Origin of the sequence: Mesorhizobium sp. B2-3-4 (genome assembly GCF_006442315.1) — a bacterium.
In the GTDB taxonomy this organism is placed as follows: domain Bacteria; phylum Pseudomonadota; class Alphaproteobacteria; order Rhizobiales; family Rhizobiaceae; genus Mesorhizobium.
This window is the reverse complement of sequence record NZ_VFVY01000011.1, coordinates 56,356-113,857: the sequence shown is the minus strand read 5'-3', so window position 1 is coordinate 113,857 and position 57,502 is coordinate 56,356. Positions and strand designations below refer to the sequence as shown.

52 protein-coding genes and 1 tRNA gene (2 of these 53 running past the window's edge) are annotated in these 57,502 nt (G+C 63.3%); 31 read left to right on the top strand and 22 right to left on the bottom strand.

What is annotated here, in order from left to right; genetic code table 11:
• A protein-coding gene (locus FJ967_RS17980) for a DUF1007 family protein (RefSeq protein ID WP_140733163.1) crosses the window boundary here: on the top strand, positions 1-566 show its 3' portion. It extends 103 nt beyond the left edge of the window; only the last 566 of its 669 coding nucleotides appear in the window; the start codon falls outside the window, past its left edge; the stop codon is at positions 564-566.
• Positions 567-571: 5 nt separating this feature from the next.
• Positions 572-1,840 (top strand): nickel/cobalt transporter, encoded by a 1,269-nt coding sequence (locus FJ967_RS17975; RefSeq protein ID WP_181175956.1) that lies wholly within the window; start codon positions 572-574, stop codon positions 1,838-1,840.
• 173 nt (positions 1,841-2,013) lie between these two features.
• Here FJ967_RS17975 and denD read toward each other — a convergent pair whose 3' ends face one another.
• The 4 genes from denD to FJ967_RS17955 form a co-directional block, all read right to left on the bottom strand.
• The gene (gene denD / locus FJ967_RS17970; protein WP_140733162.1) at positions 2,014-2,988 is read right to left on the bottom strand and encodes a D-erythronate dehydrogenase; all 975 of its coding nucleotides are present in this window, start codon (positions 2,986-2,988) and stop codon (positions 2,014-2,016) included.
• Between the two features lie 10 nt (positions 2,989-2,998).
• Positions 2,999-3,211: a hypothetical protein gene (locus FJ967_RS17965; protein ID WP_140733161.1), complete on the bottom strand. Its 213-nt coding sequence runs from the start codon at positions 3,209-3,211 to the stop codon at positions 2,999-3,001.
• Positions 3,212-3,300: 89 nt separating this feature from the next.
• Positions 3,301-4,263 (bottom strand): cation diffusion facilitator family transporter, encoded by a 963-nt coding sequence (locus tag FJ967_RS17960; protein ID WP_140733160.1) that lies wholly within the window; start codon positions 4,261-4,263, stop codon positions 3,301-3,303.
• 12 nt (positions 4,264-4,275) lie between these two features.
• Positions 4,276-4,962 carry a GNAT family protein gene (locus tag FJ967_RS17955; protein ID WP_140733159.1) on the bottom strand — a complete coding sequence of 229 codons (687 nt, stop codon included), beginning with the start codon at positions 4,960-4,962 and terminating at the stop codon, positions 4,276-4,278.
• Between the two features lie 83 nt (positions 4,963-5,045).
• Between FJ967_RS17955 and FJ967_RS17950 the strand changes: the two genes are divergently transcribed.
• The gene (locus tag FJ967_RS17950) at positions 5,046-6,230 is read left to right on the top strand and encodes a pyridoxal phosphate-dependent aminotransferase (RefSeq protein ID WP_140733158.1); all 1,185 of its coding nucleotides are present in this window, start codon (positions 5,046-5,048) and stop codon (positions 6,228-6,230) included.
• Between the two features lie 141 nt (positions 6,231-6,371).
• On the top strand, positions 6,372-6,746 hold the full coding sequence (locus tag FJ967_RS17945; RefSeq protein ID WP_140733157.1) for a YciI family protein: 375 nt from the start codon (positions 6,372-6,374) through the stop codon (positions 6,744-6,746).
• 21 nt (positions 6,747-6,767) lie between these two features.
• Here the strand turns inward: FJ967_RS17945 and FJ967_RS17940 are convergent, their stop codons facing one another.
• The 3 genes from FJ967_RS17940 to FJ967_RS17930 all read right to left on the bottom strand — a co-directional run bounded on the left by FJ967_RS17940 (position 6,768) and on the right by FJ967_RS17930 (position 9,604).
• Positions 6,768-7,523 (bottom strand): SDR family oxidoreductase, encoded by a 756-nt coding sequence (locus FJ967_RS17940; protein WP_140733156.1) that lies wholly within the window; start codon positions 7,521-7,523, stop codon positions 6,768-6,770.
• 293 nt (positions 7,524-7,816) lie between these two features.
• Positions 7,817-8,554 carry a tellurite resistance TerB family protein gene (locus tag FJ967_RS17935; RefSeq protein WP_140733155.1) on the bottom strand — a complete coding sequence of 246 codons (738 nt, stop codon included), beginning with the start codon at positions 8,552-8,554 and terminating at the stop codon, positions 7,817-7,819.
• A gap of 117 nt (positions 8,555-8,671) precedes the next feature.
• Entirely contained in the window at positions 8,672-9,604 is a 933-nt protein-coding gene (locus tag FJ967_RS17930; RefSeq protein ID WP_140733154.1) for a rhodanese-related sulfurtransferase, read from the bottom strand.
• A 199-nt stretch (positions 9,605-9,803) separates the two neighbouring features.
• Between FJ967_RS17930 and FJ967_RS17925 the strand changes: the two genes are divergently transcribed.
• Positions 9,804-10,442 (top strand): 2-dehydro-3-deoxy-phosphogluconate aldolase, encoded by a 639-nt coding sequence (locus tag FJ967_RS17925; RefSeq protein ID WP_140733153.1) that lies wholly within the window; start codon positions 9,804-9,806, stop codon positions 10,440-10,442.
• Between the two features lie 6 nt (positions 10,443-10,448).
• Here the strand turns inward: FJ967_RS17925 and FJ967_RS17920 are convergent, their stop codons facing one another.
• The gene (locus FJ967_RS17920) at positions 10,449-11,198 is read right to left on the bottom strand and encodes an SDR family NAD(P)-dependent oxidoreductase (RefSeq protein ID WP_140733152.1); all 750 of its coding nucleotides are present in this window, start codon (positions 11,196-11,198) and stop codon (positions 10,449-10,451) included.
• A 112-nt stretch (positions 11,199-11,310) separates the two neighbouring features.
• Between FJ967_RS17920 and FJ967_RS17915 the strand changes: the two genes are divergently transcribed.
• A complete protein-coding gene (locus FJ967_RS17915) occupies positions 11,311-12,222 on the top strand; it encodes an AraC family transcriptional regulator (RefSeq protein WP_246675297.1) in 912 nt (303 codons plus the stop codon).
• An 83-nt stretch (positions 12,223-12,305) separates the two neighbouring features.
• On the opposite strand, the gene FJ967_RS33430 is transcribed toward FJ967_RS17915, so the two are convergent.
• The 3 genes from FJ967_RS33430 to FJ967_RS17905 form a co-directional block, all read right to left on the bottom strand.
• Positions 12,306-12,482, bottom strand: a complete 177-nt coding sequence (locus tag FJ967_RS33430; protein ID WP_181175954.1) for a hypothetical protein — start codon at positions 12,480-12,482, stop codon at positions 12,306-12,308.
• 274 nt (positions 12,483-12,756) lie between these two features.
• Positions 12,757-14,589 carry a DUF882 domain-containing protein gene (locus FJ967_RS17910; RefSeq protein WP_140733151.1) on the bottom strand — a complete coding sequence of 611 codons (1,833 nt, stop codon included), beginning with the start codon at positions 14,587-14,589 and terminating at the stop codon, positions 12,757-12,759.
• A 379-nt stretch (positions 14,590-14,968) separates the two neighbouring features.
• Positions 14,969-16,507 carry a sigma-54 dependent transcriptional regulator gene (locus FJ967_RS17905; protein ID WP_140733150.1) on the bottom strand — a complete coding sequence of 513 codons (1,539 nt, stop codon included), beginning with the start codon at positions 16,505-16,507 and terminating at the stop codon, positions 14,969-14,971.
• A gap of 192 nt (positions 16,508-16,699) precedes the next feature.
• Here FJ967_RS17905 and FJ967_RS17900 point away from each other — a divergent pair, with 192 nt between their 5' ends.
• From FJ967_RS17900 to FJ967_RS17840, 13 genes are all read left to right on the top strand, one after another.
• Entirely contained in the window at positions 16,700-18,538 is a 1,839-nt protein-coding gene (locus tag FJ967_RS17900) for a M3 family oligoendopeptidase (RefSeq protein ID WP_181175952.1), read from the top strand.
• Between the two features lie 360 nt (positions 18,539-18,898).
• On the top strand, positions 18,899-19,687 hold the full coding sequence (locus FJ967_RS17895; protein ID WP_140733149.1) for a proton-conducting membrane transporter: 789 nt from the start codon (positions 18,899-18,901) through the stop codon (positions 19,685-19,687).
• 171 nt (positions 19,688-19,858) lie between these two features.
• Positions 19,859-21,001, top strand: coding sequence for an aminodeoxychorismate synthase component I (locus FJ967_RS17890; RefSeq protein WP_140733148.1), 1,143 nt, complete (start codon positions 19,859-19,861; stop codon positions 20,999-21,001).
• On the top strand, positions 20,950-21,612 hold the full coding sequence (locus FJ967_RS17885; RefSeq protein WP_140733147.1) for an aminotransferase class IV family protein: 663 nt from the start codon (positions 20,950-20,952) through the stop codon (positions 21,610-21,612). The genes FJ967_RS17890 and FJ967_RS17885 overlap by 52 nt, the downstream gene beginning before the upstream one ends.
• A gap of 13 nt (positions 21,613-21,625) precedes the next feature.
• Positions 21,626-21,913, top strand: a complete 288-nt coding sequence (locus FJ967_RS17880; RefSeq protein ID WP_140733146.1) for a YciI family protein — start codon at positions 21,626-21,628, stop codon at positions 21,911-21,913.
• Positions 21,910-22,848, top strand: a complete 939-nt coding sequence (locus tag FJ967_RS17875; RefSeq protein WP_140733145.1) for a DUF3445 domain-containing protein — start codon at positions 21,910-21,912, stop codon at positions 22,846-22,848. The genes FJ967_RS17880 and FJ967_RS17875 overlap by 4 nt, the downstream gene beginning before the upstream one ends.
• A gap of 110 nt (positions 22,849-22,958) precedes the next feature.
• The gene (locus FJ967_RS17870) at positions 22,959-24,404 is read left to right on the top strand and encodes a homospermidine synthase (RefSeq protein ID WP_140733144.1); all 1,446 of its coding nucleotides are present in this window, start codon (positions 22,959-22,961) and stop codon (positions 24,402-24,404) included.
• Positions 24,405-24,592: 188 nt separating this feature from the next.
• Complete coding sequence (locus tag FJ967_RS17865) at positions 24,593-24,970, top strand: hypothetical protein (RefSeq protein WP_140733143.1); 378 nt, start codon at positions 24,593-24,595, stop codon at positions 24,968-24,970.
• A 287-nt stretch (positions 24,971-25,257) separates the two neighbouring features.
• Complete coding sequence (locus tag FJ967_RS17860; protein WP_140733142.1) at positions 25,258-27,345, top strand: bifunctional UDP-sugar hydrolase/5'-nucleotidase; 2,088 nt, start codon at positions 25,258-25,260, stop codon at positions 27,343-27,345.
• Between the two features lie 147 nt (positions 27,346-27,492).
• On the top strand, positions 27,493-28,554 hold the full coding sequence (hemH, locus tag FJ967_RS17855) for a ferrochelatase (RefSeq protein ID WP_140733141.1): 1,062 nt from the start codon (positions 27,493-27,495) through the stop codon (positions 28,552-28,554).
• Positions 28,555-28,686: 132 nt separating this feature from the next.
• A complete protein-coding gene (locus tag FJ967_RS17850) occupies positions 28,687-29,898 on the top strand; it encodes an FAD-binding oxidoreductase (protein WP_140733140.1) in 1,212 nt (403 codons plus the stop codon).
• Between the two features lie 121 nt (positions 29,899-30,019).
• Positions 30,020-30,970, top strand: coding sequence for an SPFH domain-containing protein (locus FJ967_RS17845; protein WP_140733139.1), 951 nt, complete (start codon positions 30,020-30,022; stop codon positions 30,968-30,970).
• A gap of 20 nt (positions 30,971-30,990) precedes the next feature.
• The gene (locus FJ967_RS17840; RefSeq protein WP_140704399.1) at positions 30,991-31,455 is read left to right on the top strand and encodes an NfeD family protein; all 465 of its coding nucleotides are present in this window, start codon (positions 30,991-30,993) and stop codon (positions 31,453-31,455) included.
• A gap of 89 nt (positions 31,456-31,544) precedes the next feature.
• On the opposite strand, the gene FJ967_RS17835 is transcribed toward FJ967_RS17840, so the two are convergent.
• The gene (locus FJ967_RS17835) at positions 31,545-32,546 is read right to left on the bottom strand and encodes a KpsF/GutQ family sugar-phosphate isomerase (protein ID WP_140733138.1); all 1,002 of its coding nucleotides are present in this window, start codon (positions 32,544-32,546) and stop codon (positions 31,545-31,547) included.
• 207 nt (positions 32,547-32,753) lie between these two features.
• On the opposite strand from FJ967_RS17835, the gene FJ967_RS17830 reads away from it, so the two are divergent.
• Positions 32,754-34,529, top strand: a complete 1,776-nt coding sequence (locus FJ967_RS17830) for an outer membrane beta-barrel protein (RefSeq protein ID WP_181175950.1) — start codon at positions 32,754-32,756, stop codon at positions 34,527-34,529.
• 56 nt (positions 34,530-34,585) lie between these two features.
• On the opposite strand, the gene galU is transcribed toward FJ967_RS17830, so the two are convergent.
• Positions 34,586-35,500 (bottom strand): UTP--glucose-1-phosphate uridylyltransferase GalU, encoded by a 915-nt coding sequence (gene galU / locus FJ967_RS17825; RefSeq protein WP_181175972.1) that lies wholly within the window; start codon positions 35,498-35,500, stop codon positions 34,586-34,588.
• A gap of 201 nt (positions 35,501-35,701) precedes the next feature.
• Here galU and FJ967_RS17820 point away from each other — a divergent pair, with 201 nt between their 5' ends.
• Positions 35,702-36,925: a lytic murein transglycosylase gene (locus tag FJ967_RS17820; protein ID WP_140733135.1), complete on the top strand. Its 1,224-nt coding sequence runs from the start codon at positions 35,702-35,704 to the stop codon at positions 36,923-36,925.
• A gap of 31 nt (positions 36,926-36,956) precedes the next feature.
• Complete coding sequence (locus tag FJ967_RS17815) at positions 36,957-38,189, top strand: DUF459 domain-containing protein (protein ID WP_181175948.1); 1,233 nt, start codon at positions 36,957-36,959, stop codon at positions 38,187-38,189.
• On the opposite strand, the gene FJ967_RS17810 is transcribed toward FJ967_RS17815, so the two are convergent.
• Positions 38,186-39,640 carry a glutamate synthase subunit beta gene (locus FJ967_RS17810; RefSeq protein WP_140733134.1) on the bottom strand — a complete coding sequence of 485 codons (1,455 nt, stop codon included), beginning with the start codon at positions 39,638-39,640 and terminating at the stop codon, positions 38,186-38,188. The genes FJ967_RS17815 and FJ967_RS17810 overlap by 4 nt on opposite strands.
• 141 nt (positions 39,641-39,781) lie before the next feature.
• Entirely contained in the window at positions 39,782-44,515 is a 4,734-nt protein-coding gene (gltB, locus tag FJ967_RS17805) for a glutamate synthase large subunit (protein WP_140733133.1), read from the bottom strand.
• Between the two features lie 489 nt (positions 44,516-45,004).
• Here gltB and FJ967_RS17800 point away from each other — a divergent pair, with 489 nt between their 5' ends.
• Positions 45,005-46,057, top strand: a complete 1,053-nt coding sequence (locus FJ967_RS17800; protein WP_140733132.1) for a low specificity L-threonine aldolase — start codon at positions 45,005-45,007, stop codon at positions 46,055-46,057.
• A gap of 85 nt (positions 46,058-46,142) precedes the next feature.
• Here FJ967_RS17800 and FJ967_RS17795 read toward each other — a convergent pair whose 3' ends face one another.
• Positions 46,143-46,610, bottom strand: coding sequence for an Hsp20 family protein (locus FJ967_RS17795; RefSeq protein ID WP_013893124.1), 468 nt, complete (start codon positions 46,608-46,610; stop codon positions 46,143-46,145).
• A gap of 479 nt (positions 46,611-47,089) precedes the next feature.
• On the opposite strand from FJ967_RS17795, the gene FJ967_RS17790 reads away from it, so the two are divergent.
• From FJ967_RS17790 to FJ967_RS17780, 4 genes are all read left to right on the top strand, one after another.
• Positions 47,090-48,067, top strand: coding sequence for an alpha/beta hydrolase (locus tag FJ967_RS17790; protein WP_140733131.1), 978 nt, complete (start codon positions 47,090-47,092; stop codon positions 48,065-48,067).
• 179 nt (positions 48,068-48,246) lie between these two features.
• Positions 48,247-48,402: a hypothetical protein gene (locus tag FJ967_RS33425; RefSeq protein ID WP_181175946.1), complete on the top strand. Its 156-nt coding sequence runs from the start codon at positions 48,247-48,249 to the stop codon at positions 48,400-48,402.
• 3 nt (positions 48,403-48,405) lie between these two features.
• Positions 48,406-48,645 carry a DUF1127 domain-containing protein gene (locus FJ967_RS17785; protein ID WP_140733130.1) on the top strand — a complete coding sequence of 80 codons (240 nt, stop codon included), beginning with the start codon at positions 48,406-48,408 and terminating at the stop codon, positions 48,643-48,645.
• Positions 48,646-48,759: 114 nt separating this feature from the next.
• On the top strand, positions 48,760-49,590 hold the full coding sequence (locus tag FJ967_RS17780) for an AraC family transcriptional regulator (RefSeq protein ID WP_140733129.1): 831 nt from the start codon (positions 48,760-48,762) through the stop codon (positions 49,588-49,590).
• Positions 49,591-49,603: 13 nt separating this feature from the next.
• Here FJ967_RS17780 and hisN read toward each other — a convergent pair whose 3' ends face one another.
• The gene (gene hisN, locus FJ967_RS17775) at positions 49,604-50,377 is read right to left on the bottom strand and encodes a histidinol-phosphatase (RefSeq protein WP_140733128.1); all 774 of its coding nucleotides are present in this window, start codon (positions 50,375-50,377) and stop codon (positions 49,604-49,606) included.
• Between the two features lie 306 nt (positions 50,378-50,683).
• Positions 50,684-51,625 (bottom strand): N-formylglutamate amidohydrolase, encoded by a 942-nt coding sequence (locus tag FJ967_RS17770; RefSeq protein WP_140733127.1) that lies wholly within the window; start codon positions 51,623-51,625, stop codon positions 50,684-50,686.
• A gap of 163 nt (positions 51,626-51,788) precedes the next feature.
• On the opposite strand from FJ967_RS17770, the gene FJ967_RS17765 reads away from it, so the two are divergent.
• Together FJ967_RS17765 and FJ967_RS17760 are read left to right on the top strand one after the other, a co-directional pair.
• Positions 51,789-52,151: a response regulator gene (locus FJ967_RS17765; protein WP_006199474.1), complete on the top strand. Its 363-nt coding sequence runs from the start codon at positions 51,789-51,791 to the stop codon at positions 52,149-52,151.
• A gap of 115 nt (positions 52,152-52,266) precedes the next feature.
• A tRNA-Val gene (locus FJ967_RS17760) sits at positions 52,267-52,341 on the top strand.
• A 60-nt stretch (positions 52,342-52,401) separates the two neighbouring features.
• On the opposite strand, the gene FJ967_RS17755 is transcribed toward FJ967_RS17760, so the two are convergent.
• The 3 genes from FJ967_RS17755 to FJ967_RS33980 form a co-directional block, all read right to left on the bottom strand.
• Positions 52,402-52,719 (bottom strand): hypothetical protein, encoded by a 318-nt coding sequence (locus FJ967_RS17755; RefSeq protein WP_140733126.1) that lies wholly within the window; start codon positions 52,717-52,719, stop codon positions 52,402-52,404.
• 728 nt (positions 52,720-53,447) lie between these two features.
• Positions 53,448-53,657: a hypothetical protein gene (locus FJ967_RS17750; protein ID WP_140733125.1), complete on the bottom strand. Its 210-nt coding sequence runs from the start codon at positions 53,655-53,657 to the stop codon at positions 53,448-53,450.
• 233 nt (positions 53,658-53,890) lie between these two features.
• Positions 53,891-54,022 (bottom strand): hypothetical protein, encoded by a 132-nt coding sequence (locus FJ967_RS33980; RefSeq protein ID WP_281405683.1) that lies wholly within the window; start codon positions 54,020-54,022, stop codon positions 53,891-53,893.
• A 408-nt stretch (positions 54,023-54,430) separates the two neighbouring features.
• On the opposite strand from FJ967_RS33980, the gene FJ967_RS17745 reads away from it, so the two are divergent.
• On the top strand, positions 54,431-55,801 hold the full coding sequence (locus tag FJ967_RS17745; protein WP_140733124.1) for a hypothetical protein: 1,371 nt from the start codon (positions 54,431-54,433) through the stop codon (positions 55,799-55,801).
• Between the two features lie 38 nt (positions 55,802-55,839).
• Here FJ967_RS17745 and FJ967_RS17740 read toward each other — a convergent pair whose 3' ends face one another.
• On the bottom strand, positions 55,840-56,994 hold the full coding sequence (locus FJ967_RS17740; protein WP_140733123.1) for a dihydrodipicolinate synthase family protein: 1,155 nt from the start codon (positions 56,992-56,994) through the stop codon (positions 55,840-55,842).
• A 241-nt stretch (positions 56,995-57,235) separates the two neighbouring features.
• On the opposite strand from FJ967_RS17740, the gene FJ967_RS17735 reads away from it, so the two are divergent.
• Positions 57,236-57,502: the start of a LacI family DNA-binding transcriptional regulator gene (locus FJ967_RS17735; RefSeq protein ID WP_140733122.1), read on the top strand. Its footprint extends 792 nt past the window's final position; the window shows 267 of its 1,059 coding nt (coding positions 1-267); it begins with the start codon at positions 57,236-57,238; its stop codon lies off the right edge, out of view.

The window sequence follows — 57,502 nt, the reverse complement described above, 5'->3', positions numbered from 1 at the left end:
GCCTCGACGTGATCCTGTCCCCGGATCACCAAAGTGTGAAAGCGCTGCGTCATCTCTGGCGCTTCGACGAGCTGTTTTCCAGTACGGTGATGATGGAGTTCGACAAGAACTCCGACCTTAAGCTTGACGACAAGGAGCTGAAGGATGTCGCCGACACCGTCCATGCCTCGCTGGCCGAGTTCAACTATTTCCAGCTCGTCACCCAGGACGGCAAGGATGTGGCAATGACCCCGCCGCCGCACCTGATGGCCAATTTCGATAACGACCAGCTCATCATCCTGTTCGAATCCGAGCCCAAGGTGCCGATCAAACTGACCGGCAAGATCGACATCGGCGTCTACGATCCGACCTTCTACACGGCGATCGACTTCACCGAGGATTCCAACATCACGGTCGCCGGCCTGCCGTCGAACTGCACCAGCAAGGTCGTCCGTCCCGACCCGGACGAAGCCATCAAGGAAAACCAGAAGACCTTGACCGATGCCTTCTTCAACGATCCGACAGGCACCGACATGAGCAAGATCTTCGCCACCAAGCTCGAACTGAACTGTCAGCCAGAAGGATAGATCCGGTGAACCTGATCGGGAGCTGTTCGAAATCGCCCCTGCGTTTGGCGCTCGGCCTGTTGGCCCTGACCTTTGCCGCGCTGCATTTCGCCGGCGCCGCGCATGCCCAGAGTTCGCTCGGCATCGGCGTCAATGACGGCATGGCGCCGACCACGGGACCCTTCGCCCATATCCTGATGTGGATCAATCTCAGGCAGCAGGAATTCTACCGCGCGCTGGCAACAGCCATGAAGGCGATGCGCCAGGACAACAGCAAGCTCTGGGTGCTCATCGGCCTGTCCTTCGCCTATGGCATTTTCCACGCCGCCGGCCCCGGTCACGGCAAGGCTGTCATCTCGTCCTACATGGTGGCCAATGAAGTCGCGCTGCGGCGCGGCATCCTGTTGTCCTTCGTCTCGGCGCTGGTCCAGGGCCTGACCGCGATTGGGGTCATGGCCGCCGCCTATTTCGTCCTGCGCGGCACCGCCGTCTCGATGACCGACGCGGCCTGGTTCATGGAGATCATGAGCTTCGTCTTCGTTACCCTGTTCGGCGCCTGGCTCTTGTGGCGCAAACTCGGCCCGTCCATCCTGCGCCTGTTCGGGCGAGGGCCGGCCTACAGCCTGTCGGCCGCGCATGCGGGTCATTCACACGCAGGTCATTCACACGCAGGTCATTCGCACGCAGGCCATTCGCATGCGGGTCATTCGCATGGCGCCCATTCCCATTCGCATGCCGGCCACTCGCATGGCGCTCACAGCCATGCGGCGCATGCCCATTCGCACGCGCTCCATGTGCATGACGACCATGATCATTCTCACGATCATCACGACCATTCGCACGATCACAGCCACGCCGGGCATGATCATGCGCATCATGATCATGCCCACCATGATCACGCGGCCGGCGAGGTCTGCGAAACCTGCGGCCATTCGCATGCCCCCGATCCGGCGCTGCTGTCGGGCGACCGTTTCGACTGGCGCACGGCCTGGACGGCGGTGGCCGCCGTCGGCATCCGCCCCTGCTCCGGCGCGCTGATCGTGCTGAGCTTCGCGCTGCTCAACGGGCTCTGGCTCGGCGGCCTGCTGTCGGTGTTCGCCATGTCGATCGGCACCGCCATCACCGTCTCGGCGCTGGCCACGATCGCGGTTACCGCCAAGAACTGGGCGGTCTATTTCGCCGGCGACGGCCGCATGGGAAACCGCATCCACTCGATCGTCGAGATCGGCGGCGCCGCCTTCGTCTTCCTGTTCGGACTGCTGCTGCTGTCGGCGAGCCTGACAGGCGGCGTTTGAACGCGAGTGGCACCCTAGGGTGTGTCGGGATACAGGTCAGGCCGTGCCGAGAATGGCTGACACCGAGCACCGGAACAGAGCGTACTTGAAGTCCGTGAGCACAGTTCTACTGCGACGCAGTAGAACGGGGAAGCGCAGGGATCAGCCGTTCGCAGGCCGGCATCCCCTGAATATCAAGACACCTTGCCGCCGAGCTCATCCTCGATATGGGCGCGGATGATCTCGTCGAAACTCTTCTCGGCGCTGAAGCCGAGTTCTCTTGACCGCCGGGCCTCGAACCTTGTCGGCCAGCCCTTGACGATCGCCCAGATCGTCTCGTCGGGCACCTCGCGGATCAGGCTGACCGCCTTGGCTCCGGCGACGCGTTCCAGCGCCTCGATCTGCTCGCCGGCGGTGACCGCGACGCCGGGCATCGTCAGGTTGCGGCGCGGCCCCACGGCGGCGCCGTCGATCTCGGCGCCATGGATCAGGAAATTCACCGCCGAGCGCGGGCTGGCATGGGTATGCACGACCGAGCGCGGCACCGGCAGGATCGCCTCCTGCCCGCTCAGCGGCTCGCGGATGATGCCGGAGAAGAAGCCGGACGCAGCCTTGTTGGGCTTGCCGGGCCGCACGCAGATCGTCGGCAATCGGATGCCGATACCGTCGAAGAAGCCGCGCCTCGAATAGTCCGCCAGCAGCGCCTCGCTCATCTGCTTCTGCGTGCCGTAGGAGGTCAGCGGCGTCGGGTGGAACTCGTCGGGAATGACATCCGGGAACGGCGCGCCGAACACCGCGATCGACGAGGTGAAGACGACGCGCGGCGCAAACCCGGCCAGGCGGATGGCATCGAACAGCGCGCGCGTGCCGTCGAGGTTGACGCGGTAGCCGAGCTCGAAATTGGCCTCGGCCTCGCCAGACACGATGCCGGCAAGATGGAAGACGACATCGGGGCGTGATGCAACCAGGCGTTCTGCGGCGCCGGCTTGGGCAAGGTCGCCGGTGTGCGGCGTAACGCTGACGCCGTCCATGGCGGGCGCCTGCGGCGGCACGATGTCGTGCAGGTCGAGCGCGGTGATCTTGCTGCCACGCAACGTGCCGTCCTTGGCCAGCCGGGCGATGAGTTTGCGGCCGACCATGCCGGCGGCCCCCGTGATCAGAATACGCATGTCGAGAATCCTATTTGCCCTGATTTTTGCGCTGGTTGCGGGCACGCAGCCAGAACACCAAGAAAAAAGCCAGCACGAAGGCGATGCCAAAGATGCCTGCCAGCACGGTCGAAAAACTGCCGAGTGCCAACATCACGGTCGGCAGATAGAAGGCGGCAATACCGAACAGAAGCATGATCCATATCGCCGCGATGGCCGCATTGCGCGTATCACGGTCCATCATGCCGCACCGGAGCTGCGATCGTTCATCGGGCTGAATTTCAAAGCTGGAGAACTCCTGAGGCAGGTCCGCTCGATGCTCATCGATCGGGCCTAGTGGTAGTGGCCGTGATGCGGGGCCGCGTCATGCTCATGCTCATGCTCGCGGTCGTCATCGGCGCATTGTCCGAATTCCGGTTCGACTGTGGCATGGCTGATGCCGTGCTCGCTGGCAAGCCGCTTCTTGATCGCGCTGACCGCCTGATGGGCATCGATGCCTTCGTCGAGGCAGGCATGCAGCGTCGCCATGCTGCTCGTCCCGTCGAGCGACCAGATGTGCATGTGGTGCACTTCGCGCACGCCCCTGATCGTCTTGACCAGGTCCCGGGCGACCAGATCCCGGTTGAGGCTCGGCGGCACGCCTTCTAGCAGGACGTGGGCGGCGGCGCGCATCAGCGACCAGGCGGTCGACAGGATCAGCAGCGAGACAAGTACGGACAGGATCGGGTCGATCGGCGTCCAGCCGGTCGTCAGGATGACCAGCGCAGCCACGATCGCGGCGGCTGAGCCGAGCAGGTCGCCCAGCACATGCAGGATGGCGCCGCGCATGTTGAGGCTCTCGCGGTCGCCGCCATGCAGCACCAGGAAGGAGCCGATATTGACCAGCAGGCCGAGGATCGCCACCACCAGCATCGGTCCGCCCAGCACCGGCGCCGGTGTCAGCAAGCGATCCCACGCTTCGTAGACGATCCACAGCGCGATCACGAAAATGGCGATGCCGTTGGTGTAGGCCACCAGCGTCTTGACCCGGCCGAAGCCATAGGTGAGCTGCCCGGTCGCCGGCCGGCTGGCGAGATGGAAGGCATACCAGGCGAGGCCGAGCGCGATGGCGTCGGCCAACATGTGGCCGGCATCGGCCAGCAACGCCAGCGATCCGGTCAGGAGACCGCCGAGCGCCTCGGCAACCATGAAGCCGGCGGTCAGGCAAGCCGCGATCAGGACGCGTTTCTTGTCGGTCGAGCCATGCACGTGGCCGGCGCCGTGGTCATGCCCGCTGTGATCGTGGGTATGGGCCAATGGCTACTCCCGTTACGCGCCGAACGCCGCGCGAAAATCCTCCAGCCGGCGCTTCTGCTGGCCATTGGCGTCGAAGTTGGCCGGATCGAGCCAGGCTTCATAGGCCTGGCGCAGGGACGGCCATTCCTTGTCGATGATCGAATACCATGCGGTGTCGCGGTTTTCACCCTTGACGACGATGTGCTGGCGGAAAATGCCCTCGAACTTGAAGCCGAACCGTTCGGCGGCGCGCTTCGATGGCTCGTTGCGGTTGTTGCACTTCCATTCGTAGCGGCGATAGCCGAGCTCGTCGAAGATGTACTTCATGAACAGGAACTGCGCTTCCGTCGCCGCTGGTTTGCGCGAGATCAGCGGCCCCCAGTAGATATTGCCGATCTCGATGACACCATGCGTCGCATCGATGCGCATCAGCGTCTGGCGTCCGGCAACCTTGCCGCTGGCCTTGTCGATGACCGCAAAGAACAGCGGATCCTCGCTTGCCGCGGATTTCTCCAGCCACGGCTGCAAGGCGGCACGGCTCTCAGGGACATTGTCGAACAGCCAGCGAAACCGTGCATCGCCATCGGCGACGGCCGACGCCTCGTAGAGGCCATCGCCATGCGCTGCAGCGCTCAGCGGCTCCAGGCGGACGGTACGCCCCTCCAGAACTTTCCGCTCGGGTCGCGGGCGTGGCTGCCAATTCGCAAGATTTTCCGACACCAAAAACTCCAATCCGTTTGACTTTTGCCCGGTGAGGCTCACAAAAACGCAACCTCACAGTAAGAACCACACGGACGGGAAAAATGCTCCACACGATTTCGGCCTTCGACCGTCTCGGCGAGGAAAATGCATTCGCGGTGCTCGCGCGGGCAACCGCGCTGGCGAGCCAGGGACGCGACATTGTCAACCTCGGCATCGGCCAGCCGGACTTCAAGACGCCGCAGCACATCGTCGAGGCGGCGATCAAGGCGCTGCGTGACGGCCACCATGGCTACACGCCGGCCAACGGCCTGTTGGCGACCCGCGAGGCGGTGGTGCGGCGCACGCTGACGACCACCGGCGTCGAGGTTTCGCCGGAAGCGGTGATGATCATGCCCGGCGGCAAGCCGACCATGTTCGCCGCCATAATGATGTTCGGCGAGCCGGGCGCGGAAATCCTCTATCCCGACCCCGGCTTTCCCATCTACCGTTCGATGATCGAGTTTACCGGCGCGGCCCCCATTCCCGTGCCCATGCGTGAGGAAAACGGCTTCGCCTTCTCGGCCGAAGAGACGCTGGCGCTGATCACTCCGAAGACCAGGCTGCTGATCCTCAACTCGCCCGCCAACCCGACCGGCGGCGTGACGCCCCGGGCCGAGATCGAAAAGCTGGTCAAGGGGCTGGAGAAGCACCCCGATGTCGCCATCCTCTCCGACGAGATCTACGACGTCATGACCTATGACGGCGAGACGCATTGCTCGCTGCTTGGCTTTCCCGAGATCCGCGACCGGCTGATCGTGCTCAACGGCTGGTCCAAGACCTGGGCGATGACCGGTTGGCGAATGGGCTGGTCGATCTGGCCGAACGGCGAAAAGGGCGCCCATCTCTACGACAAGGTGCGCAAGCTGGCGGTCAATTGCTGGTCCTGCGTCAACGCGCCGAGCCAGTTCGCCGGCATCGCCGCCATCGACGGCCCGCAGGACGACGTCGACAAGATGATGCGCGCCTTCGACAACCGCCGCAAGATCGTCGTCGAAGGGCTGAACGCACTGCCCAACATTTCCTGCATCACGCCCAAGGGCGCGTTCTATGCCTTTCCCAATGTCTCGAAGACCGGCTGGAAGGCGAAGAAACTCGCCTCCGCCTTGCTCGACGATGCCGGCGTGGCGCTGATCGGCGGCCCCGATTTCGGCATTCTCGGCGAAGGCTATATCAGGCTCTCCTACGCCAATTCCGAGGAGAACATCCTGCGCGCGCTGGAGCGGATCGGAGCATTCCTGGCCAGGTAGCGTCCGGCGCCTTGGCACCCTCGCCGATACGTGCCCAGCCAGTCGATGTCATGATCCGTCCGGAGGCTCATGGCCAAGGCTGGGCGAGCCGGCCGCGAACCGCTACGGTCCGCGATCACCATCGAAGTGGGATGCCTCTGAATGTTCTATGCAATCCTAGCCTATCACGTCGAAGACGCGATCGAGGCGCTGACGCCGCAGGAAGACGCGGCGCTGATGGCCGATCTGCTGAAGATCAACACCCGGCTTCATGCGGAAGGCACGCTTGGACCGTCGGCGCGCTTGGGGTCGACGGAGGATGCCTGCACGCTGCGCGGGCCGGGCGAAGGCGTGGTCCTCGACGGGCCTTTCGCCGAGACCAAGGAACAGTTGCTCGGTCTCTACGTCGTCGACTGTGTCACCAGGGACGACGCCATCGCGATCGCCCGCGACCTTCGCCGTGTCAACCCGACCGCCGTTTACGAGATCAGGCCCATTCTGCTCTTCAAGCCCGGCGTGCCGCTGGCAGGTAAGTAAAACGAGGGCGAGGCCCGCCGCTCACCCGCGCCCGACGAACGGCATCTTCGTCGCCATCACCGTCATGAACAGCACATTGGCGTCGAGCGGCAGGCTGGCCATATGCACCACCGCGTCGGCGACGCGCTGCACATCCATCACCGCCTCGGCTGATATGGAGCCGTTGGCCTGCGGCACGCCGACGGTCATCGGCTGCGCCATGTCGGTCAACGCATTGCCGATGTCGATCTGGCCGCAGGCAATGTCATAGGGACGGCCGTCGAGCGCCAGCGTCTTGGTCAGCCCGGTAATGGCGTGCTTGGTCGCCGTATAGGGCACGGAACCCGGACGCGGCGCATAGGCCGACACCGACCCGTTGTTGATGATGCGGCCGCCCATCGGCTTCTGCTTGCGCATGGCGCCGAAAGCGGCGCGCGCGCACAGGAACGAGCCGGTGAGATTGACGCCGACGATATCGTTCCAGATTTCGACCGGAATCTCGTCGATCGGCGTCGACTTGTAGCCCATGCCGGCATTGTTGAAGAGCAGGTCGACGCGGCCGAACGCCTCCGCCACCGTCTCGAAGAGATCGTCGACCTCGGCTGCCTTGCTGATGTCGCAGGCCACCGCCAATGCCTTGGCTCCGGTCGGCCCGATCTCGGCGATGGCGGCGTCAAGGACCGGCTTGCGGCGTCCGCAGAACACCGTGTTCCATCCGGCCTTGAGCAATGCCGCGGCGACGCTCTTGCCTATACCCGTGCCGGCGCCGGTAACGATGGCGGTTTTTTGCTCTGTCATGGCAGATGTCCTCCGGCCGCGCCGCGCGTGCCCGACTGATTTTCAGGATTTGGTTCGCAAGAAGGCATCGCAAATGACGGCGGCTATGGCAAGCACGGCCATTGGGGCATGTCTTCGAAAATGGAACCCTCGCAGAAGGCCCGAACGGGGCCGACAAAAAGGGCGGTCATTGGCGACCGCCCTGATCTGAACCGGGCTTGGGAGGAGGAAAGCCGATCCGACTGCGTAGAATGATGCGCTTCCTGAGTTAACGAAAGGTTAACGCTCCAGGAAGCACCTGTACCGATCCGGGGCTACCAGCGCGGATTGGGTGACGTACCGCCTGCAGCAGGCACTTTCGCCGCCGAAACCGTCGCCTCGACATGGTCGACCAGTGCATCCGGTAGGCCAAGCCGCCCGGCAAGCAAGTCTAGATAACCACGCTCCGCGCGCGTGTCCGGGTCGATGGTCAGACGCGACGCCGTATAGAGCTCCAGCTTCTGCGCGTCGGTCTTGGCGCCCGCCACCAGCGTGTCGAGATCGAGCGGGCTTTCCAGCTCCGCCATCAGGAATTTTTCCGCATCGGCGCCGATCCCGGCGAGGCTGACCTTGCCGGCGATCTTGCGGCGTTCCTCATCGTCGACATGGCCGTCGGCCTTGGCCGCCGAGATCATCGCCCGCACCAGGGTCAGCGTGAACTCATCCTCGCCTTGCGGCGCCTGTGACGGATGGAAGGCGGTATCCTTGGGCGGCGGCAGCAATTCCGGCTCGCCGGCGGCAGGTGCCTGTTCCGGAGCGTTGCCGGCCTTGTAGTTCTGATAGGCCTTGTAGGCGAGGCCGCCGATGGCGGCCAGCCCGCCGAGCTTCACCGCGGCACCCGTCACCTGGCGGCCGGTGCCGGTCCCAAGCAGCACCGCGGCCAGCGCGCCGGCGGCCAGCGGATTGTCCTTGGCCATCTGCACCGCTTGCCCGGCCTTGTCGCGGACCGTGCCGCTGGTGCCTGGAATTTGCGAACCGAGCAGATCGTCGAGAAGCTTCTTGGGATCGAACATTCAGTGCCTCCAGCGTTTGCCCGGCCGAACGGGCAGGTTTTGAACGCCGAAGACGTAGGACCCCAAGCTTGACATTGCAATGACAGGCCCCTGCTTTGCCGGAACCTTCGGCCGGGATCAGGACCCGATATGCGGCCCCCTGCCCCGGGCTTGCGCGAGCTCGACCTGCCGCTGGCGCTCGGCGTAGCGCTTGCGGTCTTCGTCCGTGCGGGCATCGAAGCAATGCGGGCAGGAAATGCCGGCGGCATATTTCGGCGACGCCAGGTCGCTCTGCGTCAGCGGATGGCGGCAGGCGCGACACAATTCCGCATCGCCCTCGGCAAGACCGTGCGACACCGAAACCCGCTCGTCGAAGACGAAGCACTCGCCTTGCCATAGGCTCTGTTCGGCTGGAACCTCCTCAAGGTATTTGAGGATACCGCCCTTGAGATGGAATACGTCCTCGAACCCGAGGGATTTGACATAGGCGGTCGCCTTCTCGCAGCGAATGCCGCCAGTGCAGAACATCGCCACCTTGCGGCCTTCGAGCTCCGCCTTGTGCGCTTCCACCCAGGCGGGGAATTCACGAAAGCTCGCCGTTGCCGGATCGACCGCGCCCTTGAAGGTGCCGATCGAGACCTCATAGGCATTGCGTGTGTCGATGACGATCGTCTCGGCCCGCGAGATCAGCGCGTTCCAGTCGCCCGGCTCCACATAGGTGCCGGCACTTCTCGCAGGGTCGATGTCCTCGACGCCCATGGTGACGATCTCGCGCTTCAGCCGCACCTTCATGCGGTGGAACGGCATGGCGGCGGCAGCACTGTATTTGACCTCGAGGCCGGCCAGGCCGTCGATGCTTTCGAGATGCGCGATCAGTTCGGCGATCGCCGTCTCCGTGCCGGCGACCGTGCCGTTGATGCCTTCATGCGCCAGGAGCAGCGTGCCCTTGATGCCGCGCCCGCAGCAGAAGGCGGCGAGCGGCGCGCGCAAGGCCTCGAAGGCATCGAGCCGGGCGAAACGATAGAGCGCGGCGACGCGGACTGGCTGGGATGGCGCGGACTGTATTGTCATTGCCAGAGCACCTAGACGCTCGTAGAAGCCGATTCAAGGCGAAACGGGTTCGCGGCGCCTGTCATGGTGCTGTCGGCGAAGAAGCACTAAGCTCGGCGCACCGCGTGACATCGCGCCGCGACGGGTTCCGTGGACAGGGCAATACCCGTCTGCTAATCGGTTGAAATCCCCCGACACAGCGCTCGACAAGGAGAGACAGATGCCCAGCAAGACCGAGAAACTCCTGTCGCTGCTCAATGGCCAACCAGTCATTCCGGTGCTCAAGATAGCCAATGTCGCCGATGCGGTGCCGCTGGCCCGCGCGCTGGCACGGGGTGGCCTGCCGGCGATCGAGATCACGCTGCGGACCGCGGACGCGCTCGAAGCGATCCGGCGCGTGGCGGGCGAGGTCGAGGAGGCCATCGTCGGCGCCGGCACCATTCTGGATGCCAGGCAGTTCGACGAGGCGGCCAGCGCCGGTTCGCGCTTTATCGTCAGCCCCGGCATCACCGGTCAGCTTCTGGCGGCGGCCGCCGCCAGCGAGGTTCCGCTGCTGCCCGGAGCCATCACACCGGGCGAGATCATGGCCGCCCGCGAGGCCGGCCTGCGCTTCCTGAAATTCTTCCCGGCCGAACAGTCCGGCGGCATCGCATCGCTGAAGGCCTTCGCCTCGCCGCTGGCGGACGTCAAATTCTGCCCGACCGGCGGCATCACCGGCAAGAACGCGGCCGACTATCTCAGCCTGCCCAATGTCATCTGCGTCGGCGGGTCGTGGGTCGCGCCGGACGATCTCGTCAAGGCCGGCGGATGGGACGAGATCGAGGCATTGGCGCGTGCGGCGAGCAAGCTCGGAAAGTAACCGCGCTCACCAGGGCAGAGGACCGTTCTCGTCGAAATAGCCGCCGGTCGGTCCGCCCGCGTCCAGCGCTGCCAGGCGCACCACGATCTCGGCCGCCTGCTCGACCGTGCGGTGGCCTTTGTGACCGTTGAGATCGGTGGCGGTGTAGCCGGGCGCGGCGGCATTGACCATGATGCCCCGGGGCGACAGCTCCCTGGCGAAGGCCACGGTAATGGCGTTGAGCGCCGTCTTCGAACTGCCATAGCCCATGACATTGGGCGACGGGCCTTCGCCGGCCGCGCGCGCGATCGAGCCGAGATAGCTGCTCACCATGACGATGCGCGCGGCGGGCGCCGCCTCGAGCAGCGGCAGGAACGCCTGGGTGACGCGAACCGGACCGAAGACGTTGACGTCGTAAGTGGCCTTCATGTCGGCGACATCCTCGAGACTTGGCGGCCGCTCATAGCGGCCATCCCGCCCGAGCGCGTCGACATAGCCGGGCGCGATGCCGGCATTGTTGACCAGCACGTCAAGGCTGGGTGTCCTTGCCGCGACGGCGCTGGCCGCGGCAGCCACGCTTTCGTCGCTGGTCACATCGAGCTCGAGCCATTCGACGTCGAACCCTTCGCCGGCAAGCGCCTCGGCCGCGGCCGTGCCGCGTCTCGAATCCCGAGCGCCGAGCCAGACCTTGAACCCCATCGCCGCGAGACGCCGGGCGGTCTCCAGGCCAATACCCTTGTTGGCGCCGGTCACCAGCGCGTTCTTCTGTGTCGTCATTTCGATGTCTCCTTTTGCGTGATCCAGAAATGACGCAAGCTGGCCGGCTTCGCGCGCCGGAAGCTCTCATACTCTTGCCTAAACCTCTCACTTGGTTGCGTGGCCGGTGCGAATGAGCAATGCTGAAACGATGAGCGAAGTGCTGCAGGAGTTGATCGCAATCGCCGGCCGTCATGCCCATGGGCGACGGACGAAGACTGCTATCCCGCGCGTTACCATCGGCCGCAGCGAGGTTGCGACATCGCCGCTGCCCGAGCTTTGCCAGCCGACGGTCCTCTTCGTCCTGCAGGGCACCAAATCGGTGCTCATCGGCGACCGCACGCTTGCCTATAGTGCCGGCAGTTGTTTCGTATACGCGGTCGAGACCCCTGCCACCAGCCAGTTGATCCAGGCGAGTCCCGCCCATCCCTATCTGGCCATCGCCTTCGCCCTCGATATCGAGGTGATTGCTACCTTCCTGATCGACCATAAGCCGATGATCGGCGGCGACGATTTTGCCACCTACCCAGCCGATGACGACCTGCTCGACGCGTGGCGCCGTATGCTGCGGCTGCTCGACAGGCCGGCGGAAATTCCGGTGCTCGGCCCGATGCTCGAACGGGAAATCGTCTTTCGGCTGCTGCAGGGCCCGCAAGGTGCGAAACTTCGGCAACTCGCCCGTGCCGACGGGCGCCTCTCACAGATTCGCCGCACCACCGCGTGGATACGGGCGCACTACGATGAGCCGATCGACGTGCGGGAACTGGCCGCGCTCGCCCATATGAGCAGTGCCGCCTTCCATCGCCATTTCAAGGCAGCGACAGCGATGAGCCCGCTCCAGTACCAGAAGCAGGTCCGTCTGCTCGAAGCGCGCCATCTGATGCTGGCACAGCCCGGCAATGCCGCGCGCGTCGCCTTCAGCGTCGGCTATGAAAGCGCTTCACAGTTCAGTCGGGAATATGCGCGCCAGTTCGGATTGCCGCCCGCGCGAGACGCAGCGCGGCTTCTGGCACGCGGCGAAGCCGCCACGCTGGAAATTGACTGATGTCGCCAAAAGTCTGCCGGGGTTGACGAAGCACACAAAAAACCGGCCAGCTTTCACTGGCCGGTCTCTTGTTCGGCTGAAGGTCAGTGGCAGACCTTGACCTTCTCGACCACCCGGTGATGGTGAACCCAATGCGTGACCAGCTTGGTTCTGCAGTGATGCCTGTTGTTCTTGATGATGACGGTCTCGGCCTGCGAAGGCACGATCGCGGCCGATGCCGCCGCCAGTGCCAGAACGGATGCAAGTAGAATCTTCTTCATGAATATCCCCAGGTTGGAACGAACCCACCTTAACCCGGAAATGAGTGGCCTGTTCCCGCTTCACGAGAAGTTCAGCCGCGCGTGATCCTCTTGGCCTATCACCGATTTCTCCAGCACCGGTCATCCGCTCGCGGCGATCGCCTCGTGCCTGGCGGACATCGCAGCCAGCCGACAGCACCGCACCAGCGATTGAAAAACGAGCGTGGACATCGTGCTTTCGACAGCAAAAAGCCGCGTCGGTCGCCCGACGCGGCTTTGCGTGCTGACTTGTCCCTTATTTCGTCTGGAAGCGCGCTACCGACATGAACTTGACGGCATTACCGGTGAAACGGTTGGCGTCGGCCATCTGGTTGCCCGACTGGAAGCCGGCCGTATAGACCTCGCTCGGCGGCGTATGCACGATGTTGTAGGCGTAGCCCGGCGCGGTCGTCGCGGTCGAAACGGTGGCAACGTTCTCGCCGCTGGTCAGCGCCCAACGGGCGGCTTGGGGTGCAGCGGCAACCACCACGGCCCTCGGGCCGGGTTTCTGGTCGCGGGCGGTGGCCCTGGCTTCCTTGCGCGTCGTCTTCACGCCGGCGCCGATCGCGGCGGCCGGGTCGGACCCCGCCGGGCGGCCCGCGACGGCCTGGCGCGGCGACGCGGCATCGACACCGGACGGATCGTTGAAGGCCGAGCGCGGTTCCGTGGACAATGAAGCGAGCTGATATTCGTCGCCGCCGCCGACCTGGGCATTGGCCTCGTCGAGCACCGCCTTGACCGCATCCGGCTTGGGACGCGCGGTCGGCAGGACGGAGAACGCGTCGGTCGCGGTCTTGCCCTGGTCAGCCGTCTCGGCCAGCGCCATCAGCACATCCTTGCTGGGCGGCGGTGCGAGATCAGCCGGCAGCGAGCGCTCGGGACGCCATGTCGGCAGGGGAATGTTGTTGACGGCAACCTGTGCCGGATCGGCGGCCGCGGCTTCCGCGATCGCCGCCGGATCGGACTTGCCGAAAGGCATGTTCGCCGGCGCCTGCGCGGTCGCAACGGCCTGTTCGGTGGTGGCCGTCGCGTCGGCCATGGCGAAGGGAACGTTCTCAGGCTGCTGCGCGCCGACATCGACCTTCGGCCGCGGTGCGAAGTCGGGCAGCGGAATCTCCTTGGCCGGCAGCGCCGCGATGATCGTCTCCGGCGTATCCTTCTCTGGCTCGGGAGCCTGCTCGTCGGCAATCTGCGGAATGTTGGCGCGCTGGGCGTTCTCGGGGGCGACGATGGCGATGCCCGGCAGGTTGCTGCTCTTGGCTGCCGCGGCCGGCTTCAGGTTTCTAGCCTTGGGCGCGGGGGCAGCCGAGGCGGTCTCGACGTCGGCGCTGTCATCGGCTTCGTCGTCGCCGCCGCCGAAGAAGGCGGAAAGGAACCCGCCGGATTTCTTGCCGCTGCCGCCGGCGCTGGCCAGTTCGATATTGGGTGTGCCCGCGCCCTTGCGCGACTTGTAGGAGGCCAGGGCCTGTTCATAGCCTGGCAGCGGACGGCCATCGCTCGGCACGTGCAGCGTCTTGCCGTTGGGGAACAGGCTGACCAGTTCCTGGCGGCTGATGCCGGGCCAATGGCGCACATTGCCGACATCCATGTGGACGAACGGCGAACCGGAGGTCGGATAGTAGCCGACGCCACCGCCCTGCATCTTGAGGCCGATGTTGCGCAGCTTCTTCAGCGGCACACCGGGAATATAGAAATCCATCGCCTTGCCCAGCATGTGCTGGCTCTTCTCGGCGACACCGCGGCTGCGGCTGCGCAGCATCGAATTGGTCGCCGGCGAACGGTAGCCGCAGACGACCTGGATGTAGTCGGTGGCGCCGCTTTCCCGATAAGCTTCCCAGACCAGGTCCAGCAGGCGCGGGTCCATCTTGGTCGGTTCGTTGCGGCGCCAGTCGCGCAGGATGATGTTGATCTTGCGCAGGCCCTCGGGATCGTAGCGGCCATTGCGCTTGTAGACGATCTCCGCCTTCTCGTGCGTGTGGAGGTGGTAGAGCTTCAGCGAACGAACTTCGGCCTTGGCGCCCGTGGCGGCCGCGGCAACAAAACCAAATGCGACAATCACCGCGGCCAGCCATCTCGGCCAGACGCTCACGTGGTAGTGCCGCCCGTTTGTGAGTCGTTCGATTCTGTTCAAATCAAAAGGCCTTGCAGGCTGCCGTTTGTCCCCGGATTTGCCCAAACGGACGTGTCGTTATCACATCCGAATATCGATCCTAATGGTTAATCATCGCTTATTGAAGCCAAAATGCGGTAACACCATGGCGATATCCCGTCAAAAATTGTCCGCAAGGTTTCTTGGTAAACCGCTGGTTTAGATCAGGATTCCGGTTTTGGCCGAACACGATCTGTTACCATTGGCCTCAATGCGTGAACAAGGCCCCGTCGAGCGTCGCCTCCGGCCCGCCACAATCCAGGGACGGCACCCTGTAAGGCCATATTATGACAAGGGAAACTGGTCCGGGGCTTGTGGCTCAGGAGGCAAGCCTGTCGACGCGGCCGGTTTCCGGGTCGATGCCATATTCCTTGAGCTTGCGGTAAAGCGTCGAGCGGCCGATGCCGAGCCGGCGGGCGACCTCGCTCATCTGGCCGTTGTAGTGATCGATGGCAAGCTTGATCATTTCGAGTTCGACATCGGCCAGCGCACGCACATTGCCGCGCTCGTCGAGCGCCCGCAACGTCCCGAACCGAGGCGCTCCGGCGGGCTGCTCGCGTATGGCCGCCGGTGCGGTCTCGTCGGGTACGACGTCCTCGTCGCGCGGTGCCAGCGGCGGCGCGGCGGCGCCTGCTTCGAACCCGTCATCGACCTCGAGATTGACGGTGCCTTCGACCTGCGCCCGGATCTGCGGGAAATCATCGGCGGTCAGCACCTCGCCTTCGCACAGCACCGAGGCGCGGAAGACGGCGTTTTCGAGCTGCCGGATGTTGCCGGGCCAGTCATAGGCCTGCAGCACGCCGAGCGCCGCCGCCGAAATGCCTTTCAGCCGATGGCGCGGGTCGGCCGGCGCCACCTTCTCCATGAAATGCGTGACCAGATGGGGAATGTCGTCGCGGCGGTCGCGCAGCGGCGGCACGAAGATCGGGTAGACGTTCAGCCGGTAGAACAGGTCCTCGCGGAACTTGCCGTCCTTGACCTGCTGCAGGAGGTTGCGGTGCGTCGCCGAAATCAGCCTTATATCGACCTTGACGGTAGAACGGCCACCGACCGGATCGACCTCGCCCTCCTGGACGGCGCGCAGCAGCTTGACCTGCACGTCGAGCGGCAGGTCGCCGATCTCGTCGAGGAACAGCGTTCCCGAATGCGCCTCGACAAACTTGCCGGTATGCTTGTCGGTGGCGCCGGTGAACGAGCCCTTCTCGTGGCCGAACAGGATGGATTCCACCAGATTGTCCGGGATGGCGCCGCAGTTGACCGTGACGAAGGGTTTGGAGCGTCGGTCGCCGCTGCCCTGGATGGCACGCGCCACCAATTCCTTGCCAACGCCGGATTCACCCTCGATCAGGATCGGGATGTTCGAGGCCGCCGCCTTCTGGCCGAGGCGTATCACCCTGTCCATGGCCGGGCTGTGGGTGACCATGTCCCTGAAGGTCAAAAGCCCGCCGCGTTTGCGCGACGTACGCTTGACCTCGCCCTCGACCGCCTCGACCCTGAGCGCATTGGCAATCGAGGCCTGCAGCCTGTCGGGTGAAGCCGGCTTGACGACGAAGTCGAATGCGCCGTGGCGCATCGCCGAAACCACGGTTTCGATGCCACCCTGCGCGGTCTGCACGATGACCGGCACGCTGATGTCGCGTTCGCGCATCGCCTTCAGCACGCCGATGCCGTCGAGACCGGGCATGACCAGGTCGAGGATCACGACCGAAACGTCGCGGGCATCACGACCGTCGAGAACTTCGAGGCCGGCGGCACCGCCTTCGGCGACGATGGCGGTGTGGCCGAACCGCGTCACCGCCGCCTCGAGCAGCCGGCGCTGCACGGGATCGTCATCGACTATGAGTATGGAACCTGTCATGACTGTCTTGGTCTACCCGCGCCCGAAATCCCCATGGATCATCTTGGCACAGGGTTCTAAATAAGGTTTCAAAAAACCCGGTGAACGAATTCCTTAGGATTTGACCGGCTTCTCCATTCCCGCTGATTCCGGCTCTCTAATTGCGGCCATTTGATTCAAAGCCGGCCGCTTGATTCAAAGAAGGTTATCTCGATGCGCATGATGTTTGATCGGCGGATTGCGGCACCAGCGTCCGGTCAGGGCTCGGCCGAGCTTGGCGATCTGCCGGAATGGAACCTTGCCGACCTCTATGCCGGGATGGACGCGCCGGAACTGAAACGCGACATCGCCAGGGCCGCCGCCGAGGCCATCGCATTCGAAGCCCGCTGGAAAGGCACGCTCGCCGCCGAGGCCGGGCGCGGCAGCGCCGGCAAGCTGGGCGAAGCACTGGTGGCCTACGAGGCGCTGGAGGAACTGATCGGCCGCATCGTCTCCTATGCCGGCCTGGTCTATGCCGGCAACACCGCCGATCCGCAGCGCGCCAAGCTCTATGGCGATATCCAGGAGAAGATGACCGACGCCAGTGCCCATCTCCTGTTCTTCGCGCTCGAACTGAACCTGATCGACGATGCCGCGATCGAGGGCGCGCTGGCCGGCGACCCCGCCTTTGGGCATTACCGCCCGTGGGTGCTCGATCTGCGCATGGACAAGCCCTTCCAGCTCGAAGACCGCGTCGAGCAGCTTTTTCACGAAAAATCGATCACCGGGCGTGGCGCCTGGAATCGTCTGTTCGACGAGACGATGACCGATCTTCGCTTCGACATCGACGGTGAGGAACTGACGCTGGAGCCGGCTCTCAACCGCCTGCAGGATGCCGACGGCGAGATCCGCCGGCGCGCCTCGGAGGCACTGGCCACGACCTTCCGCAAGAACCTGCGCACCTTCACGCTGATCACCAACACGCTGGCCAAGGACAAGGAAATTTCCGACCGCTGGCGCGGATTTCAGGACATCGCCGATTCACGCCATCTCGCCAACCGCGTCGAGCGCGGCGTCGTCGACGCCCTCGCGGCGGCCGTGCGCGAAGCCTATCCGCGCCTGTCGCACCGTTACTACGCGATGAAAGCGCGCTGGCTCGGCATGGAGGTGATGAACCATTGGGACCGCAATGCGCCGCTGCCGGAGACGCCGCAGGCGGTGATCGGCTGGGACGAGGCAAGAAACACCGTGCTGTCGGCCTACCAGCAATTCTCGCCCGAGATGGCCGAGATCGCGCGCACCTTCTTCGACCGCAACTGGATCGACGCGCCGGTGCGTCCCGGCAAGTCGCCCGGCGCCTTTGCCCACCCGACCGTACCGTCGGCGCACCCCTATGTGCTGCTCAACTACATGGGCAAGCCGCGCGACGTGATGACGTTGGCGCATGAACTCGGCCACGGCGTGCACCAGGTTCTGGCCGCCGGCCAGGGCGCGCTGATGGCCTCGACGCCGCTGACGCTGGCCGAAACGGCTTCCGTCTTCGGCGAGATGCTGACCTTCCGCTCGCTGCTCGAGCGGACCACCGACCGGCGCGAGCGCAAGGCGATGCTGGCCCAGAAGGTCGAGGACATGATCAACACGGTCGTGCGCCAGATCGCCTTCTACGAATTCGAGCGCAAGGTGCATGCCGAGCGTCGCAACGGCGAACTGACGTCCGACAAGCTCGGCCAGTTCTGGCTGGAGGTGCAGGCCGAGAGCCTTGGTCCCGCGATCAAGCTGCGTGAAGGCTACGAAGTGTTCTGGACCTACATCCCGCACTTCATCCACTCGCCCTTCTACGTCTATGCCTATGCCTTCGGCGACTGCCTGGTGAACTCGCTCTATGCGGTCTACCAGAATGCCGAGCGCGGCTTTCAGGACAAGTATTTCGAGATGCTGCGGGCCGGCGGCACCAAGCATCATTCGCAGCTTCTGGCGCCTTTCGGCCTCGACGCCACCGACCCCGCCTTCTGGCAGATCGGGCTTGGCGTGATCAGCGGCCTGATCGATGAATTGGAAGCCCTCGACGGTTGAGGGCGCCTCCATGGCGGCAAGAACAGTTTAGCCGGAATGCATGTTCAGGCCCGGCCATTCCTGTCCTAAATATCTGTTCTTGAAGAACTCTCCGCGGACGTTTTCCCATAGCTTTCCGCAAGCTCTATGATAGCCTTCCCTGCAAGCTCAGCCGGAGCGCATGCGGATCGGCGAGGGGAAATCTCAGCCGGCCGTGACGCCCAGGCGAACGCGACAACGGCCGTTGGCCATGGGCAAGCAAGCCGATCGCCGACAGCTCGAACCGAAGCCGGCTGTTCCGTGTATCAGCGGAACCATCATCGAGTAGTCCTGCGCCGAAGGTCGTGACCCACGGCGGGCGGATTTGACTGGAGAGAGACAATGGGCACTTTTTTCTATGTGGTCCTGGCGTTCCTGGTAGGCGTGTTGGTGGGCTGGTTCATCTGGGGCCGTCTGCGCGGTGAACTCGACAGTATGCGCGGCGACCTCGACCGCACCCGCAGCGAGCGCGACAGGCTGCGCGCCGACAGCGACCGCCTGACCGGCGAACTCAACGCATGCGGCAAGACCCGCTCCGACCTCGAGCGCCAGTTGCGCGAGGCGCAGGCGGCGGGCGGCGCAAAGGCCTCGACTCAACCGCCGGCGGCCCTGATGTCGACGCCCGCCACAGCTAAATCCGCGCCGGCGGCAACCAAGCCAGCCGCCGCCAAGGCCGCCCCGGCAAAGGCGGCGCCGAAGCCCGCCGCGGCGAAACCCGCGACCGCTTCGGCCCCGGCGGCCAAAGCACCGGCGGCCAAGTCTCCGGCAGCCAAAGCACCGGCGGCTAAAGCGCCGGCAGCCAAAGCACCGGCAAAGCCATCGGCTGCGCCCGCCGCCAAAAAGGCCGCGCCGGCAGCGGCCAAGCCTGCGTCGGGAAAGCCTGACAATCTGCGCCGGCTCATTGGCATCGGCCCGGTCAACGAAAAGCTGCTCAAGGCGCAAGGCGTCACCAGCTTCGCCCAGATCGCCGCCTGGACCGCGGCCGACATCAAGCGGATCGAGGATGTGATGAACTTCGACGGCCGCATCGCCAGGGAACGCTGGATCGAGCAGGCCAAGCTGCTCGCCGCCGGCAACGAGGCCGAATTCGCCAAGCAGTTTCCGACGGCCGGAACCGCCAGCAACACCTGACCGGCAAGTCCGTGCATCCGAGCGGCGGCGCCCCGGCGCCGCCGCAATCTTTTTGCCGGCAAGGTCTGATCCGGCAAAGGTCGGCTTTGAGGGACAGGGTGCCGTTCCCTCGATTGCGCGTGCCCGGCGCCCCATATAGAGCGATCCTCGGCTTTATCGATCCCGGTTCCCATGTCCCTGCCCGCCGCAATTTTCCGCAACGACGAAAGCGCGCGCCAGCTCGTTTTCGAGCGGCCGGACGACCTTATCGTCGCGCATGATGCCAGCGACTTCCCTGCCGCGCTGCAAGCGGCGCAGGCTGCGCACGATGCCGGCAAATGGCTGGCCGGCTATTTTTCCTACGAAGCCGGTTACCTGCTCGAGCCGAAACTCGTTCCCTTGCTGCCGGGCGGACGCCGCGCTCCGCTGGTCTGCCTCGGGGTCTTCGATGCCCCCGATGAGGAGGCCGTGCCGCCACGCGGCGCGCCGACCAACGGCCCGATCTTCGACGCCAGGGCGACGTGGTCGTTCGAGCAATACGAAAAGCGGTTCTCGCGCCTGCACCAGCACATCAGGCAAGGCGATTGTTATCAGGGCAACCTCACCTTTCCGGTGCATGCGCAATGGTCCGGCGATCCACTCGCCGCCTTCGACGCGCTGACCGAGCGCCAGCCGGTGAAATATGGCGCACTGATCGCGCTCGGAGATCCGGTCGTGCTGTCGCGTTCGCCGGAACTGTTCTTCCAGATCAATGCCTCGGGGATGATCGAGACGCATCCGATGAAAGGCACCGCGCCGCGCGGCGCGACGAAGGCCGAGGACGAACAGCAGAAGAATTTCCTGCGCAATGACGAGAAGAACCAGGCCGAGAACCGGATGATCGTCGACCTTTTGCGCAACGACATATCGCTGATCAGCGAGGTCGGCACGCTGGAGGTGCCGGAACTGTTCCGCATCGAGAGCTACCCGACGGTCCACCAGATGGTCAGCGACGTCAGGGCCAGGCTGCTGCCCGGCCTCTCGATCCGCCAGATCTTCGCGGCGCTGTTTCCCTGCGGCTCGATCACCGGAGCGCCAAAGATCCGCGCCATGGAAATCCTGCACGATCTGGAAGGCACGCCGCGCGACGTCTATTGCGGTGCCATCGGCTGGATCGCGCCTGGGGGCACGATGCGCTTTTCGGTGGCAATCCGCACCATCTCGCTCTTCGCCGGCGGCGAGGCCGTCTACAATGTCGGCGGCGGCATCGTCTTCGATTCGGTCGCGCAAGAGGAGTATCAGGAGTGTCTGCTCAAAGCCCGCTTCGCGACGGGGACACCGCCGATTTCGAGCTGATCGAGACCATGCGCTGGGAACCCGCCTCGGGCTTCCTGCGCCTCGATCGCCATCTTGCGCGCCTCTATGGCTCGGCGGCGGAGCTCGGCTTCAGCCATGATCCGCAAAAGGTCGGCGAGGCGCTGAGCGGCGCGGTCGATCGATCTCCCACCGCCATGCGCACGCGGCTCGCCCTGTCGCGCAATGGCGAGGCGAGCGCCTCGGCGCAGCCCCATGAATCGCTTGGCCCCGACAAGGTGTGGACGCTGCGGCTGGCGCGCACGCGGCTCGATTCAAGCAACACCCTGCTGCGCCACAAGACCAGCCGGCGACAGCTCTACACACACGCCCGCTCCGAATATCTGGTCACCCAGGCCGATGAAGTGCTGCTCGCCAATGAACGCGGCGAACTCTGCGAAGGCACGATATCAAATGTCTTCGCCGATTTCGGCGACGGCCTGCTGGCGACGCCGCGGCTCGATTGCGGCCTTTTGCCTGGCGTATTGCGCGCCGCGCTTCTGGATGAAGGCCGCGCGAAGGAAGCAATCTACAGCTACGACGATCTTAAGTCGGCCAAGGCACTCTTTGTCGGCAATTCGTTGCGCGGCCTGATCCCGGCCAAGCTGGCCTGACCGGGAGAATGCCATGTTCGTCGTTTCGCTGCATTACAAGGTTCCTTTAGCCGAGATCGACCGTCTGCAGGCCGCGCATATCGAATGGCTGAAGGCCTGCTATGCCGAGGGCATCTTCATCGCCTCCGGACCGAAGAAACCGAGGACCGGCGGCATCGTCATCGCGCAGTGTCCACGCGACGTGCTCGACGCCAGGCTGGCGGCCGACCCCTTCGCCAAGGCAGGCGCCGCCGACTATGACGTCACCGAATTCCTGGCCAGGGTGACGGCGCCCGCCCTGAACGATTTCAAGGAAGCCTGAGCTTGGCGGAGCCGCTTCCCACCCACACGCCCTATGACGGCTCGTCGAAGCTCTTCACCATCGGGCTGAAGCCGCTGGATCCCGCCAACTGGATCGAAGTCGATCGTCACCTGCTGTCTTATCTGGCCGAGAAACGTCGGCTGTACGATGTGATTCCCGACCGGGTCTTCGTCGAGGACGACGGCACGCGAGACGCGCAGCGCGAAGTGCTCGATTTGCTCGACGTCTATCTGCCGGAGAGATTTCCCGAAACCCACCGGCGCACCGATGGCAGCGTCGATGTCAAAGGGGCGGCGGACCATCCAGCCCCGCCTTCTCCTATTGCCGACGCTCCCCTCGTCACGGCCTCCCTGCTGGTCCAGGAAGACCTGATCCTGATGCGCCGGGGCGAGGATGGCTGGCGGCTGGCCGCGGGATCGCTATGCTTTCCCTCGTCCTGGTCGCTCGCCGAAAAGTTCGGCAAGCCGTTGCAGCAGATCCACGAGCCCGTGCCGGGTTTTGGGCCGGGCACGCGTCCTGCCGACCTCATCAACCGCATGTTCGACGGTCTGCAAGGCCAGGCAGTCGAACGTTACAACTGGTCGATCCAATCGGGCGACGGGCTCTATCATCCCTTGTCCAATGTCGAGCGCATCGACCGCGCCACCAACCGGCCGACGCGTTTCCCCGACGGCGACGTCAAGGCGCATGCCTTCATCCGCGTCGAGCGGCAGACGCTGCGTAAACTGCCCGCCTCGCGCGACATCCTGTTCACCATCCGCATCCATCTCGACCCGTTGGCGGTATTGTCCCGGCACCCGGACCGGGCGGCGCTGGCGGCGTCCTTCGCCGCCCAGCTCGAAGCTCTCGATCTCGCCCAGCTCGACTATAAGGGCATGACCTCGGATCGCGACCGGCTGATCGCCGTCCTTAACCACATGGCCAAGGACGCGTAGTCGCGGGTTGGCGCTTTTCGCTGGTTTATGACAATGATCTGTGATGTAGCGCATGGCCGTTGGGCGGAAATGCCCGGCTTTTGCACGGTATTGAAGGAGTGCTCGATAAAATGGCGAATGAAAACTGGCCCGTTTACGGTGAGATCACCGGCCCCGTGGTGATGATCGGCTTCGGCTCGATCGGACGCGGAACACTGCCGCTCATCGAACGCCATTTCAAGTTCGACAAGTCGCGCATGACGGTTCTCGACCCGCGCGACACCGACCGCAAGCTGCTCGACGAGCGCGGCATCGCCTTCGTCCAGGAAGCGGTCACCGAGAAGAACTACAAGAAGCTCCTGACGCCGCTTCTGACCAATGGCGGCGGCCAGGGCTTTTGCGTCAACCTGTCGGTCGATACCGGTTCGGTCGATCTGATGCGGCTCTGCCGCAAGCTCGGCGTGCTTTATATCGACACCGTGGTCGAGCCCTGGCTCGGCTTTTATTTCGACGCCAAGGCCGACAATGCCAGCCGCACCAACTATGCGTTGCGCGAAGCCCTGATCAAGGAAAAGCACGACAAGCCGGGCGGCGCCACCGCCGTTTCCACCTGCGGCGCCAACCCCGGCATGGTGTCGTGGTTCGTCAAGCAGGCGCTGGTCAATCTGGCCACCGATCTTGGCATGGAGTTCTCCGAGCCCGCGCAGGACGACCGCGAGGGCTGGGCCAAGCTGATGAAGAAGGCCGGCGTCAAGGGCATCCACATTGCCGAGCGCGACACCCAGCGCACCAAGAAACCGAAGCCGATGGACGTGTTCTGGAACACCTGGTCGGTCGAGGGCTTCATCTCCGAGGGGTTGCAGCCGGCCGAGCTCGGCTGGGGTACGCATGAGAAGTGGATGCCCAAGAACGGCAAGAAGCACAAGCACGGCTCCAAGGCCGCGATCTATCTGGAACAGCCCGGCGCCAACACGCGGGTGCGCTCCTGGTGCCCGACACCGGGCGCGCAGTATGGCCTGCTGGTGACGCACAATGAAGCGATCTCGATCGCCGATTTCTTCACCGTGCGCTCCAAGAAGGGCAAGGTTCAATACCGCCCGACCTGCCACTACGCCTACCATCCCTGCAACGACGCGATGCTGTCGCTGGACGAGATGTTCGGCGCCGCCGGCAAACCGCAGCCGGTGCACCACGTGCTCGACGAGAACGAGCTGGTCGACGGTGTCGACGAGCTCGGCGTCCTGCTCTACGGCCACGACAAGAATGCCTACTGGTACGGCTCGCAGCTGTCGCTCGCCGAGGCGCGCAAGCTGGCGCCCTACCAGAACGCCACCGGCATGCAGGTTACCTCGGCGGTTCTGGCCGGCATGGTCTGGGCGCTGGAAAATCCGGCGGCAGGCATCGTCGAGGCCGACGAGATGGATTTCAAGCGCTGCCTGGACGTGCAGTCGCCCTATCTCGGACCGGTCAAGGGCTATTATACCGACTGGACGCCGCTCGACAGGCGCCCGGGCCTCTTCCCGGAGGACCTGGACCGCAGCGACCCGTGGCAATTCCGCAACATCCTCGTCCGATAGCGGCGCGCCGACCATACGCCATTGCCTTGCAATCGCCCGGAAATCGGGCGATTGAAGGGATGCGGCCTGGAGTGGCGATGTGCGTCCCGTTGGACGCACGAAGCATACCCCAGCACTTTGGACGTTCGCGTCGCGCCTTCCAGAAATCGGCCCGATTTCTGGACCGACGCGTTTGGAGAGGATTTCAGATGACTATTGCGCGCAAGGTTCTTTCTATCGGTATGGCGGGCGCCGTTGCCTCGATGCTCGCCGCCTGCACCACCAGCGGCCCTGACCAGCCGCCGATGGCAACCACGCCGAAAGGCGTCGAGGGGTCCTGGATCGATGCCAAGGGCACCGGCCTGTCGACTTTTGCCAGCGGGAAGTTCACCACCGTCGCCACCGATACCGGCCAGAAGCTTGCCGATGGCAGCTATTCGATGACCGGCGCCACTTCGGTGGAAATCAACGGCACCTCGCTGATCCGCCAGACGCCTGTCAGCTTCAACTGCCTGCTGGTCTCAACCAGCCAGTTGAACTGCACCTCCTCGTCCGGCCAGAACTTCGTGCTGACACGGCGCGTCTGAGCCTTAGCGGACATTCGCATTGCAAGGACGGCGGCCGCCCGGCCGCCGTCCTTTTTTTGCCTCGGCGAATACCCCGGGTTTTGCGTCAGCAAACACCCCGGGTTTTGCGCAGGCAAACACCCCGGGTTTTGCGCAGGCAAATACGCCGGGTTTTGCGCTCGCAAATACCCCGGCATTTCCGCTTGCGTCATCCGGAACGCGATGGGAACATGAGCCGATCGCTGGCTGTAATATCCCAGTCAAGCAAGAGCGTTAAACGCCTTTGATCGGCCTACCGGGAGACGAAGATGAAGAAATTTGCCGCCATTGCCGCCCTTTCCGCCTCCACGCTCGGCCTGTCGGCCGGCGCATCCTTTGCCGACTACACACTGAACATTTTGCACTTCAACGACTGGCACAGCCGCATCGAAGGCAACAACAAATATGAATCGACCTGTTCGGCGGATGAGGAAACCAAGGGCGAATGCATTGGCGGCGCCGGCCGGCTGATCACGGCCATCGCCCAGGAACGCAAGAAGCTGGAAGGCCAGAACGTGTTGCTGCTCAACGCGGGCGACAGCTTCCAGGGATCGCTGTTCTACATCACCTACAAGGGCGCTGCGGAAGAGGAATTCCTCAATCAGATCAAGCCCGACGCGGTGACGCTCGGCAACCATGAATTCGACGACGGCGAGAGCGCGCTGGTGCCTTACCTCGACAAGGCGAAATTCCCGATCGTCAGTGCCAATGTCGTGCCCAACGACAAGTCCGGCGCGGCGGGCAAGATCAAGCCGTCGATCGTGGTCGAGGTCGGCGGCCAGAAGATCGGCATTGTCGGCGCAGTCACCAATGACACGCCAGAACTCGCCTCCCCCGGTCCCAACATCGCCATCGCGGACGACGTCAAGTCGATCACGGCAGAGGTCGAGAAGCTCAAGGCGCAAGGCATCAACAAGATCATCGCGGTGACCCATATCGGCTACAACAGGGAGCGTGATGTCATCGCCAAGATCCCCGGCATCGACGTCGTCGTCGGCGGCCACAGCCACACGCTTCTGTCCAACACCGATCCGAAAGCGGCCGGCCCCTACCCGACGATGGTCGACAACCCCGGCGGCTACAAGGTGCCGGTGGTGCAGGCGGCGTCCTATTCGAAATATCTCGGCGAGTTCAAGGTCGTCTTCGACGACAATGGCAACGTCAAATCGGCGAGCGGCGACCCGATCTTCCTCGACAAGTCGATCACGCCCGATCCGGCGGTGCTCGCCCGCATCAAGGAGCTCGGCGCACCGATCGAGGCGCTGAAGAACAAGGAAGTGGCCGAGACCACCGACGTGGTCGACGGCAGCCGCGAAAGCTGCCGCGCCAAGGAATGCGCGATGGGCAACCTCGTCTCCGACGCCATCCTCGACCGCGTCAAGGGACAGGGCGTCGAGATCGTCATCTCCAATGGCGGCGGTTTGCGCGCCTCGATCGACAAGGGCACCGTCACCATGGGCGAGGTGCTGACCGTGCTGCCCTTCCAGAACACGTTGGCGACCTTCCAGATTTCCGGCAAGGATCTGGTCGCCGGGCTCGAAGGCGGTCTCAGCCAGATCGAGGACGGCGCCGGCCGCTTTCCGCAGGTGGCGGGCCTCAAATATTCCTTCGACAAGTCGGTCGCGCCCAATGCCGGCCGCGTGAAGTCGGTGGAGGTGATGGAAAGCGGTGCCTGGGCGCCGATCAATCCCGACAAGGATTACCTGGTCGCGACCAACAACTATGTCCGCCAGGGCGGCGACGGCTACAAGGTCTTCGCCGAAAAGGCCAAGAACGCCTACGATTACGGTCCGGGCCTCGAACAGGTCGTGGCCGACTATCTCGCCGCCCACCGCCCCTACACACCGAAGCTCGACGGCCGCATCACCGAGATCGCCGCGACGACAGCGGCAGCACCTGCCGCCGAGCCGGCCAAACCCGCCGAAACCAAGCCTGCCGAACCGGTCAAGCCCACGGAGCCCGCGCCGGCCGAGGCTGCTAAACCCGCCGAACCTGCAAAACCGGCGGAGACCGCACCTGCGATACCTGAACTGCCCGCCAACTCCGGCGAGATCGCCAACACGCCGCCCGCCGTATCGACTGACAACGCGCCGCCACCACCGACACCTGCCGAACCGGCCAAGCCCGCGGAGACCGCGCCGGCGCCGGCGGCACCCGCGCCAGCCGAAGCGGCAAAGCCAGCTGAAGCAGCACCCGCCACAGGCAGCCATGTCATCGTTACCGGCGATACCTACTGGGATCTGGCAAAGAAGGCCTATGGCGATGCCACCAAGTGGAAGCTCATCTATGAGGCGAACAAGGGTCAACGGCCGCATCGGCTGATGCCGGGCGCGACGCTGACCATCCCGGCGAAGTAAGGTCATTTCGCTTTCAGCCAGGACACCCGCCAGGCAAAAGCCGGCGGGTGTTCTGCTTCCGGCCTCAAAGGCGGTATGGTGCGGCCAGACGCAGCATTGAAAACCGGCGCGCCATCGCTAGGTTCACGCCGTGTCCGGAGAACCCCTATGACGCCTGCCAACCTTGTCGATCCCAAGACGGTCAAGCCTGTCGGCCCAACGGCGGGCCGCGCGCCTGCCACGGCCGGCAAGGTCGGCGTCATGCTGATCAATCTCGGCACGCCCGACGGCACCGAATTCAAGCCGATGTGGCGCTACCTCCGCGAGTTCCTGTCCGATCCGCGCGTCATCGAGCTCAACAAGGCGATCTGGTACCCGATCCTCTATGGGCTGGTGCTGACCACGCGACCGAAGAAGTCCGGCGCCAACTACGCCAGGATCTGGAACCGGGAAAAGAATGAATCGCCGCTGCGCACCTATACGCGCGCCCAATCCGAAAAGCTGGCCGACGCGCTGCGCGACCTTCCCGACGTGGTCGTCGACTGGGCCATGCGCTACGGCAATCCTTCGACGGCAAGCGTCGCCGAGAGGCTGGTCGCCCAGGGCTGTGACCGCATCCTCTCCTTCCCGCTCTATCCGCAATATTCGGCAACGACGACGGCCACCGCCAATGACCAGCTCTTCCGCGCCTTGATGAAGATGCGCGCCGCGCCGGCCATCCGCAGCGTGCCGCCCTATTATGCCGAACCGGTCTATATCGAGGCGCTCGCCGGCTCGATCGCCCGGCATCTGGCAGGTCTCGATTTCGAGCCGGAAGTGGTCATCACGTCCTATCACGGCATCCCCAAACCCTATTCCGACAAGGGCGATCCCTATCAGGCGCATTGCCTGGAGACGACAAGGCTGCTGCGCGAGAAACTCGGCTGGGACGAAAAGAAGCTCATCACCACCTTCCAGTCGCGCTTCGGGGCGCAGGAATGGCTCCAGCCCTACACCGACAAGACGGTCGAGAAACTGGCCAAGGACGGCGTCAAATCGATCGCCATCGTCAATCCCGGCTTTTCCGTCGACTGCATCGAGACGCTGGACGAGATCGGCCGCGAGGTCGAGGAGACCTTCCACCATGCCGGCGGCAGGAATTTCGCCCACATCCCTTGCCTCAACGACAGCGCCGAGGGCATGGCGGTGATCGAGGCGATGGTGCGCCGCGAACTGGCGGGCTGGGCATAAAGCAATTCCAGGAAAAGTTTGAAGCGGTTTGCCGTCCGGAATTGCTTCAGCAAAGACTCAAAGCGGTTCGCCGCTATGACACCGGAACAACGGTAACTCCGGGGCGTTGAGGCGCGCCTCCCGGAGAACTCGATGCGTCGCAAACTCGACCTCAGAACCGGCCGCCCTGTCTGGTCGGCTTATCGCGCGCCCGCCGTGCCGACCGACAGTCTGGCCCGGGACGTCAAGACCGACGTGCTGATCGTCGGCATGGGCATCAGCGGCGCCATGATGGCCGAGGCGCTGACGGCGGATGGTCACGCAGTGATCTGTATCGACCGGCGTGGCCCGCTCAAAGGCTCAACGGCGGCAACCACGGCGCTGGTGCAGTTCGAAATCGACCAACCGCTATCGATCCTGTCGAAGATGATCGGCAGAGCCGAGGCCCGGCAGGCCTGGCGACGCTCACGGCTTGCCGTTTCCAACCTTGCTGCCCGCATCGCCGAACTCGGCATCAACTGCGACATGCGCCGCACGCAGTCGCTGTATCTGGCCGGCACCGTGCTCGGCCCCTCGGAATTGCGCGAGGAAGCCGACGCGCGTCGGCAAGCGGGCATCGCCGCGACCTATCTGACCCCGCAGCCGCTCGCCGAAGCGTTCGGCATCGATCGCGGCGGCGCCATCCTCAGCCACGGCAATATCGCGCTCGACCCGCGCAAGCTGACCGCGGGGCTGCTGCGCAAGGCGCTCGGGGGCAAGGCACGCTTCTACGCTCCCGTCGAAGCAACCGCGATCAAGGACGGTGTCGATGAGGTGATCGTGGCAACCAGGGACGGCCCCACCATCACCGCACGGCATGTCGTGCTCGCCACCGGCTACGAACTGGCCGACATCGTGCCGGCGGCGGCCCACCGGATCATCTCGACCTGGGCAATCGCGACGCGGCCGCAGCCGCGAAAGCTGTGGCCGTGTGCGGCCTTCATCTGGGAGGCATCGGATCCCTACCTCTATGCCAGGGCAACCGCCGATGGCCGGGTTATCTGCGGGGGCGAGGATGAAGACTTCACCGACGAAGGCCGGCGCGACGCAATGATCGCCGCCAAGAGCGAACGCATCGCCGAGAAACTTGGCCGGCTCTTCCCGCGTCTCGACATCAGCCCGGAATTTGCCTGGACCGGTTCGTTCGGAACCACGACGACAGGCCTGCCCTATATCGGCACCGTTCCCCGGCACCCCCGCATCCATGCCGTCATGGGTTATGGCGGCAACGGCATCACCTTCTCGCGGATCGCTTCGGAAACAGTCTCGGCCGCGATCCGCGGAGATGACGATACGGATGCAGGGCTGTTCGCTTTCAATCGTTGATTGTATTTGCGCAAACAATCCCTCATCACCTGATTGTAACGCTGCTGAAACACACTTAAGTCTTTGGTGAGGCCGACGGCGCGGGAATGGCTCGCGCGGCCTGCTTCCGAGGGAGAGCCAAATGGATTTCAGTGGTTTCGATATTGCGGTCGTTGTTCTGGTCGCGCTTGTCGTGCTGGTGCTGTTCAAAGGCATCAAGACAATTCCGCAGGGCTATAACTATACCGTCGAACGCTTTGGTCGTTACACCAGGACACTGAGCCCGGGCCTCAACATCATCACGCCGTTCGTCGACCGCATCGGCGCCAAGATGAACATGATGGAGCAGGTGCTCGACGTTCCGAGCCAGGAGATCATCACCCGCGACAACGCCATAGTCGGTGTCGACGGCATCGCCTTCTACCAGATCCTCAACGCGGCACAGGCCGCATATCAGGTTGCCGGCTTGCAGAACGCGATCCTCAACCTGACAATGACCAACATCCGTACCGTCATGGGTTCTATGGACCTCGACGAGCTGTTGTCCAACCGCGACGCCATCAACGAACGCCTGCTGCGCGTCGTCGACGAGGCGGCGCACCCCTGGGGCATCAAGATCACCCGCGTCGAGATCAAGGACATCAACCCGCCGGCCAACCTCATCGAATCGATGGGTCGACAGATGACCGCCGAGCGCAACAAGCGCGCGCAGATCCTGGCCGCCGAGGGCCTCAAGCAGTCGCAGATCCTCGAGGCCGAGGGCCGCAAGGAAGCGGCCTTCCGCGATGCCGAGGCGCGTGAACGCTCCGCCGAGGCCGAAGCCCGCGCCACCCAGGTGGTGTCGGAAGCGATTTCCAAGGGTGACGTCCAGGCCCTGAACTACTTCGTCGCCCAGAAATACACCGAGGCGCTGACCAGGATCGGTTCGGCCACCAACAGCAAGGTCGTGCTGATGCCGCTGGAAGCCTCCTCGCTGATCGGCACGCTTGGCGGCATTGGCGAAATCGCCAAGGAAGTCTTCCGCGGCGAAGGCACGAGCGGCGCGCAAAGGCAGGCCGCGCGTCCGCCGGTGGTTCGCCCGAGCGAGAACTGAGATCGTAGGAGATTGCTCTCATGATCGATCGCATCGTTTCTGAACTCGGCCCGTGGAACTGGATGGTCCTGGGCTTCGTGCTGCTGGTTGTAGAAGTCATCGCGCCCGGTTTCTTCATGCTCTGGATCGGCATCGCCGCGCTGATCGTCGGCGCGGTGTCGCTGCTGATCTGGGATGCCGCCATCTGGACATGGCAGGTCCAGGTGCTCCTGTTCCTCGTTCTGTCGCTGGTTTCGGCCTTTGTCGGCAAGAAACTGATGGGCGGACGCGACCAGCCGACCGATCAGCCGCTGCTAAACCGCCGCGGCGCACAGATGGTGGGCAGGATGGCGACGCTCGCCGAACCGATCCGCGACGGCCGCGGCCGTATCAAGCTCGGCGACACGCTGTGGCGCGTCTCCGGCCCGGACCTGCCGGCAGGCACGCAGGTGCGCGTCACCGCCGCCGCCGACACAGATCTGGAACTGACGGTGGAGCGGGTCTGAAATTCTGACCGCGCCATTGCGCAAGATGTGCCGAGATTCAGGTCAGGCCGAGTTTGCAGACCGGCCTCTCACCTGAATATCGGTACATCTCAGGCGGCGCCGATGCGCAACAGATCGTGGAAATGAACAACGCCGAGCGGCATGTTGTTCCTGGTCACCACCAGCGCGCCGATATTGTGCTCGTTGAGCAGCGCGATCGCCGTGCCGGCAAGCGTCTGCGGGTCGACCGTTTTGGGCGTGCGGGTCATCACCTCGTCGACGATGACGTCGGCGAGGTTGCGGTGCAGATTGCGCGCCACGTCGCCATCGGTGATGATGCCGGCCAGTTCGCCATGAGCGTCGACGATCAGCACGCAACCGACCTTTTTCTGCGACAACGTCATCACCGCTTCGGGCATCTTGGTGCCGAGCACGGCCAGTGGCATCTGATCACCGACCCGCATGATCTCGGAGACCATGGTCAGGTTGGCGCCGAGCTGGCCGCCGGGATGGAAGGTGCGGAAATGGTCCGGCGTGAAGCCCCGCGCCTCGAGTAGCGCGATCGCCAGCGCGTCGCCGACGACCAGTTGCAGCAGTGTCGACGTCGTCGGCGCCAGGCCATGCGGGCAGGCCTCGGGGGCGCGCGGCAACAAAAGCACGACATCGGCCGCGCGCGCCAGCGCGGAGGTCTCTCCGGAGGTGACGGCGATGAGCGGGATGGAGAAGCGCCGGGAATAGGCGACGATGCCCATCATCTCCTTGCTCTCACCCGACCAGGAGATGGCGATGATGGCATCGTCCCTGGCGATCATGCCGAGATCGCCATGATTGGCTTCCACGGGATGGACGAAGAAGGCCGGCGTCCCGGTCGAGGCCAGCGTCGCAGCGATCTTGGAACCGATATGGCCGCTTTTGCCGACACCGGTGACGATGACCCGGCCCTCGATCTTCGAGATGATGTCGACGGCCTGGGCAAAAGGTATCGCCAGCCCGTTCTCAAGCGCTTCGGCAAGAGCGGCGATCCCGGCTTGCTCGGTTGCCACGGTTCTCAGCGCCGAATCAATTGACGCCTGCCTGTCCAGAGGCTTCTTATCGAGAGGTCTCGCCTGCATGGTGATGCGATTAGCGCTTTGCCGTCCGCCTGTCCAACGGAAATGGCGACGGGGCATCCGGCATCGCGGAATTCCAACGCATCATCAGCCCCTCGAAACAATGGCACTTTAACCCGCGAACGGCGGCCTGCCTCAACCCTCCGTTAACCATCCCCATTTACGGTTCGGTAAGTATGGCGCGCATGCGCCGCGCAAGCAGTGGTGGCGATGTCCGGGGTCCAGCCAGAAAAATCGAGAGGACGACGGGGCAAGGCGGTTTGCGCCTTGCTGCTGGCGACCAGCGTTCTTGCCTTGCTGCGCCCGGCACCCCTCCACGCCCAGGAAACCGAACTTCGTGGAGAAGTCTCCGAATCGGCGATCCTGTCCGACCAGCAGCGCAAGGCGAGAAATCTGGTTCTTGCCCAGCAAGCGGCCCAGGCCGCGCAGGACAATGCGCCGGCGCGCACCTATCTGCCGGCCAGCGCCGGCGCCGTCCCTGACGACACGGATGCTCCAAACGCGACCACCAGCGTCTTCGACCCGCCCCAGGCCGGCGACGACACCGCCGCCGCCGACACGCCTGCCCCGCCCAAGCCGCGCCGCGCACCCCGGCAGAGCGCGGCCGACAAGGCAAAGGACAAGGCTGCCGACAAGTCGAAGAAGAAAAAGACCACCACGGCGGCCACGGATTCGACCACAACCGCCACGACGGGCAAGACCGCGACGACGGACGACACCGACAGCAGCGCGGCGGACCAGGAAGCCGCCAACCGCCGTGCGCTCACCATCGACAGTGTCGACAAGCAGAAACTCGATCCCGGCGCCGAGCGCACCGCTGCGATCGAGGGCCAGAACAAGAAGGCAGAGGATGATCCATTCGCCGCCACCGGCGTCAAATGGGGCTCCTTCGTCATCCGGCCGACCATCGAGCAGGGGCTTACGGCCACGACCAATGGCGATTCGAGCAGTGCCGGCACGTCGGCGGTGCTGTCCGAGACGGCGCTGCGCTTTACCGCCGCCTCCGACTGGCGCGAAAACTCAGCGACAATCGATGGCTACGGCACCTTTCGCGAGACGGTGTCGGGCTACCCGGTCCACGACGCGCAGGGCCGCATCGAGGGTCAGCTCAATGTCGACCTCGACAATGAGCTGCGCGCCATCGCCAAGCTCGGCTACGAAGCCGTGCCGGAATCGGCATCCTCGCCCGATGCCATTGCCGGTGTCAGCACCCAGCCGCTGCGGCAGACGATCGATGGCAGCGTCGCTCTCGAAAAGGCGGTCGGCAAGATGCAGTACACGCTGACCGGCGCCGTCTCGCACGACTTCTACGGCGACGCCAAGCTCTCGGACGGCACCTCGCTGTCGCAGAAGGATCAGGACAACACGCTCTACACCGCGACCTTGCGCACCGGCTACGAGATTTCCCCGGCCCTCACCCCGTTCACCGAAATCGAGGTCGGCCGCCGGGCCTACGACCAGCGCATCGACAATGAAGGCTTCGAGCGTTCCTCGACGCGCCTCGGTGCCCGTGCCGGCCTGCAGCTCGACATGGGTGAGAAACTGTCGGGTGAATTCTCCGCCGGCTGGCTGCGGGAGGCGATCGACGACAAGAGCCTGGAGGCGATTTCGGGTGCCACCGTCAACGCCGACCTCAAATGGTCGCCGGAACGCGGCACCACGATCGGCCTGACCGGCAAGACGACTGTCGAGACCACGACCACATCAGGCGAAAGCGGCGACATCCTCTACTCTGGCCGCCTGACGGGCGAACGCCTGATCCGCGCCAATCTGACCGCGAACGCGGCTCTGGGCCTCGACTGGCGCGACTATGTCGGCATTGACGGCCATGACAGGATCTTGAGCGCGGAGGCTGGCCTGACCTGGTGGCTGAACCGCTATGCGGGCCTCACCAGCCGGGTGAGAACCGAAAAGCTGACCAGCAACCTGCCCGGCCGTGATTACACCGCCAACTCTATCTATCTCGGCGTCAAGGTTCAGCGCTGAAGGCGAATGAGTTCGCGCCGCTCCTTGCTTCGCCCCAAGGTTAAGAAAGCGCGAGCCTAAAATGCGGCGCCCCGCCGCTCGGACGGCTTCATCTCGTCGAGCAGTGTGCGGATGACGCCGGCCATGCTTTGGTTCATGTCGTTGCGCCACAGCGCGAAGGCGACGTTGGCCTCGACGAAGCCTTCCGGCGAACCGCAGTCGAAGGTCCGGCCCTGATAATGGTAGCCGTAGAATTCCTGCTGTTTTTCCAGCTTCAACATCGCGTCGGTGAGCTGGATTTCGTTGCCGGCGCCCTTCTCCTGGCCTTCCAGAATCCCGAAGATCTCGGGTTGCAGGATGTAACGGCCGTTGATGTAGAGGTTGGACGGCGCGGTGCCGGTCTTGGGCTTCTCGACCATTTCGGTGATGCGGAAGCCATGATGCGTGTCCTCGCCACGCCCGACAATGCCATATTTATGGGTTTCGGCCGGGTCGCATTCCTGCACGGCGATGATGTTGTTGCCGGTTTCCTCGTAGAGCTCGACCATCGCCTTCATGCAGCTCTTCTCCGACTGCATGATCATGTCGGGCAACAACAGCGCGAACGGCTCGTCGCCCACCAGTTCACGGGCGCACCAGACCGCATGGCCAAGACCCATCGGCACCTGCTGGCGGGTGAAGCTGGTCTGGCCAGGCGCCGGCTGCAGCCGCTGCAGGCGGGCAAGCTGCTCGTCCTTGCCGCGCTGGGCAAGCGTATCATAGAGCTCGAACTGGATATCGAAATGATCCTCGATGACCGCCTTGTTGCGGCCGGTCACGAAAATGAAATGCTCGATGCCCGCCTCGCGCGCCTCATCCACGACGTACTGGATGACCGGTCTGTCGACGACCGTCAGCATCTCCTTGGGGACAGCCTTTGTGGCTGGGAGAAACCGCGTACCGAGACCGGCGACCGGGAAAACTGCCTTGCGAACTCTCTTCATGCTTTCAATTATCCGTTTGCTGGCCGGCTCCGCAATCCCCGTCTCGCGACATTTTCACGCCGGAATTAAAGATTACTGGGCGGTTGAGGGAAACGTCCACCGGTTAAAGCATCGAGGTGTCTTTTCGTTCCAGGCAACGCCTATGGTAAACTAATTCCTAACCCGGTTCGGCGATGAATGGTCTTTCCTGAGACAGAGAAGGAGGAAAACATGTCCGTTCGCTATGCCGCAAAGCGTTTCACCAGCGTCATGACGGCGGCCGGCCTCTCGCTCGCCTTGCTGATCCCCACAGGGCCGGCCTTCGCCGACGCCGGCTTCAGGCAATGGGTCGCCGGCTTCCGCGCCACCGCCGTGGCGGGCGGCGTTTCCGGCGCCGTCTACGACCAGGCTTTCCGCGACATCAGGGAACCCGATCCAGTGGTGTTGGAAAAGGCGCGCACCCAGCCCGAATTCACCGCACCCGCCTGGGACTATTTCGACAACCGCGTTCATGACCAGTCCGTCTCCGTCGGACAGCAGATGGCGAAAAAGTGGAAGCCTTGGCTGGACAGGATCGAGGCCCGGTTCGGCGTCGACCGCTACGTTCTCCTGGCCATCTGGTCGATGGAATCGAACTATGGCGAGATCCTCAAGCGCGACGACATCATGCGCAATGTCATCCGTTCGCTGGCGACCCTGGGTTATGGCGATCCGAAGCGCTCGAAATATGCCCGCACCCAGCTGGTAGCCGCGCTGAAGATCCTGCAGACCGGCGATATCGACGAAAGCCACCTGATGGGCTCCTGGGCGGGCGCCATGGGCCAGACCCAGTTCATCCCGACCAGCTACCAGCACTATGCCGTCGATATGGACGGCAATGGCAAGCGCGACATCTGGAATTCCATCCCCGATGCGCTGGCGACGTCGGCCAATCTCTTGAAGAAGAACGGCTGGCAGGCCGGCAAGACCTGGGGCTACGAAGTCGCGCTGCCTGCCGGCAAGCTGCCGGGCGGTTCGAAGACGCTGGCGCAATGGCAGGCGCTCGGGGTCGTCAGGGCCAGCGGCAAGCCGTTCAAGAACCTCACCGACAAGGCGACGCTGAAAGTGCCGGACGGCCGTGGCGGACCGGCTTTCCTGATGATCAGGAATTTCTCGGTCATCAAGGCCTACAACAATGCCGACAAATACGCGCTCGCCGTCGGCCTGCTTGCCGATGAGATCGCCGGCGGCAATGGCCTGGTCCAGGATTGGAAACGTCCGTTCACCAAGCTCTCCTTCGAAGAGAGGCAGGAGTTGCAGAAGCGGCTTTCCCAGCACGGCCTTTATGACGGCAAATTCGACGGTAAGATCGGCGACGGCTCCAAGACGGCCATCATGGCCTATCAGGCAAAGGTCGGCTTGACCCAGGATGGCTATCCGAGCATGGAAGTGCTGAAATGGCTCAGGCAGAAATAAAGCCTGACGTGGTTGAGTAGGGAGGGAGCGATTGGTTTGGCCTGCGCGCATCGGCACGTTCGTTCGTCGCATGCCGGTGCTGATCCTGGCCCTCGCCGTGCTCGCCATCGCCATGGCCGGCGCCATCCATGCTCCGGCCATGGCACAGGACCAGCCGCAGCAAAGCCGGGGCTGGTCGTTGCGCGACCTTCTGTTTCCCCGCCGCAGCGAGCGCGTAGAGCCGCCGCAGGACATCCAGAAGGCAAGGCCCAAGCCGAAGAAAAAGCCTCGTGCGCCGCGCCCGCCAGCAGAGCCCGTAACGCCCGTTGCCGAAAAAGCGCCTGATGCCCGCACCGTCCTGGTGGTCGGCGACTTCATGGCGACAGGCCTCTCCGAAGGTCTGGACGAGGCCTTCGCCGAGAATACCGGCGTCCGGATCATTGTCCGCAGCAACGGTTCGTCGGGCTTCGTGCGCGATGATTTCTACAACTGGCCCGAACAGATCAAATCGCTGATCGAAACCGAAAAACCGGCCGCCGTGGTCGTCATGCTGGGTTCCAACGACCGCCAGCAGATGAAGGTCGGCGACGTGCGCGAGCAACCCCGCTCCGAAAACTGGACCAAGGAGTACGAACGCCGCACCGACGAACTCGGCAAGGCGATCGCCACCGCCAAGGTGCCTTTCCTGTGGGTCGGCATGCCGGCCTTCCGGGTGCCGAAGATGACCTCCGACATGCTGGCCTTCAACGACATCTACCACAAGGCGGCCGAGAGCCATGGCGGCGAATTCGTCGATGTCTGGGATGGCTTCGTCGACGAGAATGGTGCCTTCATCACCAACGGTCCCGACATGAACGGCCAGCCGGTGCGGCTGCGCGCCGATGACGGCATCAACGTGTCCAAGGCCGGCAAGCGCAAACTCGCCTTCTATACTGAAAAGCCGCTGCTGAAGATCCTTGGACTGGCGGCGCCTGGAAGCGTCGCACCGGCGGCGGCGCCGGCAGGCGCACCTGTCGAGGCTCCAGCTCCGGCGGCAGCGCCCATCGTTATCGATCGAACCCAGCCGATGCTGCTCAGCGATCCCGCGCTCGACGGCGGCACCGAATTGCTCGGCACCGCCCCTCCGGCACAGGCCAATCCGGCTCTTCCGGGGGAAAAGCTGGTGATCGAGGGCAAGGCGCCGGACGCTTCACCCGGACGCGCCGACGACTTTTCCTGGCCGCCCAAGGCAAGTCCGGCGGCCACGGCCGCTGCAAGCGACACGACGACGGCGATCAATCCTTAGCGCGGCAGCACGCTCGACCCCATCAGCGCCTCGTCGATCGAGCGCGCCGCCTGGCGGCCCTCGCGGATTGCCCAGACCACCAGCGACTGGCCGCGGCGCACGTCGCCAGCTGCATAGAGCCGGTCGACGCTGGTCCTGTAATCGCGGTCATTGGCCTCGACATTCCTCGAGCGGCGGCTGTCGGTGACGATCTTCATCTCGCCTTCGAGTTCAGCCGCCACGCCGGCCGTTGCCGGCCCGGCAAAGCCGATGGCGATGAAAGCGAGGTCGGCGCGGATGACGAATTCGGTGCCTGCGATCGGCTTGCGCCTCTCGTCGACCTCGCAGCACTTTACGCCGGTGAGCTGGCCTTCCTCGCCGATGAATTCGAGCGTCGCCACCTGGAATTCGCGCTCCGCGCCCTCGGCCTGCGAAGACGAGGTGCGCATCTTGGTCGCCCAATAGGGCCAGACCGCGAGCTTGTCTTCCTTCTCGGGCGGTTGCGGGCGGATGTCGAGCTGGGTGACGCGCACCGCGCCCTGGCGGAAGGCGGTGCCGACGCAGTCGGACGCGGTGTCGCCGCCGCCGACGACGACGACATGCTGGCCGCCGGCGATGATCGGATGCGACGGCCAGGCCACCGACTGGATCGGCTCGCCGCCGACACGGCGGTTCTGCTGCACCAGATAGGGCATGGCATCGTGGACGCCGCCGAGATCGTCTCCCGGAATATTGGCCGCGCGCGGCGTTTCCGAGCCGCCGCAATAGAGCACGGCATCATGCTCGGCGAGCAGTTCGGCGACGGGCTTGTCGACGCCGACATTGACGCCGCAATGGAAGGTCACGCCCTCGCCCTGCATCTGCTCGATGCGCCGGTCGATATAGTGCTTCTCGATCTTGAAGTCGGGAATGCCGTAGCGCATCAGCCCGCCCGGGCGGCTCTCGCGCTCATAGACATGGACGTCGTGCCCTGCACGGCCGAGCTGCTGGGCGGCCGCCATGCCGGCCGGGCCGGAGCCGATGATGGCGACCCGCTTGCCGGTCTTCTTCTCCGGCGGATAGGGCCTGATATGACCGGTCTCATAGGCCTTGTCGGCGATAGCCTGTTCGACCGTCTTGATGGCAACCGGAATATCCTCGAGGTTCAGCGTGCAGGCTTCCTCGCAGGGCGCGGGACAGATGCGGCCGGTGAACTCCGGGAAATTGTTGGTCGAATGCAGGTTGCGGATCGCGTTGTCCCAGTCCCTGTTGTAGACGAGGTCGTTCCAGTCCGGGATCTGGTTGTGGATCGGGCAGCCTGTCGGCCCGTGGCAGAATGGAATGCCGCAATCCATGCAGCGCGCGGCCTGTTTCTCGACCTCCTTGTCCGACATCGGCAGCGTGAATTCGCGGAAATGCCGGATGCGGTCGGAGGCCGGCTGGTACTTGTGCACCTGACGGTCGATTTCGAGAAAGCCTGTTACCTTGCCCATGGTCAGTTCCTGCTGTCCAGATGGTGCGGTCTTCGCCGCACCCGTTAACCCCTTGAGGTGGCCGTGGCAACCTTACGCAAGCGGTCAAATTATCGGTGACATCAAGCCGGGAAACCTTGGCTTCCCGGCCCTAGCGAAAATCTATTCGGCCGCGACGCCCATGCGCATGCGTTCCATCTCGATCAGCGCGCGGCGGTATTCGACCGGCATGATCTTGCGGAACTTCGGCCGGAACGTCGCCCAGTCGTCGAGGATCGCGCGGCCGCGCACCGAACCCGTATAGTGCACGTGGTTCGAGATCAGCTGGTAGAGCCGCTCCTCGTCATGGCTGGTCATGTCGCCCGACACGTCGACGCGGCCCTTGTGATCGAGATCGCCGCCATGGTGCAACAGCTTCTCCATCAGGTCGTCCTCCTCCGGAACCGGCTCCAGTTCGACCATAGCCATGTTGCAACGCTCTGCGAAATCGCCGGCTTCATCGAGCACATAGGCGACACCGCCCGACATGCCGGCGGCGAAGTTGCGGCCGGTCTTGCCGATGACGACGACGACGCCGCCGGTCATGTATTCGCAGCCATGGTCGCCGACGCCTTCGACAACGGCGGCGACGCCGGAATTACGCACCGCGAAGCGCTCACCGGCGACACCGGCGAAATAGGCCTCTCCTTCTGTCGCGCCGTAGAGCACCGTGTTGCCGACGATGATGGAGTTGGCGGCGACGATTTTCGCTTCTTCCGGCGGCCGGATGACGATGCGCCCACCCGACAGGCCCTTGCCGACATAGTCGTTGCCGGCGCCCACCAGCTCGAACGAGATGCCGCGCGCCAGGAAGGCGGCGAACGACTGGCCGGCTGTGCCGGTGAGCTTCACCGAAATCGTGTCCTCGCGCAGCCCCTTGTGCTTGAAGCGCTTGGCCACTTCACCCGACAGCATGGCGCCCGTCGAACGGTCGACATTGCGGATATCGACCTCGATCTTGACCGGTTGCTTGGCCTCCAGTGCGGGCTTGGCCAGTTCGATCAGCTTGCGGTCGAGCACATCGTCGATCGGATGCTTCTGCCGTTCGGTCCAGTGCACCGCTTCATGCGGCGCATCGGGCTTGTAGAACATCTTCGAAAAGTCGAGCCCGCGCGCTTTCCAGTGCTGGATCACGTCGCGCTTCTCCAGAAGGTCGGCGTCGCCGATGATCTGGTCGATATGGGTAAAGCCCATCTCGGCGAGCAGTGCCCGCACCTCTTCCGCGACATAGAAGAAGAAGTTGATGACATGCTCGGGCGTGCCCTTGAAACGCTTGCGCAGCACCGGGTCCTGTGTCGCCACACCGACCGGGCAGGTATTGAGATGGCACTTGCGCATCATGATGCAGCCGGCCGCGATCAGCGGCGCGGTCGAGAAGCCGAACTCGTCGGCGCCGAGCAGCGCGCCGATGATGACGTCGCGCCCGGTGCGCAGGCCGCCATCGACCTGCAGCGCCACGCGGGAGCGCAGGCCGTTCAGCACCAGCGTCTGGTGCGTCTCGGCGAGACCCATTTCCCATGGGGAGCCGGCATGCTTGAGCGAGGTCAGCGGTGAGGCGCCGGTACCGCCATCATAGCCCGAAATGGTGATGTGGTCGGCGCGCGCCTTGGCGACACCGGCCGCGACCGTGCCGACGCCGACTTCCGACACCAGCTTGACCGACACGTCGGCCGCCGGATTGACGTTCTTCAGGTCGTAGATCAGCTGCGCCAGATCCTCGATCGAGTAGATGTCGTGATGTGGCGGCGGCGAGATCAGGCCGACGCCAGGCGTCGAATGCCTCACCTTGGCGATGGTCGCATCGACCTTGTGGCCGGGCAATTGGCCGCCCTCGCCTGGCTTGGCGCCCTGCGCCACCTTGATCTGCATTACATCGGAATTGACGAGATACTCCGCCGTCACGCCGAACCGTCCCGACGCGACCTGCTTGATCGCCGAGCGTTCGGGGTTCTTGCCGCCGCCGGGCAGCGGCAGGTAACGGTCGGCTTCTTCGCCACCCTCGCCGGTGTTCGACTTGCCGCCGATCTGGTTCATCGCGCGCGCCAGCGTGGTGTGCGCCTCCCTGGAGATCGAGCCGAACGACATCGCCCCGGTCGAGAAGCGCTTGACGATCTCGGCGGCCGGCATGACGTCGTCGAGCGCCACCTTCTTGCGCCCGGTCTCGTCCGCCAGCCTGATCTTGAACAGGCCCCGAATGGTCTGGGCGCGGGCCGTCTCGCTGTCGATCTGCGCCGAATAGTCCTTGAACGTCTCCCACGAGCCCTGGCGCACGGCGTGCTGCAAGGTGGCGACCGCATCCGGTGACCACATATGCGCCTCGCCGCGCATGCGGAACAGATATTCGCCACCGACATCCAGGCTGTTGCGCAGCACCGGATCGCTGCCGAAACCGTCCGTGTGGCGGCTCACGGTTTCACCTGCGACCTCATCCAGCCCGACGCCTTCGATCAGCGTCGCCGTGCCGGTGAAATATTGCTGTACGAAATCCGACTTCAGCCCGATGGCGTCGAAGATCTGCGCGCCGCAATAGGACTGGTAGGTCGAGATGCCCATCTTGGACATCACCTTGAGGATACCCTTGCCGATCGACTTGATGTAGCGCGACACCACTTCATAGGCGTCGACTTCTTCGGGCAACTCGCCGCGCTTGTGCATGTCGAGCAGCGTGTCGAAGGCGAGGTAGGGATTGATCGCTTCCGCGCCGTAGCCGGCGAGGCAGCAGAAATGATGCACCTCGCGCGGCTCGCCGGATTCCACGACCAGGCCGACCGCAGTGCGCAGGCCCTTGCGGATGAGATGGTGGTGCACCGCCGCCGTCGCCAGCAGCGCGGGAATGGCGATGCGGTCCGGCCCGAGCTGGCGGTCGGACAGGATGATGATGTTGTAGCCGCCGGCGACCGCTGCTTCGGCCCGCTCGCACAGACGTTCGACAGCGCCCTGCATACCGGCCGCGCCCTCGCTCGACCCATAGGTGATGTCGATCGTCTTGGTGTCGAAGCGGTCCTCGGTGTGACCGATCGAACGGATCTTTTCCAGGTCGCCATTGGTCAGGATCGGCTGGCGCACCTCGAGCCGCTTGCGGCGGGAATTGCCGACAAGGTCGAAGATGTTCGGCCGCGGTCCGATGAACGACACCAGGCTCATCACCAGCTCCTCGCGGATCGGGTCGATCGGCGGGTTGGTGACCTGGGCGAAGTTCTGCTTGAAATAGGTGTAGAGCAGCTTCGACTTGTCCGACATCGCCGAGATCGGCGTGTCGGTGCCCATCGAACCGACGGCTTCCTGGCCTGTGGTCGCCATCGGCGACATCAGCAGCTTGGTGTCTTCCTGGGTGTAGCCGAACGCCTGCTGGCGATCGAGCAGGCTGACATCCTTGCGCAGCGCGCGCGGCTCGACCGGCTTCAAATCTTCCAGGATGAGCTGCGTGTTGGTGAGCCAGGTCTTGTAGGGGTGCCTGGTCGCGATCTCCGACTTGATCTCCTCGTCGGGGACGATGCGGCCCTTGGCAAGGTCGATCAGAAGCATGCGGCCGGGCTGCAGCCGCCACTTCTGCACGATCTTCTCCTCCGGCACCGGCAGCACGCCGGCTTCCGAAGCCATGATGACGCGGTCATCGTCGGTGACGATGTAGCGCGCCGGACGCAAACCATTGCGGTCGAGCGTGGCGCCGATCTGGCGGCCATCGGTGAAGGCGACCGCCGCCGGCCCGTCCCACGGCTCCATAAGTGCCGCATGGTACTCGTAGAAAGCCTTGCGGTCGGCATCCATCAGCTTGTTGCCGGCCCAGGCTTCCGGGATCAGCATCATCATGGCGTGGCTGAGCGAATAACCGCCCTGGAACAGGAACTCGAGCGCGTTGTCGAAGCACGCCGTGTCCGACTGGCCGTCATAGGAGATCGGCCAGAGCTTGGAGATGTTGTTGCCGAACAGTTCGGAATCGACCGATGCCTGGCGCGCCGCCATCCAGTTGTTGTTGCCGCGCACGGTGTTGATCTCGCCATTGTGCGCGACCATGCGATAGGGATGCGCCAGCTTCCATGACGGGAAGGTGTTGGTCGAGAAACGCTGATGGACGAGGATCAGCGCCGTTTCGAAACGCGGATCCTTGAGATCCTTGTAATAGGCGCCGACCTGATAGGCGAGGAACATGCCCTTGTAGACAATGGTGCGCGCCGACAACGACACGCAATAGGCGCCGATGTCCTTGTTGTCGTTCTCGGCATAGATGCGGCCCGAAATGACCTTGCGCAGCAGATAGAGCCTGGCCTCGTACTCTTCGTCATCGGGAATATCGGCCGTGCGGCCGATGAACACTTGCCGGTGGAACGGCTCGGACGCGACAATGTCGGGCGCCTTCGACAGCGACGAATTGTCGACGGGCACATCGCGGAAGCCGATGAGCGGCAGCCCCTCGGACTGCGCCGATTCGGCGATGATGTCCTCGATATGGGCGCGAAGGGTCGCGTCCTGGGGCATGAACCAGTGCCCCACGCCATACTGGCCCGCCGCCGGCAGTTCGATGCCTTGCGCCGCCATCTCCTCGCGGAAGAACGCGTCGGGAAGCTGGACCAGCACGCCGGCGCCGTCGCCCACCAGCGGATCGGCGCCGACGGCGCCGCGATGCGTCAGGTTCTCGAGCACGGCAAGCCCGTCCTTGACGATCTGATGCGACTTCACGCCCTTCATGTTGACGATGAAGCCGACACCGCAGGCGTCATGCTCGTTGCGCGGATCGTAGAGACCCTGGGCAGTCGGGCCGTTGGCAGTCCCGTGATTTTTAGTGGAGGTATTTTTGACGGCAGCCGCTTTCGTCTGCGCGGCCTGGCCGTTCGTCGCAGAGAGCGTCAATTCCGTCATCGTCCTGTCCTCCGTTCCGCGCCACCTGGCCTTGGTCAGCCTGGGGCGCTGGTTTGCCTTGGCAAACACTTGGGCTCGCCCTTCATCCTTACGGCACGTCTTGCAAAATCGCCGAACCGGGCGGCGCGCCGCTGGTTCACATCTGGTATCGTACAGGCCAGAGCTGGTCCGTCCACTTGTCGCTCGCGGCAAAAGCCGGAGTGGCCCAAACGATACGCCAATCCATCCTGTTTTGTGCGACAAAATAAGACAGCACTACTGTCCTAAATTTTTATGACAGAAATCCAGAATCCATACAAGACCGATTCACAAAAAACTTGGGCGCGCCGCGACACAAAATTTCGTGAGGCGTTCCAAAAACGTAACCTTCGGTCTTCGAAGCCATCGGACATCGGACACTGGCTTTACTCGTTTTCTTGTATCTGGCTCTTGCGGGCGGGTCATGAAACCGGTCAAGGTCCCCGCGATTTTCCCAACACAGGCAGACGCATGTTCTTCGCTTCCGACAATTGGGCAGGCGCCCACCCAAGCATTGCAGCCGGCCTCTCGGCCCACACCGGAGGCTTTTCGACCGCCTATGGTGACGGCGCCCTCGACCAGGCCGTCTACATCAGGTTCAGCGAGATCTTCGAACGCGAGGTGGCGGTATTCTTCGTGGCGACCGGCACCGCCGCCAATTCACTGTCGCTGACGGCCTACAACAAGCCCGGCGGCATTGCCTTCGCCCACCGCGAATCGCATGTCATCGAGGACGAATGCGGCGCGCCGGAATATTTTTCCGGCGGCTCGCGGCTGCACGCCGTCGACGGCCCTCTGGGCAGGATGGAGCCGCACAATCTGGACAGGACGATCGGCCGTTTCGCCGGCGAGATCGTGCATTGGGGCCGGCCGATGGCCGTCTCGATCACCCAGTCGACCGAGGTCGGCACGATCTATGGCCTGGACGACATCGCGGCGATTTCGGCGATCGCCAAACACCATTCCGTGCCCTTGCACATGGATGGCGCCCGCTTTGCCAATGCGCTGGTCGCGCTCGACACCACACCGGCCGAAATGACCTGGAAGCGCGGCGTCGACATCCTGTCCTTCGGCGGCACCAAGAACGGCTGCTGGTGCGCCGAGGCGATCGTGCTGTTCGATCTCGACCGCGCCAGGGAACTGGCCTTCCTGCGCAAGCGCGCCGCACAGCTGTTCTCGAAGTCGCGTTTCGTCGCCGCGCAGTTCGAGGCCTATTTCAAGGACGGGCTTTGGCTGGATACCGCCAGGCATGCCAACGCCATGGCGGCGCGGCTCGCGGCGGCGATCGAGGATTCGGCGACGGCCAAGCTGGCCTGGCTGCCGCAGGCCAATGAAGTGTTTGCCGTGATCAAGAAAACAGAGGCCGAGAAGCTGCAGGCGGCAGGCGCGGCCTTCTATGACTGGCACAGGCCGCACGGCTTTGACGGCCACATCGGCGAGGATGAACTGCTCTATCGCTTCGTCACCAGCTTCGCCACGACCTCGGAAGAAGTCGACCGTTTCGGCCAGCTGATCGCCGGATAACCAACCTTCGCGACGACAAAAAAGCGGCGCCTCTCGGCGCCGCTTCCGTCTCGGGAGGAGACTTTATCCGTAGTGTATCCGCCGGTCAGGCAGCGGTCTTGGCCTCGATCTGCTTGGCTTTGGCCGGAGCCGAGGTGATGGCGATCTTGCGCGGCTTCAACTCCTCGGGGATGTTGCGCTTGAGGTCAACGAAGAGCAGGCCGTTCTTCAGCGCGGCGCCGACGACTTCAACATGGTCGGCAAGCTGGAAGCGGCGCTCGAAAGCCCTGGAGGCAATGCCGCGATAAAGCAGCTCCGAACCCTCGCCGGTGCCCTCGTCCTTGCGCTCGCCCTTTACGGTCAGCACGTTGCGATGGGCTTCGATCGAGATTTCTTCATCCGAGAAGCCGGCAACCGCCATGGAGATGCGATAGGAATCCTCACCGGTGCGCTCGATATTGTAGGGCGGATAGGTCTGCGCGCCATCGGGCTGCGCCAGCGAATCCAGCATGGTGAAGAGACGGTCGAAGCCGACGGTAGAGCGGTAGAGCGGGGAAAAATCAACGTGACGCATGAGGTGTTCTCCTGTTGAGCAACATGGTTTGCGTATGGCCGGTGCGAAACCCGTAAGCGGCGTTTCGGTTGGACCAGCGGCCCCGACATTGGCGGCCGCAACCCACATCTGGGGAGCGCTCGAAGGCATTTCAAGTTTCGTCTACCGGCAAAAGAACAAGGCGGTCCGCCTTTGATGAACGGCAGATGAACCGGTGCTTCGGCGGCCGTTCAGGCAGACGGCGCTAAAAGTGATGCCAGGATCAAGAACTGGCGGCGCCGGATCGCAAGAGGTGCCGCAAACGAGGCCGACCGGGTGTTAACGTCCCTTCCTCCCGGATCGACAGAGGCCGGAGGCACGCTCCATGCGGCTTCCGGCCTTCCCCGTTACTGGTCCATTACCACCCGGAATTCCTTTGCTTTTGACGCATTGGCGTCTATCACCTTGGCGGGCCGGCCATCTCGGGCGGGCATGCGAAGACGCCAAGCACGAAGCGCCGAATGACGGACCTTTTCCAAGACCCGCCCCTTTTTCACGACATCGAGGGCAATCCGCGACCGGAAAACGCCGCCGGCGGCTTCTTCACCACGCGTGACGGCAAGAAAATCCGCTATGGCCTGTTCGGCGCCGTCACCCGGCCGATGAGGGGCACGGTGGTGCTGCTCGGCGGCCGCAACGAGTGCATCGAGAAATACTTCGAGACCATCCGCGACCTTGCCGCCCGCGGGTTTGGCGTCGCCACGCTCGACTGGCGCGGCCAAGGCGACTCTTCGCGGCTGATCCGCGACCGCCAGCGCGGTTATGTCAAGTCGTTCCGCGACTACACGGCTGACCTGGAGCAGTTCTTCGAGGAGATCGTGCTGCCGGATTGCCGCGGACCCTATTATATCCTCGCTCATTCCGCCGGCGCGGTGATCGCGCTGCTTGCGACGCCGTCGATGGTGAACCGGGTCCGGCGCATGGTGTTGATCGCGCCGTTCCTGACGCTCCCCGACCTGCCGGTCTCGATATCCACGGTCCGCCGGGTTTGCTCGCTGTTCTGTTTCCTGGGCCTGGGCCGGCTCTATGCCGCCATGGGCCCAAGGCCGAAGGAAACGCTGCCCTTCGAAGCCAACAAGGTGACGACGGACCGGGCGCGCTACCGGCGCAACACGCAGCTCTACGAGACCTACCCGCAACTGGCGCTTGGCGGTCCGACGATCCGCTGGTTGCAGGCAGCCGCGAAAGCGTCCGAAGTCGTCGGCGATCCCGATTTCATGGCCGGGATCCAGGTACCGTTGCTCATCATCGCCGCCGGCGCCGACAGGGTCGTCTCCACCAAGGCGGTGGAAGCCTATGGCAGGCAGTTGCGCCTCGGCTCGCTGCTGATGATCGATGGCGCGCAGCATGAGATCCTGCAGGAAGCCGACATCTACCGCGAGCAATTCCTCGCTGCCTTCGATGCCTTCATTCCAGGCAGCGACGATCCTACGGCCTGATCGGTGCCCCTGATCGGCGCGAGGGTCCTTTCCCTGGCCCCGCACAGCTGACACCCCGTTGTCAGCAGGGTCGGCCAGTCATGCCGTCGCACTCCCAGGGTGCTAAAGATTCTGACAGCCGGCGCGGTCCCGGAATGCTCATCTGCGTGCGTTGAACCGAACGCCATGGAGATGAGGTCATGACCGAGAAAACCTGTGCCGCCTGCGATTGCCAGCTGGACGACAACCCGATCCGGGTCAAGGTTGGCGGCAAGACGGTGGAAGTCTGCTGCGAGGAATGCGCGCAGGCGCTGAACGAAGCCGGCGCCTCGGCGAACGGCGCGAGCGAGAATTGAGCGATGCGCCCCGATCATGCAGCAGCACAACGCCTGGTTGGAAAAATCCAGCCGCCGCCAGTCCGCGTCGCGACCATCAGGCGGACCCTCCGGGCCCAATGCGTCGCGGCGGCCGGATGGTTCACCCGTCAGATGGAGAAACGCCGCAGCCGCCTTGCCTTGCTGGAAATGAGCGACGAACAGCTCAAGGACATCGGTCTGTCACGCGATCAGGCCCATGCGGAATTCAGACGTCGATTGTAGGACCGGGACACGCGCCTGTCGAAAAAGCCTCCTGACACGATTGGGCAGGCCGCTTGCGTAGAGTGCCTCCGTAGAGCCGGAATCATTTCCGGCACGAGGGAGAACGCAACGGCCATGTCGCAATTCACGGTGCAGCCGCTGCTGGACACCGCCACCATCAGGGTGAGGGGCGTGGTCTGCAACGGCGCATGCCGTCACAGAAGCGATGAAGAATGCACCGCCGCCACGCATCTGGTGTTTCCCTATCGCGGTGTCTTCGTGCGCCATGTCGGCCGCAGCGACGCAGTGGCGGAAGCCAATCAGCTGCTGTTCTTCAACGAAGCCGAACCCTATCAGGTCAGCCATCCCGTCGCGGGTGGCGACGCCTGCCTCGACCTCGTCATCGAGGAGGGCCAATTGCGTGAACTGGCGCCGAGGGAGCAGTTGCGCTCCGGCGCCATGTTGGCGTTTCGACGCCAGCGCCGGCGCATCGACCCGCGCGCGCAGGCACTGGTGGCGTTGCTGCGCCACAGCCTGAGCCGCGGCGTCGCCGAAACGCTGGAGGCGGAGACGCTTGCCCTGACCTTGGTTCGGCGCTCTCTTGGCGAACGCACCTCTCATGTCGCGGGCGCCAGCCCGGGCCGGCAGAAGCTGGTCGACCGCGCCAAGCTCGTTTTGTCGTCGGACCTGTCGCGGCGCTGGACGCTGGCCGAGATCGCCGCCGAGGTCGGCGTTTCGCCGGTCTACCTGACGCAGGTGTTCCAGCAGGTCGAGGCCATGCCGCTCTATCGCTACCATCTGCGGCTGCGGCTGGCGCGCGCGCTCGACCTGCTCGGCAGCTACGACAATCTGACATCGCTTGGCCTCGACCTCGGCTTTTCCAGCCACAGCCATTTCAGCGCGGCATTCAAGCAGGCCTATGGGCGTACTCCGGCGGAATTCCAGCGCTCGATAAGGCAGCGCTGACGCGGGGGAAAAATCAGCCGCGGAGCGCCGCCATGGCGGCCGCGTGGAGCTCCGGTGTCGCCGCCGCCAGCACATCGCCGCCATTCTCCGCCGGTCCGCCGTCGAAGGTGGTGATGACCCCGCCCGCCTTCTCGATGATCGGGATCAGCGCGACGATGTCGTAAGGTTTCAAGCCAGGGTCGGCGACGATGTCGACGCTGCCCGAGGCGATCATGGCGAAGGCATAGCAATCGGCGCCGTAGCGGGCGAGCTGAACCTGTTTCTCGAACACGTCATAGCGCTTGCGTGCCTCGGCCTTGAACAAGGCCGGCGTGGTGGTGAACAGCGTCGCCTCATCGAGCTTTGTCGTCTTGCGTGTCGTCAGTTTTCGCGGGCCGCCAGGCCCCTCATAGTGAGAACCGGAAGCGTTGGCGTAGAACAGTTCGCCGGTGAAGGGCTGCGCCATCATGCCGGCGACAGCGTCGCCATCGACCGTCAGGCCGACCAGCGTCCCCCAGACAGGCAGTCCGGAAATGAAAGCGCGCGTGCCATCGATCGGATCGATCACCCAGACATGCCGGCTGGAGATGTTCTCGCTGCCGTGCTCCTCGCCAAGAATGCCATGGTCGGGATATTCGGCCGATATCAGTGCCCGGATGGCGCGCTCGGCCTCGCGGTCGGCCTCGGTAACCGGATCGAAACTGCCCTTTTCCTTGTTGGCGACAGCCCCTTGGGCCCGAAAGCGCGGCAGGGTTTCCGCCGCCGCCGCCTGCGCGATGCGGCGCATGAAATCGACGCTGATGTCCAATTGATTCTCCCGCCTAGCGGCCTGCCCGAACAGGCTATCCCGCGTCTTTCCTGCCAAAACAAGGGTGTTTATCGATTTATCCGCCGCGGTCACAGTTGCTCAAATATCACACAGGCATCATCGAAACGTGATTTCCACATCACTCTGAATTAAAAAAGCCTGAACATCGCTTGACATTTGTGCACCGCACAATACGCTTGTTCTCGGACAGGTTTTCCTGTCCATGCCCTCCTTGGGCGTTTCCTCCCTAGACTTCGACCGTATCGTGCGAACGATGCGGTCTTTTTTTAACCCTTGGGGCTGCCGTTATTCCGCGGCCAGGGGCAGGTCGATGAAATGGTGGTCGGGCATCGCCATCAGGTCGGCCGAAAATCGCGTCAGGTCGTCGGCCAGCGCGTCGAAGCCCGCGCCCCTCTCGAATGTCCGCTCATTCATGTAGAGCCCGCGATTGACCTCGATCTGCAGCGCATGCAGATGACGCGCCGGACGCCCATAATGCTCGGTGATGAAACCGCCGGCATAGGGCTTGTTGTGAGCCACGGTATAGCCCATGGCAGTCAGCAGGCCGATCGCGGTTTCCGTCAGAGCCGCCGTGGCCGAGATGCCAAAACGGTCGCCGATGATGAAATCCGGCCGCAAGCCGCTGTCACCGACGCGGATGCTCGCCGGCATCGAATGGCAATCGATCAGCACGGCGAAGCCGAAACGGGCGTGGGTCCTGGTCAAAAGCCGCTTCAGCGTTTCGTGATAGGGCTTGTAGACGGCCTCGATGCGGGCAACCGCCTCGGCGAGCGGCAAGCGGCCCGCATAGATGTCGAGCCCCTCGCCCACCAGCTTTGGCACGGTGCCAAGTCCACCGGCGACACGCGCCGAGCGAATGTTGCAGAAGGATGGCACCGGCTCGGCGAACATGCGCGGGTCGAGTTCCCAGGGCTCGCGGTTGACGTCGAGATAGGCACGCGGGAAATTCGCCGCCAGCATCGGCGCGCCGAGCGCCACCGCGCCGCCGAACAGCTCGTCGACATAGCAGTCTTCCGAGCGGCGGATGGCGTTGCGGTCGAGCCGCGCCATGGCAAGGAAGCGTTCGGGATAGTAGCGGCCGCTATGCGGCGAGTTGAACAGGAAAGGGACGCGCTGCTCGGCGCCCGACCGGATTTCGAAGGGTGGAAAGACCGAAAAATCCTCGGCTGCCGTCTTCAATTTGAACGAACCCGAAAACACCAGTGCATCATGGCATGAAACTGCCACCTTGCTGGCCGCATGTCCAGCATTTCACCGCGCGCGCGGCCTTGCCAAATGCGGATAATGCTCCGCCGCGTTCACTTGATGTTTACCGTCACCTCCTCATATACAGGATGGTTAACGGGCTGCCCGGGCGGCAGTCTCGGGCGGGTGATTCGGACGGGATATCATGGCACGCATTCTTCTGGCTGAAGACGACGACGATATGCGTCGGTTCCTCGTCAAGGCGCTGGAGCGCGCCGGCTACCAGGTCAGCGATTTCGACAACGGCGCCAGCGCCTATGAGCGGCTGCGCGAAGAACCGTTCTCGCTGCTTTTGACCGACATCGTCATGCCGGAAATGGACGGCATCGAACTGGCCCGCCGCGCCACCGAGATCGACCCTGACCTCAAGGTCATGTTCATCACCGGTTTCGCCGCCGTCGCGCTGAACCCGGATTCCAAGGCGCCGAAAGACGCCAAGGTGCTGTCCAAGCCCTTCCACCTGCGCGATCTCGTCAACGAGGTCGAGAAGATGCTGCAGGCGGCCTGAGCCGCCTTCCGCAAGCCGCCGGCACGAATTCCACGGCTTGAGCGGAACGACGAGTTTTTCCTTTTTCCTGCTATTGACGCGCTGGATCAAAAATGGTGTATGCGCGGCTTCGGATGGGCGTGTAGCTCAGCGGGAGAGCACTGCATTGACATTGCAGGGGTCACAAGTTCAATCCTTGTCACGCCCACCATCCTTTCAATAAATTAGCCGACCCCCGACGCCTTTTGGCACGGAAGCGCCGCATAGGCCTTCAATTGGTTTGCGAGTGGTCATGCAGACATTCGAGATGCCAGACATCTCGGAAATGGGCGATCACAATTTCCCGGGAATTCGGATCTGAAAATTGCGGCGTCCGATATGCGTCGTTCGCCACGGCGTGCGCGGCTTCCGCAACGCGCGGCGTCAGATTTTTTCGCTCCGCCTCCAGCAGATCTTCCAAAGGCCTGCCGTTTTGCCTCGCACGCATTGTCCTTTCAGCCAGCTCTGTGATTTTTCCGCACGCCAGATCGATCCCCTTCTGATCGAGCGCGGCGGAGGGATGGGTCAATAAACACAGCGCCGCGCCCATGGCGGACCAACATTTAATCACTTGAGCCTCCGCCGTGTCGTTCTGGAAAATTCACCCGAGAAGGGCCGTGTCGAGCATCTCGCCGACGTGACCAGCGCATTGGCTCGAAGGGGCACGGTGGCTGAATCTTCAGGGCCGCACGACAGACCTGACCGACATTCCGGCGGCAGGCATGTTCGCGAAAAGCATTGTTGGCAATCCTCCACGCTCCTGCCTCCGATCGGACAGTCGCACATTCTTCTTGATGCCTATTTCAACAGGCCGTGATGGGGTCTCCGCCCGGCTGCCTGGCAGCTGCCATCCCAAGGGCTGACTTCCGAATACCGTCACCACTTTGTTATCAGCGGTCGCTCACCACCGCTTGACAATTCTGCCTGGCGCACGGCTAGGGTGACGCTAGGAAATGGGGAAGGGGAAACAGAATGAAGAAGACTTATGTGAGACCTGTGATCGTGAGGCGTGAAAAGCTGTCGACCGTAACGGCGATAGCATGCCCCAGCAGAGGTTGCCCGCAGTAAAGGCTCGGCCTGAATTGCAGAAACGGCCCGCTGACTTCAGTTGGCGGGCCTTTTGTTTGGGGCTCGGTGCGACGCTCGTGCGTAGCCGGTGCTAATACGACGCCAAGCGCTGTCGAGGATCAGTGCCGCCCGCGCCATCGCTTTGCCCGGTTAAGTGACGCAGCCGCTTTGCCCGTCCCGGCACTGACCGGAACGGGCGAAGCGATCAGGTCATTGCGGTGTCGGATCCGGCGTATGGCCGGGCCTGTCATGTCCGCCATTGCCGTCGCGGCAAGGCGCATCGCCAACGCCACAGCATTTGCCGTGGTAGGTCATTTTCGGTTTCAGATTGTCGCAGTCCCTGGTGGTGGTCGTCTTGCAGCCGGCCAGCACCGAGACGGCAATGGCGGCCAACAGGACGCTTCTCGAGACGGTAAACATGTAACGTTCTCCTCAATGGATCGTGTTCTACACGCCGCTTGGTCGCGTCCCGGGAGAAAATGGTTCAAGGCAGTCGCAGAGATTCTCAGATGAGGCGTTGGGGCAAATCGGGCGTCTAGAAAAATGCATCGGTTTGGTGTTGACGAAGGCCTGAGTGTGATTGCCGTTTCCAGCACAAATGGCGGCGGCCGGCACCAAAGATGGACTTCAAGAGAGCACGATACCTTGCGCCATCAGTCCTCGCGCGTTGGCTTGGACACCTGCCGCCGGCGGAACCAGAAGCCGACCCCGCAGACCGCGCCCAGTATGGTTATGAGATTTGCGCCATCGGCGAGATAGTCGCTGAACAAGGAGGTGGCGAGCATGATGGTTATTCCTCACTGTTGATCGGCCGTAGCGGGCATGTCGATGGAGCCGGCTACATGCGCCGGGACCGATGCTGCTGCCTCTTTCGATTTCCTCGTGGAGTCCCGGGTCATGGCCGCTCTCCTTCCTCGAGCCAGTTGATCAGCGCCCAGATCGGCACATCGGGATTCATCAGGGCGGCCGGCGGAAAAGCATGGACCTCAGTCCGAATGAAGTCCCTGGAAAGCAAGCTGGCATCGGGTTCGGTTGTCCGCGGTGGAGCGGCGTCGGCGAGTTTCGTCTCAGAAGACATTTCGCTACCTCGATCACGTTGACATGGCCAACATGACAGAGTTACCGAAGGGCAAGTTGCCTTGAGTTGGTAGAAAAGTTGCCAGCCGTGCCGGTAAGCCGGGGAGGAACAGGCCGTGGAATTCTCTGACCGACGGACCGAGCGCTTACAAAAGGCGAAGGCGCTTATCGCGCCAGATACAACGTATAAGGCAATCGCGGGGGTATGCAATTGGGACAAAACTTATACTTCAAAGATATTTAGCGGCCGCTTAAGAATATCGGAAAAAACTGGAAGATTCGCCGCTATTGCACTGGCAAAGATTGGAAACAGAAAATATAGAGAAAAAGAAGAAGAAATTTTCCAATATATTTATAACAACGAAGGGGAGGACGCTCTTTTTGGCAGCCGCGCCGTTTTGGAGAATCAGTACCACGCCGAATTGAGGGAAAACGAGATATTTTCAAAGAGCGGCGATACAATATTCAGCGATATACCGGTTCGTTTGTCACCTCATCTCTTTTTTGATCCAATGACCACAGAGATGCTTACTTTTTGCGACTACCCAAGATCGCAGACCAATACTGTACTTGTTTCATTCTCGGATGGCGATACCGAGCAATTCAGTTCAGAAGCAATGGACACAATAATAAGTGAAATAAAAAGCAATGCCGGCGACGAAGTGATACTGAGAGAACTTGAAGACATAAAAGAGAAAAGCAACCCATATCTAAGGCTTAGCAGAGTTTCTGCGGTAAAGAGAATCGATAGCGTCAGCCCTTACCATCTACTTACAATTGAATGCCAGAAAAGCGGGTATCACATTGGTGCGATTTATAACCTGACCAAAGACCAGAGGTCGCTCTCACCTACACTGCTGCGACTAAGTGATGGGCGTAATTTATCCAATCTGGCAGTGCGGGTCGCCATGGTTTTTGTGGACGACAAGGCAGCACCAAAGGACCGTAGGCGATCGATCGATAAGTCTCGGAGAATTATTCTCCACAGGAGAAGTCAAAAAGTTTATACATACCGCGGGGCCTGGGATGTAAGCGCTGCCGGCTATCTTGATCATTTAAAGCATAAATCCGACATTGACCACGAGAGGATCGACATCTCGAAAGCGGCTAGAAATGAGATAAATGAGGAATTGGGTATTCCTGAATATCTTCTACCAACCGAAGAGCATTTTGATTATTTTGGACTGACACAGAACGTTGAAACAGGGCAGAGCGACATAATCTGCCAATGCATTATTTCAAATAGCAAGTGGAGAGACATAAAATCCAGAATTCGGAAAAAGCAGCATGAGGTTGACGACATCAGGGACGTAGACCTGACGCCAAAGGCTCTGGCCGACTTTATCAGCGAAAACGAAGGCATCCGGTTTGTACCATCGGGAATGATGACCATCTTGCTATGCCTGCGTGAGGCCGGATTCGATCGCCATCAGATAATCGACGCGCTCGCCCTGCCGATGCAGTCAGTGAATTTCGCGAAGCGCTAGGTCACCGCGCGAATTGGCCGACCACGGCCAAGCCCGGCTCAAACACCTGCCACGGCGCACAGGCTTTTCATCCTGGACACCGCCATCTCCGGATCGGCCAGCAATCCAGCCTGGTCGGCGAGGCGAAAGACATCGGCATAGTGCCGGATGCCGCGCGCCGACTGCATGCCGCCGACCATCGCGAAATGATCCTGGTGGCCGTTGAGCCACGCCATGAAGACGATGCCGGCCTTGTAATATTCGGTCGGCGCTTCGAATATCTTGCGCGACAGCGGCACGGTCGGCGCCATCAGCGCGTCATAGCCGGCACGATCGCCGGCAGCCAGCTTCGCGAGCGCGGCATTGGCAACCGGCGCTATCGCGTCGAAAATGCCGAGCAGCGCGTGCGAGTGCCGCTTGCCGTCTCCGGCGATCAGTTCGGGATAGTTGAAGTCGTCGCCGGTGAACATCACGACGCCGTCCGGTAGCCGGTTCCTGAGCACGACCTCGTTGCCGGCATCGAGCAGCGACATCTTGATGCCCTCCACCTTGCCGGCATGGCGCTCTATGATGGCGATCACCGTATCGAGCGCGGCCTCGAACTCGTCGCTGCCCCAATAGCCTTTCAAGGCCGGATCGAACATGTCGCCCAGCCAGTGCAGGATGACCTTGCCGGACGCCTGGCTCAGCATGCGGTCGTAGACCGCGGCATAGTCGTCAGGGCCTTTCGCCACCGCCGCCAAGGCCCGGCTGGCCATCATGATCGCCTTGCCGCCCTGCCCTTCGATGAAAGCGAACTGTTCCTCATAGGCGGCGATCACATCGTCCAGCGTCCGGGCAGACGCCGGCGCCAGATGGTCCGTCCCGGCGCCCGAAGCGAGATCGGCGCCAGCAACGGTGCGCGCCTCCGCGATCGAACGACGGATCAGTTCCCGGGCGTTCGTCCAATCGAAACCCATGCCGCGCTGCGAGGTGTCCATGGCTTCCGCGATGCGGAAGCCATGCCGCCACAGATGATGACGGAACGCCATCGTCCTGTCCCAGTCGACGACAGGCCGCGACCACGGATCTGTCGTTGCAAGGGGATCGGCCACGACATGCGCGGCGGCATAGGCGATGCGCGGGAACCGCGCGCCGATGTCGGGCTGGACCGGCTTTCCGACGAGTGTGTAGCGGCGGCTTGGGCCACTTTCACCAGGCAAGGCAATGTCCATCGGTCTCTCCCTTCGCAGCGCCTATAAATGGAACGTTCCAATAAATCAAGAACCTTTAATATTCTAGACCACGTGACGAACGACGCTGCGTCCCGGTGTCAAATACCGCGATATGGCACATTGTTGGAGCACGCATGATCCCCTCTTCCGGCTGAGAAAGAATCCCGATTGACTCATCTATGAAGCAGGGATTAGAACGTTCCAATAAATCGACCGATAGAAACCCGAAGGAGATACCCTGATGGCCAGCCGGGCCAAGGCGACGATCTTCGACATCGCCCGCGAGGCAGGCGTGTCCAAATCGACGGTGTCGCTCGTGCTCCAGGGCAGCGGGCTGATCCGCCCCGAGACGGCGGTCAAGGTCCGCAAGGCTATCGAGGATGTCGGCTATGTCTACAACCGCGGCGCCGCCAACCTGCGCAAGGCCCATTCCAACGTCATCGGCATGGTCATCAACGATCTCACCAACCCGTTCTTCGCGGAACTGGCGGTGGGCATGGAGCGCGTC

Bases quoted from the DNA above. Each gene is read 5' to 3' on its own strand.
- FJ967_RS17810 (WP_140733134.1), bottom strand. From the start codon at position 39,640: ATGGGCAAGGTAACAGGCTTTCTCGAAATCGACCGTCAGGTGCACAAG.
- FJ967_RS17820 (WP_140733135.1), top strand. From the start codon at position 35,702: ATGTCCGTTCGCTATGCCGCAAAGCGTTTCACCAGCGTCATGACGGCG.
- FJ967_RS17965 (WP_140733161.1), bottom strand. From the start codon at position 3,211: ATGATGGACCGTGATACGCGCAATGCGGCCATCGCGGCGATATGGATC.
- FJ967_RS17895 (WP_140733149.1), top strand. From the start codon at position 18,899: ATGGGCACTTTTTTCTATGTGGTCCTGGCGTTCCTGGTAGGCGTGTTG.
- FJ967_RS17905 (WP_140733150.1), bottom strand. From the start codon at position 16,507: ATGACAGGTTCCATACTCATAGTCGATGACGATCCCGTGCAGCGCCGG.
- FJ967_RS17870 (WP_140733144.1), top strand. From the start codon at position 22,959: ATGGCGAATGAAAACTGGCCCGTTTACGGTGAGATCACCGGCCCCGTG.
- FJ967_RS17935 (WP_140733155.1), bottom strand. From the start codon at position 8,554: ATGTTCGATCCCAAGAAGCTTCTCGACGATCTGCTCGGTTCGCAAATT.
- FJ967_RS17795 (WP_013893124.1), bottom strand. From the start codon at position 46,610: ATGCGTCACGTTGATTTTTCCCCGCTCTACCGCTCTACCGTCGGCTTC.
- FJ967_RS17800 (WP_140733132.1), top strand. From the start codon at position 45,005: ATGTTCTTCGCTTCCGACAATTGGGCAGGCGCCCACCCAAGCATTGCA.
- FJ967_RS17865 (WP_140733143.1), top strand. From the start codon at position 24,593: ATGACTATTGCGCGCAAGGTTCTTTCTATCGGTATGGCGGGCGCCGTT.
- FJ967_RS17765 (WP_006199474.1), top strand. From the start codon at position 51,789: ATGGCACGCATTCTTCTGGCTGAAGACGACGACGATATGCGTCGGTTC.
- FJ967_RS17930 (WP_140733154.1), bottom strand. From the start codon at position 9,604: ATGACAATACAGTCCGCGCCATCCCAGCCAGTCCGCGTCGCCGCGCTC.
- FJ967_RS17755 (WP_140733126.1), bottom strand. From the start codon at position 52,719: ATGGGCGCGGCGCTGTGTTTATTGACCCATCCCTCCGCCGCGCTCGAT.
- FJ967_RS17780 (WP_140733129.1), top strand. From the start codon at position 48,760: ATGTCGCAATTCACGGTGCAGCCGCTGCTGGACACCGCCACCATCAGG.
- FJ967_RS17840 (WP_140704399.1), top strand. From the start codon at position 30,991: ATGATCGATCGCATCGTTTCTGAACTCGGCCCGTGGAACTGGATGGTC.
- FJ967_RS17920 (WP_140733152.1), bottom strand. From the start codon at position 11,198: ATGACGACACAGAAGAACGCGCTGGTGACCGGCGCCAACAAGGGTATT.
- denD (WP_140733162.1), bottom strand. From the start codon at position 2,988: ATGCGTATTCTGATCACGGGGGCCGCCGGCATGGTCGGCCGCAAACTC.
- FJ967_RS33425 (WP_181175946.1), top strand. From the start codon at position 48,247: ATGACCGAGAAAACCTGTGCCGCCTGCGATTGCCAGCTGGACGACAAC.
- FJ967_RS17915 (WP_246675297.1), top strand. From the start codon at position 11,311: ATGAGCAATGCTGAAACGATGAGCGAAGTGCTGCAGGAGTTGATCGCA.
- FJ967_RS17940 (WP_140733156.1), bottom strand. From the start codon at position 7,523: ATGACAGAGCAAAAAACCGCCATCGTTACCGGCGCCGGCACGGGTATA.
- gltB (WP_140733133.1), bottom strand. From the start codon at position 44,515: ATGACGGAATTGACGCTCTCTGCGACGAACGGCCAGGCCGCGCAGACG.
- FJ967_RS17860 (WP_140733142.1), top strand. From the start codon at position 25,258: ATGAAGAAATTTGCCGCCATTGCCGCCCTTTCCGCCTCCACGCTCGGC.
- FJ967_RS17835 (WP_140733138.1), bottom strand. From the start codon at position 32,546: ATGCAGGCGAGACCTCTCGATAAGAAGCCTCTGGACAGGCAGGCGTCA.
- FJ967_RS33980 (WP_281405683.1), bottom strand. From the start codon at position 54,022: ATGCTCGCCACCTCCTTGTTCAGCGACTATCTCGCCGATGGCGCAAAT.
- FJ967_RS17925 (WP_140733153.1), top strand. From the start codon at position 9,804: ATGCCCAGCAAGACCGAGAAACTCCTGTCGCTGCTCAATGGCCAACCA.
- FJ967_RS17950 (WP_140733158.1), top strand. From the start codon at position 5,046: ATGCTCCACACGATTTCGGCCTTCGACCGTCTCGGCGAGGAAAATGCA.
- FJ967_RS17890 (WP_140733148.1), top strand. From the start codon at position 19,859: ATGTCCCTGCCCGCCGCAATTTTCCGCAACGACGAAAGCGCGCGCCAG.
- hemH (WP_140733141.1), top strand. From the start codon at position 27,493: ATGACGCCTGCCAACCTTGTCGATCCCAAGACGGTCAAGCCTGTCGGC.
- FJ967_RS17830 (WP_181175950.1), top strand. From the start codon at position 32,754: ATGTCCGGGGTCCAGCCAGAAAAATCGAGAGGACGACGGGGCAAGGCG.
- FJ967_RS17750 (WP_140733125.1), bottom strand. From the start codon at position 53,657: ATGTTTACCGTCTCGAGAAGCGTCCTGTTGGCCGCCATTGCCGTCTCG.
- FJ967_RS17785 (WP_140733130.1), top strand. From the start codon at position 48,406: ATGCGCCCCGATCATGCAGCAGCACAACGCCTGGTTGGAAAAATCCAG.
- FJ967_RS17880 (WP_140733146.1), top strand. From the start codon at position 21,626: ATGTTCGTCGTTTCGCTGCATTACAAGGTTCCTTTAGCCGAGATCGAC.
- FJ967_RS17845 (WP_140733139.1), top strand. From the start codon at position 30,020: ATGGATTTCAGTGGTTTCGATATTGCGGTCGTTGTTCTGGTCGCGCTT.
- FJ967_RS17740 (WP_140733123.1), bottom strand. From the start codon at position 56,994: ATGGACATTGCCTTGCCTGGTGAAAGTGGCCCAAGCCGCCGCTACACA.
- FJ967_RS17945 (WP_140733157.1), top strand. From the start codon at position 6,372: ATGTTCTATGCAATCCTAGCCTATCACGTCGAAGACGCGATCGAGGCG.
- FJ967_RS17790 (WP_140733131.1), top strand. From the start codon at position 47,090: ATGACGGACCTTTTCCAAGACCCGCCCCTTTTTCACGACATCGAGGGC.
- FJ967_RS17900 (WP_181175952.1), top strand. From the start codon at position 16,700: ATGCGCATGATGTTTGATCGGCGGATTGCGGCACCAGCGTCCGGTCAG.
- FJ967_RS33430 (WP_181175954.1), bottom strand. From the start codon at position 12,482: ATGAAGAAGATTCTACTTGCATCCGTTCTGGCACTGGCGGCGGCATCG.
- FJ967_RS17850 (WP_140733140.1), top strand. From the start codon at position 28,687: ATGCGTCGCAAACTCGACCTCAGAACCGGCCGCCCTGTCTGGTCGGCT.